Here is a 41414-nt window from a genome sequence, read left to right as displayed (position 1 = left end):
CCCTGAGCCTGCTCGGTGGTGGTGGTTCCAGCCTTGCCCTGGGCTTGCTCCTCGGTCTTCATCTTCGTGTTGCCCGTGGCCTGCTGGTCAGTCGTGGCGCCAGCCTTGCCTTGGGCTTGCTGATCGGTCTTCAGTTTCGGTTTGCCCGTGGCCTGCTGCTCAGTCGTAGCACCAGCCTTGCCCTGAGCCTGCTCGCCGGTCTTCAGCTTCGGTTTGCCCTGCGCCTGTTGATCAGTGGTAGCGCCGGCCTTGCCCTGAGCCTGCTCGCCCATCTTGGCGCCGTTCTGGCAATTGGCAGTGCCGGCTGCACAATTGGCGCCGGACTGATCGTCGGTCGACTGCTGCGTCTGGGCAAGTGCGGCCCCGCAGCTGACGCTGATTGCTAACATGCTGGTGATCAGAACGCCTTTCATGAGAGATCTCCTTGGAAAATGCGTCCCTTCACCCCGCAAAACTGCGTTTAAAAAACTTTGTTCCAAACTAATGGAAGGAAACGGCAAGCGATCCGAGTGGCGGAACAAGCTCCACCTGATGACGTTACCGGCCTATAGCGACCCCGCTGCGAACAGCATGACGCGGCGCAGCGCAGAGGTGGCTCACGAGGAAAGGAGACAATCATGAGAATGCATCTTTCGGCGGCCGCGGCTGGGTTTTTGCTGCTTGCGGGTGTCGGCGCCGCTGCCGCTCAGGACGTGGTCATCGAACCGCAGCAGGAGACGATCGTACGCGAGTATGTGAAAAAGCAGCCTCTGGCGTCCGTCCAGCTCCCCGGCGTGGAGCTCAATGTCGGCTCGACCCTGCCTGATACCGTCGAGCTTCATGAAGTCCCCAACGTCAAATACCGCTACGTCGTCGTCGACAACCAGACCGTCCTGGTCGATCCAGGCACACGCAGGATCGTGAAGGTCATCCAGTGAGCAAGCGCGTCGCTTTGAAGGGACATGCGGCGCGTCTAGCATTGTCGACATCCCACACTGCTGCCCGTGTTGGGCATTCGGACGCAGAAAGGCCCGCCGTTTCGAAGCACGGCGGGCCTCATAGCGGAGACGACGTCCGGACAATTTCTGAACCAGCATTGGCTTAGAACACATGATCCCAGCACGCCCTGTGCTCGCCAGGCCCGAAACTTTGAGAGAATATTCCTGGCTTCGCATTTCGCGGGAAATACGGTGCTTTGATCCGACGGTCAGCATTCCCGATGATGCCGGCAAGGCTTGGCACTCCGCCTGGCCGCAACGACTTCAGAACCGACGGGATAGATCATGTCTGGGAACACCAACACTTTGCTCTCATTTCTCTCCGCAAGTATAAGCCGGCGCGCCGGTCTGGCTGTACTTTTCGCGTCGGCGGTTGCGATTGTCGGCCTTGCTGCGCCGTCGCTCGCCGAGGACAAGACGGCGGTCAAGGTCGGTATCATGAGCGGCGAGGACGAGGACGTCTGGCGCGTCGTCACCGCCCAGGCGGCGGAGAGGGGCCTGACAATCGAGACCGTGGTGTTCAACGACTATACCCAGCCGAATGAAGCGCTCGAGCGTGGCGAAATCGACGCCAACGCCTTCCAGCACAAGCCCTATCTCGACAACCAGATCAAGACGCAGGGCTATCACATCGTCCCGGTCGGCTATACCGGGGTCTGGCCGATCGGCCTTTATTCCAAGAAGTACGCGAAGATTGCCGACCTGCCAGAAGGCGCGGTCATTGGCGTGCCGAACGACCCGTCCAATGAGGGCCGCGCACTGCGCGTCCTGCAGAGCGAACATCTGATCAAGCTCAGGGAAGGCACCGGCATTCTGGCGACGACCACCGACATCGCCGAAAACCCGAAGCACTTGGTCATCAAGGAGCTGGACGCAGGCATCGTCGGGCGCTCGGTGGAAGACCTCGACGCGGCCGTAGTCAACACGGATTGGGCGCTTAAAAGCGGCCTCACACCGGAGAATCGCATCGCCCAGGAGGCGGTGGCCGACAATCCCTACCGCAATTTCATCGCGGTCAAGGCCGGCAATGAAAACCAGCCCTGGGTAAAGACATTGGTCGCCTCCTATCAGAACGAAAAGGTGAAGGCCGAATTCGATCGGGTCTACAAGGGAACCGGCATCAGCGCCTATTGATGCCGAGCTCGACTGGGCGCCGAAGCCCGGCATGGTAAAGCGGTCCGCGCTTCAACGCGGACCGCGATCGCGTTTGCGGGACACCAATACAGGAACTTTCATGAACCAGCATTTCGCCTCGGTCATCGAAGTCATGCATCCCGTCGGCGGCCGCTCCGCGGGACCGAACGATGTCGTGCGCCTCATCGAGCTGAAGCGCCGCTTCGGCGCGACAGCGGCGCTGGACGGCGTGTCGCTCAGCGTGCGCCAGGGCGAGATCCTCGGCATCATCGGCCGCAGCGGCGCCGGCAAGTCGACGCTGATACGCTGCCTGAACGGCCTGGAGCGGCCGGATTCAGGACAGGTCTACATCGAAGGCCGCGACATCAGCCGGCTCGGCGAGCGCGAATTGCAGCCGCTGCGCCGGCGCATCGGTATGATCTTCCAGCATTTCAACCTGCTGTCCGCCAAGACCGTCGAAGACAATGTAGCGCTGCCGCTCAAGATCGAAGGCCGGCCCAGGGCCGAACGCCTGGCGCGCGCCGCCGAGCTGCTCGAGCTTGTCGGGCTGTCGGAGAAGGCGAAAGCCTATCCGGCGTCGCTGTCGGGCGGACAGAAACAGCGCGTCGGCATTGCCCGGGCGCTTGCGGCGCGCCCGGCGCTGCTTTTGTCCGACGAAGCGACCTCGGCGCTCGACCCGGAGACGACCCGCTCCATCCTTGCCTTGCTGAGGGACATCAACCGGCAGCTTGGTCTGACCATCCTGCTGATCACACATGAGATGGAGGTGATCCGCTCGATCGCCGACCGGGTCGCGGTGATCGACGCTGGGCGGATCGTCGAACAAGGGCCGGTGTGGTCGGTCTTTGCCGACCCGAAATCGGCGATCACACAAAGCCTGCTCGGCGGCATCCGGCCGCAATTGCCGGCGGAGATCGCAAGCCAGCTAACGCAGAACGCCGGCGTGGAGGCGATCCTCAGGATCGACGTGGCCGGTGAGGCCGCCCGAAGCCCGCTTTTGTCCGATCTTGCCTCGGCAGTTCCCGGCTCGTTCCGCCTCGTGCATGGCGGCATCGATCACGTCCAGCAGCAGCCTGTCGGGACACTGTTCGTGGCGGTCGCCGGCAGCAATGAAGCTCACCTGGCAGAGGTGATCGCGTTCTTGAAAGCCCGCCAAGCGCGGGTGGAGGTGCTTGGCCATGTCGCCGGTTCTGTTTGAGCTTCTCGTCCGTTCAATCTGGGAAACGATCCTGATGACGGCCGCCTCCGGCCTCGTCTCGCTGGTTTTCGGGCTGCCGCTCGGCCTGGCGCTGGTCGCCACCGACCGCGGCGGCATCGCCGAAAACCTGTGGGTGAACCGCGCGCTTGGCGCTGTCATCAACGGCTTCCGCTCGGTGCCTTTCATCATCCTGCTGGTTGCGCTGATCCCGGTGACGCGGCTGATCGTCGGCACCTCGATCGGCACCTGGGCAGCGATCGTGCCGCTGTCGATCGCGGCGACGCCTTACTATGCCCGGATCGCCGAAGTGTCGCTGCGCGAGGTCGACCACGGGCTGATCGAGGCAGCACGCGCCATGGGCGGCAACCGCTGGACGATCATTCGCGAGGTACTGGTGCCGGAAGCGTTGCCCGGCATCGTCGCCGGCTTCACGGTGACGCTGGTGACGCTGATCGGCGCCTCGGCCATGGCCGGCGCCATCGGTGCCGGCGGCCTCGGCGACCTCGCCATCCGCTACGGCTACCAGCGCTTCGAGACATCCGTCATGATCGCCGTGGTCATCGTCCTGATCGTCCTGGTCTGCGGCATCCAGTGGGCCGGCGACCGGCTGGTCGCGAGGCTGGATCACAGGGCGTGACCGGCGAAACGCGGCCCAATCAATGCCTTTAATTTCCGGGAAAGTTCAGATTGTTCTCGATGGTCTCGCTCGCCCAAGCGAGCTTTTCGCGATCGTCGGGGCGCAAGGGAGCCTCGACCGCGACGGTGAACAAGTGCCAGGCGAGACTGTCGGATAGAAGCCATGTGGTGACCTGTTCGCTGAAGATCACGTGCCCCTTATCGAGTGTCTTGATGTTGCCGGTAATCAAGTCCGCACAGTGCAACATGGCCTCGGGGTAAGGGCTATCATGCCATGCCGCTAATGCAGCTGCTACATCCATTCCGGCAAGCACTATGCCCTCCAGCCAGGGAACCGCGTTCCCTTCATCGGGATGCATGGTCATCGCTTTTCGCCAGGCAGCCTGAAACAGCTCCTCGACAGCCTGCTGTTCTTCCAACGGCCAATCGCGCCAGGAGGTCCTTTCGAGCTTTGCGGCAATCACGTTGGCGTCGAACCCCATCGAAGGTTCGCCTTGGATGGCAAGTTCAAGCACTCTCGGCAGAAAGTGCCGGTAGTCATCGACGTCGCCGACCGTCCATATGGCCGATCCGGCATAGGCGCCGAGGTTTTCACCACTGAGCTCCCGAAGCGGACCACTGGATACTCCCCGAAAGATCGATTCCAAATCCTTGTACGGCGAGCCATGCAGGTGGCGGGGCGATGGATAAGACGCGAAAGCGGCATAGACGCGTTCGACTGCGTAGGCCAGTTCAGACGAGAGATCAGCCTCCAGGGGATTTGGGTTGCTCATCCGCTACGACTCCGAACAGGTCTCTGGCTTGCTCTGCGGTATAGTAGCCAAGCTTGACATCCCGAGCGACCAATTGCGGATCGCGCTGCAACGGATCGCCGTAGCCGCCGCCGCCCGGTGTGCCGACGCGCACGCGGTCGCCTGCCTTCAGCGCGATGTCCTGTTCCTTTGAGAGGTGCGGCGGCACATGTTCCTCGCCGTTGCGGAACACAGTCACCGTGTTGACCGCGCCGTCCTTGCCGCCGAGCGCGCCTTGCGGGCCGAACCGGCCGTGATCCATGACGAAAGAGGCGCGGGCGTCGCCGCGCAGGATCTCTACCTCATAGGCGAGCCCAAACCCGCCGCGGTGCTTGCCGGCGCCACCCGAGCCTTCGCGCAGCGCATAATGCCGGTAGAGCACCGGGAAGGCCTGCTCCATGATCTCGACCGGCGGCGACTTGGAGATGCCGATGGTCGAGCAGCCATTGGTCAGGCCGTCGTGACCGGCATTGCCGCCATAGCCGCCGCCGGAGATCTGGTACATGACATAATCGCGGCCACGGACCGGATCGTTGCCGCCGAGCGCGAAATTGCCGCTGGAGCCAGCCGGAGCCGCCGTCACCCTGTCCGGCAGGGCCTGCACCATCGCCGCGAACACCGCCTCGGCGATGCGCTGCGAAACCTCAGCCGCGCAGCCCGATACCGGCCGCGGATATTTGGCGTCGAGGAAGGTGCCTTCCGGCCGCTTGACGATCAGCGGCTCGAAGGCGCCGGCGCTGATCGGCACATCGGGGAAAATGTGCCGCATGGCGAGATAGACCGAGGACAAGGTCGTCGCCAGCACGCTGTTCATCGGCCCAGCGCAGGGCTTTGACGAACCGGAGAAGTCGAAGCTGAGCGTGTCGCCTTTTTTCTCGACTGCCAGCGCGATGATCAGCAGCTCGTTTACCACGCCGTCTGAATCGACGAAGGCCTGCGAGCGATAGATTCCGTCGGGAATGGCCGATATGTTGACGCGCATCTGTTCAGCGGCGCGGCGCCGCAATTCGGCGATCGCTTCGACAACCGTTTCATCTCCGTAACGATCCAGGATTCCGTTAAGCCTGTCCTGGCCGATCAGCAGTGCCGCCGCCTGCGCCCGGATATCGCCAATGCGCTGGTCGGCGACACGGATGTTGGAGCAGATGATGGCGTAGATCTCCGGGTCGAGCACGCCCTTCTTGAACAGTTTCACCGGCGGCAACCGCAAGCCTTCCTGCTCGACCGCCGTTGCCGAGGCGGAGAATCCGCCCGGCACCGAACCGCCAATGTCGGGCCAATGGCCGGTGTTCGACAGCCAGCAGAAGATCTTCCCGTCGCGGTAGACCGGCATGGCGAAGCGCACATCCATCAGATGGGTGCCGCCGAGATAGGGATCGTTGACGATGTAGATATCGCCCGGCTCGGGCGGCAGGCAGCGTCCGTCGGCGATCATCTCGATCACCGCTTTGGTCGAATACTGCATGACGCCGACGAACACGGGCAGGCCCTGGCTGCCTTGCGCGATCAGCGAACCATCGAGCGCCGAATAGATGCCATCCGAACGGTCATTGGCCTCGGCGATAACAGGCGAGAACGCGGCGCGCGAAAACGTCAGGTCCATTTCGTCGCAGACTTGCTGCAGGGCCGCCTGGAGGACCGAAAGCGTAATGGTGTCGAGCTGCGCCATCTCAGGCCTCACCGATGTCGATGATGATGTTGCCGTCGGCATCCGATCGCGCCCGGTCGCCGGGCTCCAGCACAGTCGTCGCGTCCATCTGTTCGAGGATCGCCGGCCCCATGATGACTGCGCCGAGCGGCAGCTTTTCCCTGCTGTAGACCGGCGTATCGTACCAGCGCCCGCCATACCAGACCGGCCGGATTTCGCGCCGCGCCTCTTCGAGCGTTTTGGCGCGCCCAGCCGGATCGATCAGCCGGGACAGATCGATGGTCGGCCGCACGCCAGTGACCGACGTGTTGAGGTTGACCAGATTGGCGCGGATCTCGGGTAGCTCGACCTTGAAGCGGGCGAAATAGGCACTCTCGAACAGTTGCTGCAGTCCCTCGCGTGTCACCGCAGACAACGGCAGCGGCACGTTGATGATATGCGTCTGGCCGACGAACTGCATGTCGGCGGAATGCGTGATACGGATTGCTTCCGGCTTCACCGCCTCCTTGCCGATCAGCTCCTCGCCTTCGTTTCGGTGCCGTTCCAATGTCTCGTGGAGTTGGGTTTCATCGAGACTGGCCACCGGCTGGTTGACCGTGTTGACGAAATCATGGCGCAGATCGGCGACGACGCAGCCGAGAGCATTGGTGATGCCCGGCCGCGCCGGCACCAGCACTTTCGGCAGGCCTAGTTCGCGCGCCAATGCCGTCGCATGCAGCGGCCCGGCGCCGCCGAAGGCGAACAGCGCGAAATCGCGCGGGTCGTGGCCGCGCGACACCGAGACCATGCGGATGGCGCCAGCCATCTTCACGTTGCCGAGCCGCAGCACCGCACCCGCCGCCTCGACGCCGGACAAGCCTGTGGCGCGGCCGATCCTGTCCTCGAATATACCGGTGACCCGCTCGACGGTGACCGGGTTTTCCACCGCGAGCAGCTTCTTCGGCGCCAGCCTGCCGAGCACCAGATTGGCGTCGGTGATGGTCGGCTCCAAGCCGCCGCGTCCGTAGCAGATTGGCCCGGGATTGGCGCCGGCGCTTTCCGGGCCGATCTGGATCAGGCCGGCCGCATCGACGCGGGCGATCGAGCCGCCGCCGGCGCCGACCGTATGCACCGCCACCATCGGCACGTGGATCGGCATCGCATATTCGATCTCGATCTCGTTCGACACCGCCGGCTCGGCGTTGCGGATCAGCGCCACGTCGGTTGAGGTGCCGCCCATGTCGTAGGTGACCAGATTTTCGAAGCCGGCGCGTTTTCCGGTATAGGCGGCAGCAATGACACCGGAAGCGGGGCCGGACATGACGGTCTTGGCCGACTCACGTGTGACAAAGCGGGCCGAGATCATGCCGCCATTGCCGTTCATGATCAGAAAGTCGCGGGCGTAGCCTTTTGCAGCCAGCTCCTTGCGCAGCCGTTCGACATAGCGTTCGAGGATCGGCTGCACCGAAGCGTTGACCGAAGCGGTCACCCCGCGCTCGAATTCGCGCGCTTCCGAAAGCAGGGCGTGGCCTGTCGTGATGTAGCCGTTCGGCCAAAGCTCGGCCGCTATCTCGGCGGCGCGCCGCTCATGCGCCGGGTTGGCGTAGGAATGCAGGAAATGGATGACGAGGGATTCGCAGCCGGCTGCGATCAGTTGTGAAATCGCTGTCCGCATCTCGGCCTCGTCGAGCGGGATGCGCACCGCGCCCGAGGCCTCGACCCGCTCCGACACTTCGAGCCGCAGATTGCGCGGAATGATCGGGACGAACGTGCCCGTCATGCCATAGGCCTGCGGCCGTGTCCGCCGGCCAAGCTCGATGACGTCGCGAAAGCCGCGCGTGGTGATCATGCCGGTCTTGGCCAGCCGGCGCTCCAGGACCGCGTTGGTGGTGGTCGTCGTGCCGTGCACGATGAGGTCGATGCCGTCGACCGGAAAGCCGGTGGCGCCAAGTGCTGCAACGACGCCGAACGCCTGGTTGTCGACCGTGGTCGGGGTCTTGGCGATATGCACCCGGCCACCGTCACGGCCGTCGATCAGAAGGAGGTCGGTAAAAGTTCCGCCGACATCGATGCCGGCGACGACGCCGCCAGTCGAATCCAGCGCTTGCGCCGAAAAATTCTGTCCCATTGTCGAAACCCGAAATGCCCGAACTGCCTAGATGCCTTAGTTTGGAAAGCTGTTTTACGGCGGCGTCTTGACGCAAATATCGTTTGTATACTAATAAATTCCGGACACAAGAGCTTACCGCTTCGGAGTGTGCAAACGGCACGCTGGAACCTGACCGGTTCGGGCGCGCAGGTGGAGATTTGGCGCCGGCGCTGAGCCGGCCCAGAAGGTTAGGTTTGATGAACACCACATCCGCGTTCAACACAGCCGGCGCCCGGCCGCTGCAGTTCCCGATACCGGCCAATGTCTATGCCGAAACCGTCGTCTCGGTGAAGCATTATACCGACCGGCTGTTTTCGTTCCGCATCACCCGGCCGCAGTCGCTGCGCTTCCGCTCCGGCGAATTCGTCATGATCGGCCTGCCCAATGCCGAGAAGCCAGTATTCCGCGCCTATTCGATCGCCAGCCCGTCCTGGGACGACGAACTCGAATTCTTCTCGATCAAGGTGCCGGACGGCCCGCTTACCTCGGAGCTGCAGAAAATCGGGATCGGCGATACAGTCATCATGCGGCAGAAGTCGACCGGCACGCTGGTGGTCGACGCGCTGACGCCGGCCAAGCGCCTGTTCATGATCTCGACAGGTACCGGCATCGCACCCTTCGCCAGCCTGCTGCGCGATCCCGACACCTATGAGAAGTTCGAGCAGGTGGTCCTGACCCATACCTGCCGCGACAATGCCGAGCTCACCTACGGCCAGGAGCTGGTGACAGCGCTTGAGAAGGACCCGCTGATCGGCGAACTGACCGGCGGCCGCGTCACGCTGTATAATTCGACGACGCGCGAGACCTCCGTGCGCATGGGCCGCATCACCGCGCTGATCGGCTCGGGCAAATTCTACACCGATCTCGGCATCGACAGGCTCAATCCCGAGACCGACCGCATCATGATCTGCGGCTCGATGCATATGCTCAAGGACGTCAAGGAACTGGCCGAAAGCCTCGGCTTCCAGGAAGGCTCGCTGCACCATCCGGCAAGCTTCGTCGTCGAGCGCGCCTTCGTCGGCTGAGACGCGCAGCTCAGCGTCCACTGGTTCGAGACCCTGATTTTGATCATGCGGTCAAAAATCGGCTGCCTTGACCGCCTTTTTCCGCTATGACTGCTTGAAGGACTCGTGAAGCGCTGCTTCACGGTCTATCTTCGGCATAAGTCGCTGAACAAGGGGCAGGAGATGAGCAGCACAATCCGCGAAACCGATCTCGGCACGTCCAAGATCACGCCGCTGCCGGCGCGCGCCGCCGCCAATGCGCCGATGCCGCAAGCCCATGGCATTGCTCGCAATCCCGGCATGAGGCTCGATCTCGGCTTCATGGAATCGATGCGCGGCGTCAACCGCTCGGCGCTGGAACGCCGCGTCGCCAGCCTGACCAAAAGACGCTCGATCAAGGCGGATAACCAGGCGGCCTGGCTGCTGCGCGCCGTCGCCTGCATGGACCTGACGACGCTGAACTCGAACGACACGGAAGAGCGCGTGCGCAGGCTCTGTGCCAAGGCAGTCAACCCGTTCCGTCGCGACATCGTCGAGGGGCTGGGCATTACTGGTGAAAAGATCCGCCCGGCGGCGGTCTGCGTCTATCATCCCTTCGTCGCCACCGCCGTAGAAGCGCTGCGCGGCGGCGGCGTCCATGTCGCCGCCGTTTCGACCGCCTTCCCGCATGGCCTTGCACCGCTTTCGACGCGCCTGCAAGAGATCGAAGCATCGGTCCGCGACGGCGCCGACGAGATCGACGTCGTCATCCCGCGCGGCCTGGTATTCGGGGCGAAATGGCAGGAGCTTTATAACGAGATCGTCTCGATGCGCGCCGCTTGCGGCGAGGCGCATCTGAAGGTGATCCTCGGTACCGGCGACCTCGCCACGCTGCGCAACGTCATGCTCGCCTCGATGGTGGCGATGATGGCGGGTGCAGATTTCATCAAGACCTCGACCGGCAAGGAAAGCGTCAACGCGACGCTGCCGGTCGGCCTTGCCATGGTGCGCGCTATCCGCGCCTATTTCGAGGAAACCGGCTATCTCATCGGCTTCAAGCCGGCCGGTGGCATTTCCACGGCAAAAGCCTCGCTCGATTGGCTGGTGCTGATGAAAGAAGAACTGGGCCGGCCGTGGCTGGAGCCGGAGCTGTTCCGCTTCGGAGCATCGAGCCTTTTGACCGATATCGAGCGCCAGCTCGAGCATCATCTGACCGGCCACTACTCGGCCAATCATCGCCACGCGATGGCGTGATTCGGAGCGCTTCATGAACATTCTCGAACGCTATCACGCCATGGAATACGGCCCGGCGCCGGAGGCGCGCAACGAGGCCGATGCGTGGCTTGCCGCGCGGGATTTCGGCAAAGCGCTGTTTATCGGCGGCGACTGGAAGGCAGCCAGCGGAGGCAAAACCTTCGACACCAGCGATCCGTCCTCGGGAAAGCTGCTGGCCAAGGTGTCGGATGCCGGTGCCGCCGATATCGACGCGGCGGTTGCGGCGGCCACAAAAGCGCTGCCGAAATGGAGCGCCAGCACCGGATATCAACGCGCCAAAGTGCTCTACGCCATCGGCCGCGCCATGCAGCGCCACCAACGGCTGTTCGCGGTGCTGGAATCGATCGACAATGGCAAGCCGATCCGCGAAAGCCGCGACATCGACGTGCCGCTGGCGATCCGCCATTTCATCCATCATGCCGGCTGGGCGCAGGCGCTGGACAGGGATTTTCCCGGCCACAAGGGCGTCGGCGTCGTCGGCCAGATCATCCCGTGGAACTTCCCGCTCTTGATGCTCGCTTGGAAGATCGCGCCGGCGCTCGCTGCGGGCTGCACCGTGGTGCTCAAACCCGCGGAATTCACGCCGCTCACCGCGATCCTGTTTGCCGAGATCTGCGGACGCGCCGGCGTGCCGAAGGGCGTCGTCAACATCGTCCAGGGCGGGCCGGAGGCGGGCGCAGCCATCGTCAACCATCCCGGCGTCCAGAAGATTGCCTTCACCGGTTCGTCCGAGGTCGGCAAGATCATCCGCAAGGCCACTGCCGGCTCGGGCAAAAAACTGTCGCTGGAGCTTGGCGGCAAGTCGGCATTCGTGGTTTTCGAGGATGCCGACCTCGACAGCGCCGTCGAGGGTCTGGTCGACGGCATCTGGTTCAACCAGGGCCAGGTGTGCTGTGCCGGCTCGCGCCTTCTGGTGCAAGAAGGCATCGCCGACGCCTTCATCGCCAAGGTCAAGACGCGGATGAGCCGGCTGCGCGTCGGCAGTCCGCTCGACAAGAACACCGATATCGGCCCGCTGGTCGATTTGACTCAGCTCGATCGCGTCAAGGGCCTGATCGCCGAAGGCGCCAAGCAGGGCGCGATCTGCTGGCAGCCGGACTCGGCACTGCCCGCCGCGGGCTATTACCATCTGCCAACGCTGGCGACCGGTGTTTCGCCGGCTAACATCCTGGCACAGGAAGAGGTGTTCGGGCCGGTGCTCGCCACTATGACCTTCCGCAACACCGAGGAAGCGATCGAGCTCGCCAACAACACACGCTATGGCCTGGCCGCTTCGGTGTGGAGTGAGAACATCAATCTTGCCCTGCACGTCGCGCCGCAATTGAAGGCCGGCGTCGTCTGGGTCAACGGCACCAATATGTTCGACGCCTCCTGCGGCTTCGGCGGCTACCGCGAGAGCGGCTTTGGCCGTGAAGGCGGGCGCGAGGGCATGTTCGAATATCTCTCGGCAAAACTGCCGCTCGGCCCGATCATCAAACCGGCAACGTCTTCGGCCCAACCTGTCGAGCAGGCGGAAGGTGGCGCCATCGACCGCACGGCAAAGCTGTTCATCGGCGGCAAGCAGGTCCGGCCGGACGGCAATTATTCCTTCGCCATCGCCAGCGCCAAGGGCAAGCTTGCCGGCGAGATCGGTCTCGGCAACCGCAAGGATATCCGTGACGCCGTCGCGGCCGCGCGCGCCTGCAAGGCCTGGCCTGAGGCGACCGCCTACAACCGCAGCCAGGTGCTCTATTACCTGGCCGAAAACCTTTCCGGCCGCGCAGACGAGTTTGCCGCCCGTTTGACCCAGCTCACCGGCGCGACCGCCAAGGCGGCGCGTGACGAGGTCGAGCTGTCGATCGAGCGCCTTTTCCTCTATGCCGGCTTGGCCGACAAATTCGAGGCCCGCGTCCACCAGCCGCCGGCCCGCGCCGTCACATTGGCGCTGCACGAGCCAGTCGGCGTCGTCGGCATCATCGCGCCGGACAATGCGCCTCTGCTTGGCCTGATCTCGCTGGTGGCGCCGGCGCTTGCCATGGGCAACACCGTAGTCGCAGTGCCATCCGAAAAATACCCGCTGCTTGCCACCGACCTCTACCAGGTCATCGAATATTCCGACGTTCCCGCAGGCGCCATCAATATCGTTACCGGCCGTAGCGCCGAGCTTGCCGGCGTATTGGCCAAGCATGACGATGTCGACGGGCTCTGGGTGTTCGCCGATGCCGAGACTTGCGCCAAGGCCGAGGCCGAGTCCATCGGCAATCTCAAACGCGTCTGGACCGGCAACGGCCACAGCCTCGACTGGCCCTCGAACGAAGCAGCCGGCGATGCCTTGCTGCGCCGTGCGATCGAGGTCAAGAACGTCTGGGTGCCCTACGGCGACTGAGTGTCCCGGAGGGACGTCCGGGCTTGACGGGCCAACAAATGTTCTTTACCGAGAAAAAACATTTGGTTGGCAGGGCGAATATCGAAACAGGCGGGATGGTACTGCCCGGCTGGCACATTGCGCCCCGGCCTTGTGCCGGTAAAAAGCCGAACGATCACAGACGGGCGAGGAGAGAAGCATGGCGGATCTGACAGGCAAGATCGTTGTCGTCACGGCGGCGGCGCAAGGCATCGGCCGGGCAAGTGCGCTGGCTTTCGCCAAGGCCGGCGCCGTCGTCCATGCCACCGACATCAACGAGGTGGTGCTCGCCGACCTCGGCAAGACGCCCGGTATCAAGACCCGCAAGCTCGACGTGCTGAACGACGAGGCGGTGAACGCCGCGTTTGCCGAGATCGGCGCCGTCGACGTGCTGTTCAACTGCGCCGGCTTCGTCCATTCCGGCTCGATCCTCGAGATGAAGGACGGCGACCTCGACTTTGCCTATGATCTCAATGTCCGCTCAATGATCCGCACCATCCGCGCCGTGCTGCCCGGCATGCTGGAGCGCGGCGACGGCTCGATCATCAACATGGCGTCGCTGGCCAGTTCGACCAAGGGCGTGCCGAACCGCTTCGTCTATGGCCTAACCAAGGCAGCCGTCATCGGCCTGACCAAGTCGGTCGCCGCCGACTATGTCGGCAAGGGCATACGCTGCAATGCGATCTGTCCGGGCACGGTCGAAAGCCCGTCGCTGCAGGACCGCATGCATGCGCAGGGCGACTACGAAGCAGCTCGCGCCGCCTTCATCGCGCGCCAGCCGATGGGCCGCCTCGGCACGCCCGAGGAAATCGCCGACCTCGCCGTCTATCTGGCCGGCGCCACCTATACGTCGGGGCAGGCTTATAATATCGACGGTGGCTGGTCGATCTAAGAGGCCATTTGAAAACCCTACTCCGCCGGGCGCCTGACGCGGCTTTCTGCGCTTCCGGTGCTCACGTACTTTAAGTACGCTCCGCTCCGGTTCTCGAAACCCACGCCATTCGCCGCAGCGGAGCGAGTTTGCAAACGGCCTCTGGTCGCAACTGGGAGAAAACTGCATGAAACTGCTGCGCTATGGCGAGGCGGGGAGCGAACGCCCCGGCCTGCTCGATGCGGATGGAACGATCCGCGACCTCTCCGCCCATGTCACCGACATTGCCGGCAAGACGCTCGATCCGGCATCGCTCGAGACATTGTCGAAGCTCGATCCGAAAACGCTACCGGCGGTTTCCGGCAAGCCACGCATCGGCGCCTGCGTCGCCGGCACCGGCAAATTCATCTGCATCGGTCTCAACTATTCCGACCATGCTGCCGAAACCGGCGCCACCGTGCCGCCGGAGCCGATCATCTTCATGAAGGCAAGCTCGGCTATTGTCGGGCCGAACGACGACGTGCTGATCCCGCGCGGCTCGGTGAAGACCGACTGGGAGGTCGAGCTCGGCGTGGTGATCAGCAAGACTGCGAAGTATGTCACCGAGGCCGAGGCGCTGGATTATGTCGCCGGCTATTGCGTCGCGCACGACGTCTCCGAGCGCGCCTTCCAGGCCGAGCGCCAGGGCCAGTGGACCAAGGGCAAGTCCTGCGACACGTTCGGGCCGATCGGCCCGTGGCTGGTGACCAAGGACGAGATCAAGGACCCGCAGAACATCCCGATGTGGCTGACGGTCAACGGCAAGACCATGCAGAACGGCTCGACCAAGACCATGGTCTTCGGCGTCGCTTATCTCGTCTCCTATCTCAGCCAGTTCATGTCGCTGCACCCGGGCGACATCATCTCTACCGGCACGCCGCCCGGCGTCGGCCTCGGCATGAAGCCGCCGGTCTTCCTGAAGCCCGGCGACGTGGTCGAGCTCGGTATCGAAGGGCTGGGCATCCAGAAGCAGACGTTCAAGGCGGATTTGTAGGCGCTCTTCCTTCTCCCCTTGGGGGAGAAGGTGGATCGGCGCGCAGCGCCGAGACGGATGAGGGGTGCTGCAAGAAAACGAGGCGTGAAAACATCAGGGGATTTTAGGCACTTACGCCTTCAGCGTAGCGATCCGTCCAACACCCCTCATCCGACCGAGCTTCGCTCGGCCACCTTCTCCCACAAGGGGAGAAGGGGAGTCGGCGCCTGCGCTATTTCAGCACCTTCCCATCAGCCCCAAACCGGTATGTCTTTGCCGGATCCGGCGTCGCGTAGAGCGTGGCACCCGGTTCGGCGTTATAGACGCCGAAGATGCGCACTGTGATCAAGCCGGCCTTCTCGCAGTCGAGATAGAGGTTGGTGTCGGCGCCAAGGTGCTCGGCATGGACAACCGTGCCTTTCCAGGCACCGGATTTCGGATCGACGGTCAGGTGCTCGGGACGGACACCGATGGTCTTGGCCGTCTCGCCAAGCCTGGCCCCGTCGACGAAGTTCATCTTCGGTGAGCCGATGAAGCCGGCGACGAATTCATTTGCCGGCGAATTGTAAAGCTCCATCGGTCCGCCGATCTGCTCGATCTTTCCCGCGTTCAGCACGACGATCTTGTCGGCCAGTGTCATCGCCTCGACCTGGTCGTGGGTGACATAGATCATCGTGGCCTTCAGCCGGCGATGCAATTGCGCGATCTCCAGCCTGGTGTTGACGCGCAGTGCGGCGTCGAGGTTCGACAGCGGCTCGTCGAACAGAAAAAGCTTGGGCTCACGCACCACGGCGCGGCCGATGGCGACGCGCTGGCGCTGGCCGCCGGACAACTCGGCCGGCCGCCTCGAGAGGTAGGGCTCCAGCGACAGCATCGAGGAAGCGATGCCGATGCGGCGGTCGATCTCGGCCGCCGGCGTGCCCGCCTGCTTGAGGCCGAGGCCCATATTGTTCTTCACAGTCAGATGCGGATAGAGCGCATAGGTCTGGAACACCATGGCGATACCGCGCTTGGCCGGCGGCGTGGCGGAGACGTCCGCCCCGTCGATCACCACGCGGCCCGAGGTCGAGTCCTCCAGCCCGGCAATGACCCTGAGCAGCGTCGACTTCCCGCAGCCGGATGGACCGACGAAGACGACGAACTCGCCATCCGTCACCTCGAGGTTGATGCCCTTCAGCACCTCGACCGGCCCGAAGGCTTTTTTCACATTCTCGATGTTCAGCGAGCCCACGGCTTCGTCCCTGTTCTAGAGTTTCACGGCGAGGCCGCTGCGCACGCTCTCGTCTGCGGCAAGACAGACGGCGAGCGACTTCACCGCGTCGTCCATGTGGCGGGTCAAGTCCAGATCCTCGCGGATCGCCTTCAGCACAAACGCCTGTTCCAGGTCGCAGAGGTCCTGATGGCCGGGCTCGCCTTGCATCGACAGCATTTCGTCGGGTTTGGCGAACTTGCCATCCGCGCCGGTCGCCGCGCTGTGCAGGCGGATGGTCGAGGTCTTGGTGTGGGTGTCGATGTCGTCGGACCTGACACCCTCCTTCATGACGATCGACACGCAGCCATTGGGCGAGATCACGTCCTTGACGAAGAAAGCCGTCTCCGAAATCATCGGCCCCCAGCCGGCCTCGTACCAGCCGACCGAACCGTCGTCGAATAGCACCTGCAGATGACCGTAATTGTACATTGACGGCGCGATCTCGTCGCTCAGCCTCAGCCCCATGCCGCGCACCTCGACTGGCCTGGCGTCGGTGATCTGCAGCATCACGTCGAGATAATGCACGCCGCAATCGACGATCGGCGATGTCGTCTGCATCAACTGCTTGTGCGTCTCCCAGCTATGGCCGGAGGATTGCTGGTTGAGGTTCATGCGGAACACGTAAGGGCCGCCGAGCTTGCGCGCCTCGGCGATCAGCCGGATCCAGGACGGGTGATGGCGCAGGATGTAGCCGATCACCAGTTTTTTGCCGTTGGCCTTGGCTGCCGCGACCACGCGCTTTGCATCGGCGACGGTGGTTGCCAGCGGCTTTTCGAGGAAGACGTGGCAGCCGGCCTCGAACGCCTTGACCGCATAGTCAGCATGGCTGTCGGAATAGGTGGCGATGCAGGCGACATCGGGCTTTTCGTCGCGTAGCGCCTCATCGAAGGAACGCCGGATGGCGTAGGTCGAAAGCCCTTCCGGCAGCGGCACATCGGAGCGGTTGACCAGCGCGGCGATCTGGAATCCCAGATTGGTGTGATAGGCCAGCGCATGGCTGCGCCCCATATTGCCGAGCCCGGCGACGACAACGCGAAGGGGTTTTTGCGAATTCACTTGACCGCTCCCGAAGTGATGCCGCGGATCAGCTGCCGCGAGAAGATGACGTAGAGGATCAGCACCGGCATGATCGCCAGCGACAGTGCCGCCAGGATGGCATTCCAGTTGGTGACGAACTGGCCGAGGAACAGTTGCGCGCCGAGCGTCACCGTCTTGGTTTCCTCCGACGGCGCCAGGATCAGCGGGAACCACAGATCGTTCCAGATCGGGATCATGGTGAAGACGGCGACCGTCGCCATAGATGGCCTGACCAGCGGCAACACCAGGCGGAAGAAGATGGTGTATTCCGATAGCCCGTCGATGCGGCCGGCGTTCTTCAGATCGTCCGACACCTGCTTCATGAATTCCGACAGGATGAAGACGGCAAGCGGCAGGCCTTGCGCCGTATAGACCAGGATCAGCGCTGTCAGCGTGTTGACTAGCCCGCTCGCCACCATCAATTGCAGGATGGCGACGGTGGCAAGGCGGATCGGGATCATGATGCCGAGCGCCAGATAGAGCCCCATCAGCGAATTGCCGCGGAAGCGGTATTCCGACAGCGAGAAAGCCGCCATGGCGCCGAACAAAAGCACGAAGAACAGCGAGGCGACGGTGACGACAAGGCTGTTCTGGAAATAGTGGATGAAATCGCCCTGGCCGATCACCGTCGTGTAGCCGATTAGATCGAAGGTTTTCGGCGTCGGCGGCGCCAGCGGCGCACCGAAGATGGCGGCGCGCGACTTGAATGAGTTGACGATGACGATGATTACCGGAAACAGCGCGATCGCCGTGTAGGTCAGAAGGATCGCATGCGCGCCAATGGTGCGGGGCAGCGAGCGGGTTGCGGTGCTCATGGTCGCGCTCCCCTAAAACTGGTAGCGACGCAAGCGCGTCTGTACGAGGAACAGATAGACGCAGACGCCGCCGAGGATGATCAGGAACATCATCGTGGCGATCGCCGCGCCCATGTTGGGATCGCCGACCTGCAGCTGGAAACCGAAGAAGGCGCGGTAGAGGAAGGTGCCGAGAATATCCGTTGAATAGTTCGGCCCGGCCAGCGCGCCTTGCGCGGTGTAGATCAGGTCGAAAGCGTTGAAGTTGCCGACGAAGGTCAGGATCGAGATGATGCCGATCGACGGCAGGATGAGCGGCAGCTTGATCTTCCAGAACTGCGCCATCCCGGTGATGCCGTCGCATTCGGCCGCTTCGATCACCTCCTCGGGAATGGACAGCAGTGCCGCATAGATCAGCATCATCGGGATGCCGACGAACTGCCACACCGAGATCAGGCTGAGCGCGGTCAGCGCATATTGCGCCTTGCCGAGCCAGGGCGTGAACAGGCTTTTCAGGCCGACAAGGTCCATCATATGCGGCGCCACGCCCCATAGCGGCGACAGGATCAGCTTCCAGGCGAAGCCGACGATGACGAAAGACAGGATCGTCGGCACGAAGATCGCCGTGCGGTAGAAGGCGGAAAACCGTAGCCTGGGGCTGGACAGAAGTGCGGCCAAAAGGACGCCGATCGGGTTCTGCACCAGCATGTGGATGATGAAGAACCAGACATTGTTCCTGAGCGCGTTCCAGAAATTGACCGACCAGTTGGGATCACCGAACAGCATGCGGAAATTTTCCAGTCCGACGAAGACCTGCGACTGGTTGATGTTGCGGAACAGCGACAGCTGCAGCGTGCCGGCCAGCGGCAGGATCATGATCGCCGTATAGACCAGCAGCGCCGGCGCCAGGAAAACGCCGATATGCCAACGGAACGGTCTTTTCGGTGCTGCGGCCATGCGTTCGGTCCCCGCCGATCAGGTCTTGCTATTGCCGCCAAAGGGCGCGGCGCCTCCCTCCCCCTCGAGGGGAGGGTACCTCGCAAAGCGAGGCGGGTGGGGTCGGCAGAGGAGCACGCCATCGTCGTTCGACCGTGCTTTCCAGCAGCGATCAAGCCGCAGTCTGCCTCGACCGACCCCCTCTGTCGCCTTCGGCGACATCTCCCCCTCGAGGGGGGAGACAACGCTTCGCCGCGCTTTACTTCGCCGGCTTGTACCAGCTGTCGAGGCCGTCCTGCAGCTTCTTGGCGGCAGCTTCCGGCGTGTCGGTGCCGTTGATGACGTTGGCCGATTCAACCCACGTCTCGTTTTCGAGGTTCGGCGTGCCGCGCGACAGGATCTGGTAGGTCGAGCGGATCGTCGACTTGCACTTGCCGCGCCAGGAGACGAATTCCTGGGCCAGCGGGTCTTCCATCTTCACCGGGGTGTTGTTCAGGCTGAAGAAGCCCGGCAGCGCGTTGGCGTAGATGGTGGCGAAATCCGGCGAGGCCACCCAGGACAGGAAGGTCTTGGCCGCATCCGCGTTCTTCGAGGCCGCATTGAGGCCCATGCCGATGTCGGTGTGGTCGGAGATGTAGCAGGTGTCGCCGGCCTTCTGCACCGGCGGCGGGAAGGCGCCCATCTTGAACTGCGCCTGCGTGTTGAACAGGCCGATCTCCCACGAGCCGGCCGGGTAGATGGCGGCGCGGCCGAGCGTGAACAGGTTCTGGCTGTCCGGATAGGTCTGCGCCTCGAAGCCGTCGCCGAGATAGTCCTTCCACTTGGCCAGTTCCTTGAAGGGCTCGACCCACTGCGGATCGGTCAGCTTCTGCTCGCCCTTGATCAGCGCCAGGCGGCCTTCCTCGCCCTTCCAGTAGTTCGGGCCGATGTTCTGGTAGCCCATGGTCGCCGCTTCCCAGAGGTCCTTGGTGCCCATCGCCATCGGGATGTAGGTGCCGTCGGCCTTGATCTTGTCGAGCGCGGCGAAGAATTCGTCGCGCGTCTCCGGCACCTTGATGCCGAGCTTGTCGAAGGCGTCCTTGTTGTAGATGAAGCCATGGATGACGGAGGCCATCGGCACGCAGAAACTCGACTTGCCGTCGTCGGTCTGCCAGGCGGCCTTGGCGACGTCGGAGAAGTTCTCCATGCCGGGCAGGGTCGAGATGTCGGCGAGGTTGCCCTTCTTGAAGAGTTCCAGCGACTTGTCGAACGGGCGGCAGGTGATCAGGTCGCCGGCCGAGCCGGCGGCGAGCTTGGCGCCGAGGGCGGCGTCATATTCGGTCGGCGCCGACGGCGCGAACACCACCTTGATGCCCGGGTTCTTGGCTTCGAAGGCCGGGATCAGCTTGTCCTTCCAGATGGCAAGGTCGTCGCCGCGCCAGCTTTCGATGTTGAGCGTTACGTCGTCGGCATAAGCCACCCCGGCGGAGCCGAGAATGCTGGTGCCGAGAAGAAGTGCCGTCAGTAGCTTCGTTGTCATGCTCAGTCTCCCTGTTGACCTTTTTCAGGTTCGGTTTTGATGAGAACAGAGGCATTGCGCCCCTTGCTCCCCTCGATCGCGGAAAGGGCCGGCCGCAGCTTGTGGCCAGTCCCTTCCAATATCTTCTCGGCTGCATCGGCGCTGGCGGCGCCGGCGGCGAGCAGAATAGCGGTCTTGACGACGCCGCCGCTCCTTTCGAGCAGGCGCGCCGCCTCGTCCTTGTCGCGCCCGCTGACAGCGGCGACGATGCGTGCGGCGCGGTCGCGCAGCTTGATGTTGTCGGCCATGAGGTTGACCATGTAGCCGTCATGGACATGGCCGAGATGGATGGCGGCGAGCGTCGACAGCATGTTGAGCGCGATCTTCTGGGCGGTGCCTGCGCCCATGCGCGTTGAGCCGGCAATCAGCTCCGGCGGCGTTTCGAGCAGGATGGCGATGTCGGCCAGCCGCAACAGCGGCGCATCCCTGTTGTTGGCGATGGCAATGGTCGCCGCACCGCGGCGCCTGGCGTCCTCGATCGCCCTGACTGCATAAGGTGTCGAGCCGCTGGCCGAGACGGCGATCAGGCAGTCGCCCTTGCCGATGCGGGCGGCGGCAACTGCTGCCGAAGCTTCCTCGGTGTCGTCCTCCGGCCCGCCGGCCAGTGTCTTGAAGGCCTCGTCGCCGCCGGCGATCAGGATGGCGATGCGGTCGCGTTGGATGCCGAAAGTGCCCGGGAGCTCAAGCGCATCGGCCAGTGCCATCAGGCCCGAACTGCCGGCAGCCGCATAGGCGAGCTTGCCGCCGCTTTTCAGTCTGCTTGCGATGATTTCGGCTGCCGCAGCAATGGCAGGAATGGCGCCGTGCACGGCCTTGGCGGCCTCGATCTGTGCGTTGGCCAAAGAGGAAAGGACGGCTTCCGGGGCCTGGATATCCAGTCCCTCGGCATTCTGGTGAAGCGCTTCGGTGCGCGTTTCGGCCATCCGCTTTCCTCCAATCGAGAAAACCATACCAAAAAAATACCACTTGTCCACACGCATTAATGAAATCCTTGCGGCAGTGCAGGCTTGCGAACGAAATTGGCTGATTTTCCAACAAACTACGCCTTAACTTTTTTGAAACGGAAATTAATCCTTGGCTATTGGTATTTTATTGGTATTATCCGCCCGGAGGAGAAATCGCGTGAAATTCGTGCTCGGCATCGATGGCGGCGGCACCAGCTGCAGGGCGGCCCTTGCAACGGCCGACGGCATCGTCCTCGGCCGCGCCAAAAGCGGTGCCGCCAACATCCGAACCGATCTCACCGGCGCCAGGACGAACATCGTCGACGCAGCGCAGCAGGCCTTTGTCGCCGCGGGCAAGGATCCCGCACTGATCCCGCAAACTCCGGCCGTTCTCGGTCTTGCAGGCGCCAACGTCGGCACCTACCGGCAGCAGCTCGAAGCGATCCTGCCGTTTCGCATCAGCCGTGTCGAGACCGACGCCGAGATCGCGCTGGAAGGCGCGGTTGGCTCAGGCGACGGCGCCATGGCCATCCTCGGCACCGGCACCGCCTATATGGCACGCAAACAAGGCAAGTCGCGCGCCATCGGCGGCTGGGGGTTCCAGGTCGGCGACCAGGGCAGCGGCGCCCGCATCGGCCGCGACCTGCTCGAGCAGACGCTGCTCGCCTATGACGGCATCCGCCAGGGATCGCCGCTGACGGAGACCATGCTCGCCATTTTCCGCAACAATCCCGAGGATCTGGTCGAATTCACCACCAACGCCAAGCCCGGCGATTTCGGCGGCTTCGCGCCCAAGGTGTTCGAACATGCCGAAAAAGGCGACGTCGTCGCTATCTGGATCCTCGACAAGGCGGTCGCCGATGTCGAAGCAGCGCTTGGCGTGCTCGACCTGGGCGGCGGCGATCCGCTCTGCCTGCTCGGCGGGCTGGCGCCGCTTTACGCGCCGCGCCTGTCGGCCCGCTACCGGGCGCTGCTGAAACCGCCGCTCGACGACGCTCTGGGCGGCGCGGTTCAGATGGCGGCTCGGATTTTCGCAAACACGGCGGAGGCAGCTCGATGAGTGAGGCCGCCGACCAGATATTCGCGGCGCTGAAACAATCGTCGCAGAGTGGCGCGCCGCTCTATCTGCAGCTCAGGAAGAGTATCGAGGATGCGGTCAAACGCGGGCTGATCGGACCTGGCGATGCGCTGCCTTCCGAGCGCGACATCGCTAGCAAGGCCGACATTTCGCGCGTCACCGTGCGCAAGGCGGTGCAGGACCTGGTCAAGGGCGGCATCCTCGTCCAGCGCCATGGTTCCGGTACCTTCGTTGCGCCACGTATGGAGCGCGTCGAGCAGTCGCTGTCGATGCTGACCTCGTTTACCGAGGACATGGCACGGCGCGGCATGGCGGTGCGTTCGGCTTGGCTCGACCGCGGCCTCTATCCGCCGTCGCCCGACGAGATGATGGTGCTCGGCCTGGCATCGAACGAATTGGTTGCGCGCGTGGCGCGCCTTCGTATCGCCAACGACACGCCGCTGGCGATCGAGCGCGCCTCGCTATCGACAAGCGTGCTGCCCGATCCGGCGGCGATTGGTTCGTCGCTCTACGCCGCGTTGGAAAAGACCGGCAACAGGCCGGTGCGGGCGGTGCAGCGCATTTCCGCCACCAATCTCGGCGATAGCGACGCACAGCTGCTGGAAGTGCCGCCGGGCATTGCCGGCCTGCACATCGAGCGTATCTCCTATTTGGCGAGCGGCAAGGTGATCGAGTTTACCCGCTCCATCTACAGGGGCGACGCCTATGATTTTGTCGCCGAACTCCGGCTGAGCGGGCCGGGCGAAGAGGGCCGGCCATGACCGCGACAACGACCCATATGCGGCGCGAGATCGAGGAGATCCCGGAGGCCACCGCCCGTCTGCTCGATGGCTCGGCCGCGGTGCTGACGGAAGCTGGACGCGGCATTCGCGAGCGCGATCCGAATTTCGTCGTCACCGTGGCGCGCGGCTCGTCCGACCATGCCGCGACCTTCATGAAATATGCCGTGGAGTTGACCGCCGGGCTGGCGGTTGCATCGGTCGGCCCGTCGATCGCCTCGATCTATGGCGCCAAGCTGAAGCTGGGCGGCTCGGCCTGCCTGGCGATCTCGCAGTCCGGCAAGAGCCCGGACATCGTTGCAATGGCGCAAGCGGCGAGGACCGGCGGTTCGCTGACCGTCGCCATCACCAACACCGCCGATTCGCCGCTGGCGCGGGCTTCGGACTACGCGATCGACATCCTGGCCGGACCGGAGCGCAGCGTCGCGGCGACGAAGACCTTCGTCAATTCAGCCGTCGCAGGACTCGCCTTGATGGCGCATTGCACCGGCGACGACAAACTTCTGGTGGCGCTCGCGCGCTTGCCGGAGCATTTTCGCAAGGCGATCGCCTGCGACTGGATGGCGCTGGCCGGGGCGCTGGAGACGCAAAAGTCGCTGTTCATTCTCGGTCGCGGCCCGTCGGCGGCGATCGCCAACGAGGCGGCGCTGAAATTCAAGGAAACCTGCGCCATGCATGCGGAAGCCTATAGTGCCGCCGAGGTCATGCACGGCCCGCTGGCGCTGGTCGGTCCCGGTTTCCCGGTGCTGGCGCTGGCTGCTCGCGATGCGTCCGAGCCATCGGTGGCCGATGCCGCCGACAGCCTGGCCGGCAAGGGCGCTGCCGTCTTTGTGACGTCGAACAAGGCAAAGAGCGCTCAGCGCCTGCCGCATGTCGCAACCGGTCATCCGCTGACCGACCCGCTGACGCTGATCGTGTCGTTCTATGGTTTCGTCGAGGCTTTTGCCCGCCATCGCGGCCTCGACCCCGACACGCCGCCCAATCTGCGCAAGGTAACGGAAACCCTATGAGCGACCGTTTTGCCCTGACTGGCGCCCGGATTTTCGATGGCGACGACTGGCACGACAATGCGGCGCTTGTCGTGCGCGACGGCCTCGTCGAGGCCATTGTTGCCGCCGGTGCCATTCCATCCAATGTTGCGCATATCGAGACCGGCGGCGGCATGCTGGCGCCTGGATTCGTCGATCTGCAGGTCAATGGCGGCGGCGGCGTCATGCTCAACGACCATCCGGACGTCGCCTCGATCGAGACCATCTGCCGGGCGCACGCACCCTTCGGCACGGCGGCGCTGTTGCCGACGCTGATCACCGACACGTCCGAGATCACCGCCGCGGCGGTTGCGGCCGGAGCCGAGGCGGCATGGAGGAAGGTGCCGGGGTTCCTGGGCCTGCACCTCGAAGGGCCGCATCTGTCGATCGCCCGCAAGGGCGCACATGACCCGGCTTTGATCCGGCCGATGCTAGACTCCGACCAGACGATGCTGATCGCCGCACGGAAAAACCTGCCCGTGCTGCTGACGACGGTGGCGCCCGAATCCGTCGAGCCCAGCCAGGTGTCGGCGCTTAGCAAGGCCGGCATTGTCGTCAGCATCGGCCATTCCGATACCGGCTATGCCACGGCTCGCGCCTTTGCCGAGGCCGGCGCAACGGTGATCACCCATCTGTTCAATGCGATGAGCCAGATCGGCAATCGCGAGCCGGGGCTGGCGGGCGCCGCAATCGATACAGGCACATTCTATGCCGGCATCATCGCCGACGGTATCCATGTCGATCCGGCCACCATGGCCATCGCCTTGCGCGCCAAGCAGGGCCCGGGCAAGATCCTGCTCGTTACCGATGCCATGGCGACGATCGGCACCGACATGACCTCGTTCACGCTGAACGGCCGCACCATCCACCGCAAGGATGGCAGGCTGACACTTGCCGACGGCACGCTGGCGGGCGCGGATCTCGACATGATTTCCGCGGTGCGCTTCATGCACCGCGTCGTCGGCCTCGACCTCGACGAAGCCTTGCGCATGGCCTCGCTCTATCCGGCGCAGGCGATCGGCCAATCGCACCGGCTCGGGCGCTTCGCCAACGGTACCGCGGCCAACATCGTTTCGCTGTCGGACGATCTGGACATTAAAAGCGTCTGGATCGATGGTGCCAGGGTTTTTGCAGGCAGCCCTGCTCGTTAGGGTTAGCCGGCTTTGGACGTATAGAGGTCCTTGTAGGCTTCGCGCAGCAGGTTCTTCTGCACCTTGCCCATCGTGTTGCGCGGCAGTTCGTCGACGAAGATCACCCGTTTCGGATGCTTGTACCTAGCGAGGCGCCCGGCGATGGCCTCGACGATCCCTGCGGCGCTGATGGTCGAGCCCAGCGCCCTCACCACGACAGCGGTGACGCCTTCGCCGAAATCCGGATGGGCAACGCCGATGACAGCGCTTTCGGCGACGCCAGGCAGTGCGTCGATCTCGCTCTCGACTTCCTTTGGATAGATATTGTAGCCGCCGGAAATGATCAGGTCCTTGCCGCGGCCGACGATGTGGACATAGCCGTCAGCATCGATCAGTCCGAGATCGCCGGTGATGAAGAAACCGTCGTCACGGAACTCCGCTTTGGTCTTTTCCGGCATGCGCCAGTAGCCGCAAAAGACATTGGGACCCCTCACCTCGATCATGCCGACATCGCCCTTGGCAAGTGTTTCGCCGCTCTCGGGGTCGGTGATGCGCAGGGAAACGCCGGTCAGGGGAAACCCGACCGTGCCGGCACGCCGCTCGCCATCATAAGGATTCGACGTGTTCATGTTGGTCTCGGTCATGCCGTAGCGCTCGAGGATGGCGTGGCCGGTGCGCTCTCGCCAGGCTCTGTGCGTCTCGGCCAAAAGCGGCGCCGAGCCGGAAATGAACAGGCGGATGTTTTTCGCCGCTTGCCGGTTCAAACCGTCCTGCTGCAGCAGGCGGACGTAGAAGGTCGGCACGCCCATCAGCACGGTGGCCCGCGGCAGCAGCGAGACGATGCGGGCCGGGTCGAATTTGGTTTCGAACAGCATCGAGGCGCCGGCCATCAGGACGACATTGGTGGCGACGAAAAGGCCATGCGTGTGGAAAACCGGCAGCGCGTGAATCAGCACGTCTGCGGCAGTGAAGCGCCAGAGGTCGACCAGCACCCGCGCATTGGAGGCGAGGTTTTCGTGGCTGAGCATGGCGCCTTTCGAACGGCCGGTGGTGCCGGATGTGTAGAGGATCGCAGCAAGGTCGTCCGGTCCGCGCGCCACGTCGTGGAAGTCCACGGCCGTCTCGGAGGCGCGATCGGTCAACGAACCCTCGCCCTTGCTGCCGAGTGTCGCGACCGCAGCGCCCGAGGCCTGCGCCAAAACGCCGATCTCGGTCACTCGCGCCGGGTCGCAGACGATCAGTCGTGGTTCGGCATCCCTGAAGAAGTAGTCGAGTTCGGTCAGCGTATAGGCGGTGTTGAGCGGCAGGAAGATCGCGCCGGCACGCAGGCAAGCGAGATAAAGGAAAATGGCCTCCGGGCTCTTCTCGACCTGAACGGCGACGCGGTCGCCGGCTTCGACGCCCAGCTGCGACAGCACATGTGCCAGTTGAGCGGAGCGCGCCAGCATTTCGCCATAGCTGATCGAGCTCCCGTCATCTGCCTCCATCAAAAGGCGTCCGGGCGTGGGCATCCGGGCACGGAAAGCATCGAACAGATGGTTGCTCAAAAGTTCCCCCGAGCGGCTGTCTCCGGCCGGACGGCGGCGGTCAGCCGGCCGCCTTGTCCGCCGCTGCCCTGATTGCCTCGATGTTTGCCCGATAGGCTGCGACGCTGCCGCCCTTGAAAATGGCCGCACCGGCGACCAGCACGCTGGCGCCGGCGGCGGTGACCAGGGGCGCAGTTTCCGGCGAAATGCCGCCGTCGATCTCGATCCGGATCGGCCTGTCACCGATCAGCGCCTTCACCCGCTTCACCTTGTCTACGATCGCCGGAATGAAGGCCTGACCGCCGAAGCCCGGATTGACCGTCATGATCAGGATCAGATCGAGCCGGTCGAGCACGTATTCGATCATCGTCTCCGGTGTCGCCGGGTTGAGCGACACACCGGCCTTCTTGCCAAGATTTTTGATCGTCTGCAGCGAGCGGTCGAGATGCGGCCCGGCTTCGGCGTGCACCGTGATGCCGTCGCACCCGGCCTCGGCGAAGGCGGCCAGATAGGGGTCGGCGGGGGCGATCATCAGATGGCAGTCGAAGAAGGCCTTGGTGCGGTTGCGGATCGCCTTGATCACCGGCGGCCCGAAGGTGATGTTGGGGACGAAATGCCCGTCCATGACGTCGAGATGGATCCAGTCGGCGCCGGCGGCCGCCACCGCCTCGACCTCGTCGCCGAGCTTCGAGAAATCGGAAGCCAGCACCGATGGCGCGATCAGGGTTTTTTTGCTCATGACGCGGTTTTTCCCGAACGCCCCGGTTTACGGCCCCTCTGTATCGCCTGCCTAGACCATGAGTCGAGTCCGGAAAGTGGAAGCCGGTTTGTCCTTCCGCTGATGCCACGGCTTCAGGTTTTCGCTGCTCTTTCATCTGCGAGCCAAAGAAAAACCCGCCGGATCGCTCCGGCGGGGTTTTCTTGATCGAATGATCACCGTTTTGAAGTTCGCGCGCGATCCTATTGCTCGAGCTGCGGCTTGCGCCTTGGCAGCTGCTGAAGAACATCTGGATTCAGCAGCAGGCTCGGTTTACGGATCGGCTGGCACTGGCCATTAATCGGCCGCGCGCCCGGTGCGCACTCCAGCCGCGGTTTGCGGCAGGCGCCGTCGCGCAGCTCTGTCCCACGCGGGCAGACGCAGACGCCACGCTTGTTGTGGATCTGACCAGGTATCGAGCACTCCACCACAACAGGCTTCTTGCGCCTGCAGGCATTGCCTTGCACTTCCGTGCCTTTCGGGCAGACGCAATCGCCTCCGGCGTCGTGGATCTGGCCGCGGATGGTGCACTGCTCCGGCTTCGGCTGGATTGGCCGGCAGACATTGCCCCTGACTTCCGTACCCCGCGGGCAGACGCAATCGCCAGCGGCGTTATGGATCTGGCCCCGAATGGTGCACTGCTCGGGTTTCGGCTGGATTGGCCGGCAGACATTGCCCCTGACTTCGGTGCCCCGCGGGCAGACGCAATCGCCTGCGGCGTTATGGATCTGGCCCCGAATGGTGCACTGCTCGGGTTTCGGCTGGATTGGCCGGCAGGCATTGCCTTTGACTTCGGTGCCCCGCGGGCAGACGCAATCGCCGGCAGCGTCGTGGATCTGGCCACGGATGGTGCACTGCTCGGGCTGCGGCTTGCTGCCCACGCAAGCGCCGTTCTCCAGCTCGGTTCCGCGCGGACAGACGCAGCGTCCGTCTTCGGTACGGATCTGGCCTTTGAGCAGAACGCAAGGTTTTGGCTTCGGCACGATGACCGTGCCGCCCCCGGACGAGCATTGGCCATTGCGGAAGGTCGTGCCGGGCGGGCAGACGCAGTTGCCGGCGTCGTTCATGACGAAGCCTTGCGAGCATTCCTTCTTCACCTCATTCCTGATGGTGAAGGGATGGCAGGCATAGGCCTTGCCGCGATCACCCTGCACGTCGGCCGCACCGCGGGACAGCACGTCGCCACCGCCTTGCACCGGCGTGTTCGGGGACAGCACGCCGACACAGTTCTGGCCGTTGACAGTGCCCTGCAGATTGGCCAGACGGCCATCGTCCGGAATGATCACGGTCACCGTGTGCACGTGGCTTTCCCCGGCGCCGAGCGTCAGTTGGGCGATGCAGGACAGAGGCAAGATTGCCGGCTCCGGCGAGCAGCCGAAGGGCGGATCGATCGAGGTGATCGCAACGCCTTCCAGCCGGCCGAGGCCTTCGACGCCGATCGCATCGCCGAGGCGAACCGGACCGGAGAAGGCGCTCGCGCCATCGTTCGTGATGGTGATCTCGAACGAGCAGGGCTGGCCGGGCTTGCACTCGGCATCACCGGTCTTCTCGACGCGGATGGTCGAGGCGCCGCTGCCCTTGGCGCAGGCCTGGCCGATCGGATAGACGATGTCGTCTCCCGGAGCCGGGCCGTAGGAGCCGCGTGCGCAGTTCTCGAATTCGCCGTTCGCGGCAACCGTCACGTCGAAATGGCGGCTGGTTCCAGGCGTGATGACGGCGCCGGGAATCTGGCACGACAGCGCATTGGCCGGAACCGGTCCGCAAGCCCATTCCGCGCCGTCTGGGGTGACGGTCTGGATCTGGACCGGCGCTCCGCCGGCTATCAGCGTCGCGGCATCGTTGACCCGTACCGGACCGGTCGGGGCAGTGGTGCCGAGACTGATGACGGTAATGCGGCAGGAAACGACCGCAGCACCGGCCAGCGAACCATTGCAAACCTTGGTGATGCGCAGGGCCGGCTGGCCGGCATTCGGATGACGGATGCGTTCCTTGGCGCAGGCCCTGTTGTTGGTGATGTCGTTCTCACCGGGAATAGCTTTCACCTCGGCGCAGTTCTCGACACTGTCGGGCCGGTAGTTGGCCGGCATCACCGCCCTGACGAAGATCGGCGTCGAGGCGCCAGGCAACAGCACGATGCCGGCATTGTCGCAGCGGAACTGGCCGGGGCCGTTCGGTCCGCATGTCCATGGCGGCGTCGGGCCGAAGGTCGAGGATGCCGGCACGCCGCCCGGATAGGTATCGACGACCGTCAGCGGCCCATTATAGGGGACGCTGCCATTGTTGATTATGTCGACCACGAAGGTGCAGACGCCATCGGCCGAACAGAATTCGGTGCGGGCGCGCTTCTTCAGGATCAGGTCGACCTTCTTCTCCACCGGCGGCCGGCAGTTGCGGTCACGATCGCCACGCCGGCAGACCGGGATCGAAGCACAGCCGCGATCGTTTTGCTGGCTGCCGAAAAGCGGCTTGCCGCTGGCGCCGTAATTGTAAGTGGCGCAGTTGCGCAAGGCGCTGCCTCGCCAGCCTGCGGCCGGCTTGAAGCCGAGCTTGAGGTCGACAGAGGCACCCGGATTGAGCGTGGTCACCGGATGAGTGCAAATCATCGGGGTGGTTCCAGGCGCGCAGACCCAAGGCGGGTTCGGCCCTGAATCGAGGGTGGAGCCAGCCGGCAGGGTGACTTCGTTGAGCACGATCTTGCCGTGGTAGGGTGCATCGCCGACATTGGTGACCCTGATGGTGAAGTCGCAGCCGCCACCCACCGTGCAACGTTGCACGTCGGCGCGCTTTTCGACTTTCAGATCCGGTTCCTTGTCCTTCGGTGGGCAGCGCTGATCACGCGGGATGACGATATCGACAGTCTGCGTACAGCACAGGCCCCACCCCTCCCTCGGGCCGGCATAGGTTTCGACACCGGTGACGATGATGTGGATGACGTCGCCGGGTGAAGCGCCGACGATCTTCCAATTGAGCACACCGCCGCCCGCCGGCACCAATTGCGTGTCGGGAATGATGGTGATGCCGGGTGTCGTCGTCGAAAGCTGCACCCATTTGCCAGCCATCTCCGGGCCGACCGGCATGTGGTAGATGAAGGCGCCGCCGCCGGGCACGCAATCAACCGTGCCTCGCTCCACCTTGAAGCATTCCTTGCCGGGAGGTGGAGGCGGCGGGTTGCACCTGGTGACGTCGATCTTGATCGAGGTCTTTGCACCCGTGAGGTAATTGCCGTCGTCCGGCTTGCCCGGGTCCTGCGACGGGATTTCGATGCCGGCGCCGCGTTCGCGGCTCACCTTGACCAGGCCCTGGTTGTGAACGATCGTCGGCGACGGAAACGCCGCATGGTCGATCCTGGCGGTGATCTGGAAGGTGACGGCGCGCTCGTTCGCAGCGCCGATGCCGTCGAGATCGCTGGCGGAAATCCGGAAATCGGGCACCGCCGCGGTATCGTCCGGGCCAGCCGAACTGCTGATCGCAGCACCGGGCAGCGGTCCGCCGGACGCATCGGTGCCGTCGCCAGTCACATGCACGCCGACGATGCGCAGGCCGTGCGGGAGCTGGTCCCTGAAATCGAGCCTGACCTTTTTCAGCATGGCGGCGAGGTCCGGGCTGGCAAAACCCTGCGGATTGCCGCGCAAGCCAAAGCTCAGCGAGTATACGACATAGTCGCAGCCTCTCTGGGTGCCTTTCTTGGTGAAGAAGGGCACAATCCGGCCCGGCTCCGGATTGACGATGCGAGGATTGTCGAAATCGAGCCTGGGATCTGGAACGGCAGTGTAGATGCCCGCATCGGCAGGCTTGGTCTTGGCCGGAGCAAGGTCTTCAGCGAAGCCTTGCAGCGGACTCAGCATGGCGACCGCGATACCGGCCGCCATCAGCCAGCGCACACCGCGCCTGGCGAGTGACAGGGGTTTCACGATGGTCTCGATGACGAATGATTGTTTGCCGGTTGATTGGCTGCTTGTCGCAGGCGGGAAAAATGCGAGATTGCTCATCTTCCCCTCCTCACGGTTCGCAGCTGACGGCTGGGGTTCTGAGCGGCAAGGTCATCTTGCAGCAAGGGTAGTAGCCACCCTTGTCGCTATCGGACTGCCTGTAGAAGCAGAGCCCGACATCGACCGTATCGCCAGGGTAATGGCCGGTGATGCCGATCGTGTATGGCGCGCCGGGCGCATGCGACAGAGGTGAAGTCACCCCAACGCCAGGCGTCCTGGACAGAGCCTTGATCGAATCGCCGCCAAAGCCGGCATGGTCATGGAGATAGAGTTCGGCCTCGAGGCCGGAGGGCGTGCAGAAATACCTGACATCCTCGACATCGAGGCAAGGAGGCAGATTGCCGGGGGGCGGAAAGTCCGGCGGATAGAACGGTGGCAGATAGCCGCCCGGCACCTGCTCGTAATAGCCGGCACGGCCTTCGCAGGGGCGCCAGACCTCGACGTCGCCGACATGGCCTTCGACTTCCGGGTCTTCGAAATAATTGTCGAAGTCGACGAACCACGAGCCGAAAGGCGGCATGTCGGCCGGCTTGGCCAGTGACGTCGGCCTGATTTGCACGCCGTGCACGGCGAGCGGCCCGCCGGCTGCGAGTTGTTCGGCAAGCTCCGGATTGTCGCGCAACTTGTCGCCGGTATCGACCAGCGTGTCGGTGCAGACGCCGGTATCGAGATTGCCTTCGGCATCGTAGCCATATTGCAGGTCGAGGCCGCCGGCCGACTGTCGGTTGTCTTGCGGGAAGCCGACCGCATATTCCTGCGGCACTTCCACCCAGGCCGATTCCGTCGCCGGATCGTCCGGATTTTCGCGCCAGTAGCGGATGACCTCACCCTTGCCGGAATCGGCGAACTGGCTGTAGTCGTAGCGGTTCTCCACCGGGCCGCGCTGGGCCAGGTACATGAAGCCTTCGTTGTCGAAGGCGATGTCGGTGACCGCGTAATCCTTGTCGGCCTTGACCGTCAGTTCCCAGCGCGGGTCGCCGGCGAAACTGCCGTCGCCGGCAACGCCTACCGACCAGATCTCCGCCTTATCACCGACCGAATAATAGAGCCGGCCGCCACGATAGGCGACCGACCAGACGCGGCGCTCGTCCTGCGTGTAGCCCCAGCTGTCGGGGTCCTCGCTGTCGAAGGCAGCACCCTGGATGTCAATCACCGAGCCGTCGTCGGCAACGGCGGCAAGCCCGTGCGCCGGGCGACCGGCTATGCCGTGGTCGAACGTGTCGAGCAGCGCGCCATTGGCGTCGATGCGGTGGATGAGGCCGGTGTCGAGATCGCTGGCGAAGAACTGGCGGTGGATATTGTCGAAAGTGACGTCGCCGATGCCGGGACCGCTATTGGCGTCGATATCGGCGAATTTCGAGACGGCGCCGGTGATGCCGTCGATCTTCCAGATCGTTCCGGGGCCGCCGCCGTTTTCGGTGCCGAACTGGCCGTCCATGAAGACAGCGTCAGCCGTGCCGCGGCGCTGCCGCTCCGGCCGGCCGTCGGCGTCGCCGTCTGGCGTGACTATGCGGATGCCGTGCAGCGACGTGGCGCCGGCATAGAGGTTTGGAATGGCCGATGGGACGCCGTCGCGCACGCCGTCGTCGTAGGTGATGCCGAACACCTGGCCGATTTGCCCGGCTGTGACCTCGAACGGTGGCGGGGTGAAGACCAATTGGCCAGACGCCGGCCCGCCCAGCCTTGAGACGTCGAAGATGCGCAAGGTCGCGCGCGCCGTGTCGATGAAGGTTTCGTCGACGGGATCGACGCCTGGCGGCAGGCCTTCCTCGAAATTGGGGATGATGGTGCCGGAAAATCCGGTCATTGCCATCGAGCCGGGATAGATGATCCGGGTTTCCTGAGCCTGGGCCGAGCCACCGAGCCAGAGCCCAGCGGCGAGCGCCAAGATCGACAATCCGCTGGCAGCCTCGATGGCGCGGCGCAAACGGCCGGCACGAGAGCGCACGAACGCGCCGTGGTCGCAAGACATGGATCTCCCCCCACAGGTCATGGGAGAAACATCCGGTCCCGGCGCGCAAATCAGGGCAAGGCGCGGCGTTCCGGCACGTTCATCCCTGATCGAATTGTCTGCTTTCCTCAACGTCACGATACGCCTGGGTCCGCGCAGGGTCAACGGAACCGGCGAAAAGCCCAGCGCATCGACCCGGTCCCGAAGGCGATGGTCGCGCTGAGTTCCTGCTGTTCCCGGAGACCATGGAGCCTCTGGATCTGTGGTCATGGGGCTTTCCTTTCCGGGGCCGCACCACGCGGCACCTGAGCATCAGTCGCGGGGCGAGGCGGAAAGGTTCATGGGCCGGGGGCCGGGCCGGCTGGATCACCGCCGAAAATACGGGCCTGCCGGTCCCGAATCCGATCAACCGCGATGAATGGTGAACGCCTTGCGCAGAATGCTTGCGCGCCACGCAGCCTGTTCTTATATACGCGCCAAGCCGTCCAGCGCCGAATGCCGGTTGCCGGAGCGGAATTTCTTGTGAACAGGGGCTTTCGTCGGAACGCCTGTACGGGTCCTGAGAGCCTGCTTAGCGGAGAGATTAGAGAAATGGCAAAAGTAATCGGTATCGATCTGGGAACAACCAACTCCTGTGTCGCCATCATGGACGGCAAGGAATCCAAGGTGATCGAGAATGCGGAAGGCGCCCGCACGACCCCTTCCATCGTCGCCATCAACAGCGACGGCGAGCGCCTCGTCGGCCAGCCGGCCAAGCGCCAGGCGGTTACCAATCCTGAGAACACCATTTTCGCGGTCAAGCGCCTGATCGGCCGCCGCTACGACGATCCGGTGACGGAGAAGGACAAGAAGCTTGTCCCCTACAAGATCGTCAAGGGCGACAATGGCGACGCCTGGGTCGAGGCCGGCGGCAAGAAGCAGTCGCCTAGCCAGATCTCGGCGATGATCCTGCAGAAGATGAAGGAAACGGCGGAGGCCTATCTCGGCGAGAAGGTCGAGAAGGCAGTCATCACCGTTCCGGCCTATTTCAACGACGCCCAGCGCCAGGCGACCAAGGATGCCGGCAAGATCGCCGGCCTCGAAGTGCTGCGCATCATCAACGAGCCGACGGCGGCCGCGCTTGCCTATGGACTGGACAAGAAGGAAGGCAAGACGATTGCCGTCTATGACCTTGGCGGCGGCACGTTCGATATTTCGGTGCTCGAAATCGGCGACGGCGTGTTCGAGGTGAAGTCGACCAATGGCGACACCTTCCTCGGCGGCGAGGATTTCGACATGCGTCTGGTCGAATATCTGGCGGCCGAGTTCAAGAAGGAACAGGGCATCGACCTGCGGAACGACAAGCTCGCCCTTCAGCGCCTCAAGGAAGCGGCTGAAAAGGCCAAGATCGAGCTGTCGTCCACCACGCAGACCGAAATCAACCTGCCCTTCATCACCGCCGATGCCACCGGCCCCAAGCACCTGACGCTGAAGCTGACGCGGGCGAAGTTCGAGAGCCTGGTCGAGGATCTCGTCCAGCGCACGATCGATCCTTGCAAGGCGGCGCTCAAGGATGCCGGCCTGAAGGCCGGCGAAATCGACGAAGTCGTCCTGGTCGGCGGCATGACCCGTATGCCCAAGATCCAGGAGATCGTGAAGCAGTTCTTCGGCAAGGAGCCGCACAAGGGCGTCAACCCGGATGAGGTCGTCGCGTTAGGCGCCGCTATCCAGGCCGGCGTGCTGCAGGGCGACGTCAAGGACGTGCTGCTGCTCGACGTGACGCCGTTGTCGCTGGGCATCGAGACGCTGGGCGGCGTATTCACGCGGCTGATCGAACGCAACACGACGATTCCGACAAAGAAGAGCCAGGTGTTCTCCACGGCCGAGGATTCGCAGTCGGCGGTGACCATCCGCGTCTTCCAGGGCGAGCGTGAAATGGCCGCCGACAACAAGGCGCTCGGCCAGTTCGATCTGGTCGGCATCCCGCCTGCGCCGCGCGGCGTGCCGCAGATCGAGGTCACCTTCGACATCGACGCCAACGGCATCGTCAACGTCTCGGCCAAGGACAAGGGCACCGGCAAGGAGCACCAGATCCGCATCCAGGCGTCCGGCGGCCTTTCGGACGCCGACATCGAGAAGATGGTCAAGGACGCCGAGGCCAATGCCGAAGCCGACAAGAAGCGGCGCGCGCTGGTCGAGGCCCGCAACCAGGCCGAGGCGCTGGTGCATTCCTCCGAGAAGTCTCTGAAGGAATACGGCGAGAAGGTTTCCGAGGCCGACCGCACGGCGATTGCCGATGCGATCGCGGCGCTGAAGACCGCTGCCGAAGGCGACGATGTGACCGAGATCGAGGCCAAGACGCAGACGCTCGCCGAAGTCTCGATGAAGCTCGGCCAGGCCATGTACGAGGCTTCGCAGAAGGAAGCCGCCGAGGCCGACGCCAAGGCTGATGCCGCCAAGGACAGTGACGTCGTCGATGCCGACTTCGAGGAAATCGACGAAGACGACGAGAAGAAGAAGTCGGCCTGAACCGCCTGACGGTACAGGTAAGGGAAAAAGCCCGGCGCACAGCCGGGCTTTTTTGCAACCCTTTGCCGGAAAAACGCTGCGCTGCCCGAAAAAATGCGGACAAAGCCTCGTAGACACTGGCATCGCGCCTCCATCACACCTAAATCGGAACAGCGTGCCGGCAAACGACGCAACGATGCTTCAAGACGTTGACTATCCGGACTGCGGGAAAACATGAAAGCTGATTTTTACGAAACGCTAGGCGTGCAAAAGGGCGCCGACGAGAAGGAGCTCAAGAGCGCTTTTCGCAAGCTCGCCATGCAGTTCCATCCCGACCGCAACCCAGGCGACCATGCCTGCGAGCACAAGTTCAAGGAAATCAACGAAGCCTACGAGACACTGAAGGACCCGCAGAAGCGCGCCGCCTATGATCGCTTCGGCCACGCCGCCTTCGAGCACGGCGGTATGAATGGCGGGGCGCAAGGCTTTGGCGCCGGCGGCTTCGCCGACATTTTCGAAGACATTTTCGGCGACATGATGGGCGGGCGCCAGCGCCGCTCGTCCGGCGGCCGCGAGCGCGGCGCCGACCTGCGCTACAATATGGAAATTACGCTGGAAGAGGCATTTTCCGGCAAGACCGCGCAGATTCGGGTGCCAGCTTCGATTTCCTGCTCGGAATGCTCGGGCAGCGGCGCCAAGCCTGGCACCCAGCCCGTCACCTGCTCGATGTGCAACGGCCACGGCAAGGTGCGCGCCACGCAAGGCTTCTTCTCGATCGAGCGCACCTGCCCGCAATGCCAGGGGCGCGGCCAGACCATCAAGGATCCGTGCCCGAAATGCGCCGGCCAGGGCCGTGTCACCGAGGAGCGCTCGCTGTCGGTAAACATCCCTGCCGGCATAGAGGATGGCACCCGCATCCGGCTGGCCAATGAGGGCGAGGCCGGCCTGCGCGGCGGCCCGTCGGGCGATCTCTACATCTTCCTCGCGGTCAAGCCGCACGAATTCTTCCAGCGCGACGGGGCCGATCTTTATTGCAAGGTGCCGATCTCGATGACGACGGCAGCGCTTGGCGGCTCGTTCGAGGTGACGACACTGGACGGTACCCAGACGAAGGTGAAGGTGCCGGAAGGCACCCAGAACGGTCGCCAGTTCCGTCTCAAGGGCAAGGGCATGCCTGTGCTTCGCCAGCCCAATATCGGTGATCTCTACATCCAGACCGTGGTTGAGACGCCGCAGAACCTTTCGCGCCGTCAGCGCGAATTGCTGGAGGAATTCGAGCAGCTTTCCTCAAAGGACAATTCGCCTCAGTCGAGCGGATTTTTCGCCCGCATGAAAGACTTTTTCGAAACGTTCGGCGAGCACTGAAGCTGATCCCTGGAAAACGCTTCCCGAGCGTCATCAACACCTTATCCGGGGATTCGCCTTGTCTTGCACCTCGTAACTGCTAAGTAGCATGCGAGGGAGCGTTGAGGAGGACTTTCGATGACGCGTAGTCCCGGACTGCGAAAGACGCTGGCGGAAAAGTTCGACGACGAGCTGAAGTTCTTCAAGGGCTGGATCGACAAGCCGAAGGCGGTCGGTTCGATCGTCCCGACCAGTTCCATCACCGCTGGCAAGATGGCCTCGATCGTCGATCCGACATCCGGCCTGCCGGTGCTCGAGGTCGGACCCGGTACAGGCGTCATCACCCGCGCCATCCTCGCCCAGGGCATAAAGCCTGAGAATCTCTACGCGGTCGAATATTCCACTGATTTCGTGCGCCATCTGCGCCAGCTTTATCCAGGCGTCAACGTCATCGAGGGCGACGCCTTCAATCTCGACGCGACGCTTGGCGACAAGCGCGACCTGATCTTCGATTCCGTGATATCGGGGGTGCCGCTGCTCAATTTCCCTGTCGCCCAGCGCATCGCCTATGTCGAGAGCCTGCTCGACCGTATCCCGGCGGGCCGGCCGATCGTGCAGCTGACTTACGGGCCGCTGTCGCCGATCCCGCCGGGCCGCGGCGACTATACGGTCGAGCATTTCCATTTCGTCATCCGCAACATTCCGCCGACGCAGCTTTGGATCTACCGACGCGGGGCCGCATGAATTGAAGCGTTGGGTTTGAATGGCACTTGTCTTATACCCATCGGTGACAAGGCAGACCCATGGCTGTGATCCCGAAAATTCTCGTCGTCGCCGGTTCGGTGCGCAGCGGCGCCTATAGCGGCAGGACCGCCGACGTGGCACAGAAGGAACTTGCCATGCAGGGCGCCGAGGTGACCCGCATCTCGCTCGCCGACTATCCGTTGCCGATCCTCGACCAGGATTTGGAAAAGGAAGAAGGCATTCCCGACAATGCTTTCAAGCTCGGCCGGATGATCGCCGCCCATGACGGGCTGCTGGTCGCGACGCCCGAATATAACGGCTCCATTCCACCGTTGCTCAAGAACAGCATCGACTGGGTGAGCCAGCTGCGCAAGGATGGCGGCCGGACTTTCAGGCCACTTGCCGGCAAGGTCGCCGGCCTCTGCTCGTCTTCCAACGGACCCTTCGGCGGGATACGCTGCATCAACCATCTGCGCGCCGTTCTGGTACGCTGCCGGATGGAGGTGGTGACACCGGAATGCTCGGTGCCGGAGGGCGGCTACGCCTTCGACGACGAGGGCAAGTTCAGGGACGAGAGACTACGCCAATCGATGGAGCACCTATGCCGAACGCTGATCGAAACCTCGCGCATGCTGTCGACGCGGATCGAGGCATGATCCCGGACGCCGCGCATGCCGACACGATGCAGGAAAGGCTGATCGTCGGCCTCGACCTGCCGACGCTGAAGGAAGCCGAGAAAGCGGTGCGCGAGCTCGACGGGATCGTCTCCTTCTACAAGATCGGTTACCAGCTCGCGTTTGCCGGCGGGCTCGACTTCGCCCGCGAGCTGGCCAGCGGGGGCACCAGGATCTTTCTCGACATGAAGCTGCTCGACATCGACAACACCGTGGCCAAGGGGGTCGAAAACATCGCCAGGATGGGCATGAGCATGCTGACGATCCATGCCTATCCGAAGACGATGAAGGCGGCGGTCGAGGCTGCCAGGGGCAGCGACCTTTGCCTACTCGGGGTCACCGTGCTGACCTCGATGGACGAGCAGGACGTGATCGACGCCGGCTATGAGTATGATCCGCATACACTGGTGCTGAGGCGCTCCGAGCAGGCGCTGCATGCCGGCATGGGCGGCATCGTCTGCTCGGCCGAAGAAGCCGAGGCGGTGCGCCGCATCGTCGGCCCCGACCTGGCCGTGGTGACGCCGGGAATCCGGCCGAAGGGCAGCGACCATGGCGACCAGAAACGGGTGGTGACGCCGGCGCAGGCGATCCGCAACGGCTCCAGCCATCTCGTCATCGGCCGGCCGATCGTCGGAGCGGCCGACAGGCGGGCGGCGGCGGAAGCGATCCTCGATGAAATGCGCTCGGCCTGAGGACCGATTCCGAAACTTGCTCCTGCAGCCGTCTGACGGCGTTTTCTCCGCTTCCGGTGCTCACGTACTTTAAGTACGCTCCGCTCCGGCACTCGAAAACAACCCCAGCCATCTCACCGGAGCGACTTTCAACATCGGTCCGCGCACGGCCAAAAACCAGGAGAAATACCATGCCCAAGGGATACTGGATCGCTCGCGTCGACGTGCGCGATGCGGAAGGCTACAAGGACTATGTCGCAGCCGCCAAACCGGCCTTCGACCGCTTCGGCGCCAAGTTCCTGGCGCGTGGCGGCGCGCATGAGAAGGCCGAGGGGCCGGGCCGCGACCGCAACGTGATCATCGAGTTTCCGTCGCTTGAGGCGGCGCATGACTGCTACCACTCGCCCGAATACCAGCGCGCCGTCGCGATCCGCCAGAAGGTGGCCAAGGGCGAAATCGTGCTGGTCGAGGGGATTTAGGCGAGAAGCCGGTTCGCCGCTGCCTCCGCCATCGCGTCGGCGAGGCTCAAGCCCCATTGCTGGCGACAGTAATCGCGGAAATCGAAGCAGGGCAGGCCGGGGCAGACCTCGAACTCTATGAGGTGGACGCTGTCGTCGGCTTCGACCCGGAAATCGATGGAAAACACATCCCGCAGGCCAAGCCCGACCATCAGGCGTTCGGCAATGAGACGGATTCTTGCATCGGCTTCAGGCTGGCTGCCGGCGACCGGCAGCAGCACCGGCTCGGTATATTTTCCCGCAGCTTTCGCCGCTGCGCCGGTATCGCCGTAAAGCGCCAGGCTGTCCTGCATGGTCTGGAAATCGCCGCCCGAATCGACAAAGGCGATGCCCAGCGCCTCGACGCCGGTATCCGGCCGCAATCCGAGAAAACTGGCGCGCGCGTTGCGGCCGGCGACATAGGGCTGGACGATGACATCGTCGCGATAGGCGGCGAAGACGCGCCGGCTAAGCTCCAGCGCATGGCCGAGATCGTGGCAGCGCGAATCCGGCCAGATGCCGATTTTGGCGCCGAGCCGGTTCGGCTTGACGAACCAGCCGGCGGGCGAGGCCGGTGGCGCGACCAGCCAGGCGCCGTCACGGGCAAGGCCCGCCTGCGGCACCGGCAGGCCAAGCGCGCCGAGCACGGCGCCGGACCGGAACTTGTCCTGACAGAGCGCGAACAGCGCATCGTCGGCGCCGATCGCCTTGAGGCCATTCAGCCGTGCCAGAGCCGGTGCCGCGCCGCCGCGGAAATAGGCGACGCCGTCGGTCAGCGTCCAGACAAGCGTGGTCTTCGGGTCCTCGCCGCCGAGAAGGCTTGCGGCGTCGTCGAGCGCCAGCGGGGCAAATGACAAGCCGCGCTTCTGGCAAGCGGCGGCAAGTGCGTCGAATTCAGCAGCGAAGTCGGTCGATTGCGCCAGATAGGAGGCGATTTCGGCGGCACGCTCCGGCACGTGGTTATCGGCGACCAGCCGATCGAAGCAAGCCTTTTCCGGCTCGTAGACAAGGATCAGCTTCGGCTCGCGGCTTGACATGATCGAAACGATTTCCCGGCAGCACGATTGCCTAAAGTATCCGTGTTGGTCAAGGGAGAGATGGTGTCCAGGTCCGATTGTCCCTGAGTAGTGCGTTTGCGAGGATGATGAGCTTTCGCATGATG

33 protein-coding genes and 1 pseudogene are annotated in these 41414 nt (G+C 63.7%); 19 read left to right on the top strand and 15 right to left on the bottom strand.

The window, feature by feature from the left end; all coding sequences use genetic code 11:
* Window positions 1-413, bottom strand: a pseudogene (locus NKI72_RS26190) (DUF1236 domain-containing protein); the annotation flags it as partial.
* Between the two features lie 204 nt (window positions 414-617).
* Here NKI72_RS26190 and NKI72_RS26185 point away from each other — a divergent pair.
* The 4 genes from NKI72_RS26185 to NKI72_RS26170 all read left to right on the top strand — a co-directional run bounded on the left by NKI72_RS26185 (window position 618) and on the right by NKI72_RS26170 (window position 3946).
* A complete protein-coding gene (locus NKI72_RS26185) occupies window positions 618-917 on the top strand; it encodes a DUF1236 domain-containing protein (protein ID WP_352614254.1) in 300 nt (99 codons plus the stop codon).
* A gap of 345 nt (window positions 918-1262) precedes the next feature.
* Window positions 1263-2111 carry a MetQ/NlpA family lipoprotein gene (locus NKI72_RS26180; protein WP_352539848.1) on the top strand — a complete coding sequence of 283 codons (849 nt, stop codon included), beginning with the start codon at window positions 1263-1265 and terminating at the stop codon, window positions 2109-2111.
* A gap of 133 nt (window positions 2112-2244) precedes the next feature.
* Window positions 2245-3309 (top strand): methionine ABC transporter ATP-binding protein, encoded by a 1065-nt coding sequence (locus NKI72_RS26175; RefSeq protein ID WP_352834272.1) that lies wholly within the window; start codon window positions 2245-2247, stop codon window positions 3307-3309.
* A complete protein-coding gene (locus tag NKI72_RS26170; RefSeq protein ID WP_352820853.1) occupies window positions 3290-3946 on the top strand; it encodes a methionine ABC transporter permease in 657 nt (218 codons plus the stop codon). Before NKI72_RS26175 ends, NKI72_RS26170 begins: the two co-directional genes overlap by 20 nt.
* A 28-nt stretch (window positions 3947-3974) precedes the next feature.
* Here the strand turns inward: NKI72_RS26170 and NKI72_RS26165 are convergent, their stop codons facing one another.
* From NKI72_RS26165 to NKI72_RS26155, 3 genes are read right to left on the bottom strand one after another with little or no spacing between them, the layout of a single operon-like run.
* The gene (locus NKI72_RS26165) at window positions 3975-4718 is read right to left on the bottom strand and encodes a hypothetical protein (protein ID WP_352539846.1); all 744 of its coding nucleotides are present in this window, start codon (window positions 4716-4718) and stop codon (window positions 3975-3977) included.
* On the bottom strand, window positions 4690-6405 hold the full coding sequence (locus NKI72_RS26160; RefSeq protein WP_352851213.1) for a hydantoinase B/oxoprolinase family protein: 1716 nt from the start codon (window positions 6403-6405) through the stop codon (window positions 4690-4692). Before NKI72_RS26160 ends, NKI72_RS26165 begins: the two co-directional genes overlap by 29 nt.
* Window position 6406: 1 nt before the next feature.
* A complete protein-coding gene (locus NKI72_RS26155; RefSeq protein ID WP_352834232.1) occupies window positions 6407-8491 on the bottom strand; it encodes a hydantoinase/oxoprolinase family protein in 2085 nt (694 codons plus the stop codon).
* Between the two features lie 218 nt (window positions 8492-8709).
* On the opposite strand from NKI72_RS26155, the gene NKI72_RS26150 reads away from it, so the two are divergent.
* From NKI72_RS26150 to NKI72_RS26130, 5 genes are all read left to right on the top strand, one after another.
* Window positions 8710-9537, top strand: coding sequence for a ferredoxin--NADP reductase (locus NKI72_RS26150; protein WP_352771472.1), 828 nt, complete (start codon window positions 8710-8712; stop codon window positions 9535-9537).
* Between the two features lie 162 nt (window positions 9538-9699).
* Window positions 9700-10749 carry a deoxyribose-phosphate aldolase gene (gene deoC / locus NKI72_RS26145; protein ID WP_352834233.1) on the top strand — a complete coding sequence of 350 codons (1050 nt, stop codon included), beginning with the start codon at window positions 9700-9702 and terminating at the stop codon, window positions 10747-10749.
* A gap of 13 nt (window positions 10750-10762) precedes the next feature.
* Window positions 10763-13135: an aldehyde dehydrogenase family protein gene (locus NKI72_RS26140; RefSeq protein ID WP_352834236.1), complete on the top strand. Its 2373-nt coding sequence runs from the start codon at window positions 10763-10765 to the stop codon at window positions 13133-13135.
* 178 nt (window positions 13136-13313) lie between these two features.
* The gene (locus tag NKI72_RS26135; protein ID WP_254815741.1) at window positions 13314-14045 is read left to right on the top strand and encodes an SDR family oxidoreductase; all 732 of its coding nucleotides are present in this window, start codon (window positions 13314-13316) and stop codon (window positions 14043-14045) included.
* Window positions 14046-14211: 166 nt separating this feature from the next.
* Window positions 14212-15057, top strand: a complete 846-nt coding sequence (locus NKI72_RS26130) for a fumarylacetoacetate hydrolase family protein (protein ID WP_352834239.1) — start codon at window positions 14212-14214, stop codon at window positions 15055-15057.
* 211 nt (window positions 15058-15268) lie between these two features.
* Here the strand turns inward: NKI72_RS26130 and NKI72_RS26125 are convergent, their stop codons facing one another.
* The 6 genes from NKI72_RS26125 to NKI72_RS26100 form a co-directional block, all read right to left on the bottom strand.
* Window positions 15269-16267, bottom strand: coding sequence for an ABC transporter ATP-binding protein (locus tag NKI72_RS26125; RefSeq protein WP_352527632.1), 999 nt, complete (start codon window positions 16265-16267; stop codon window positions 15269-15271).
* 15 nt (window positions 16268-16282) lie between these two features.
* Window positions 16283-17344: a Gfo/Idh/MocA family protein gene (locus tag NKI72_RS26120; RefSeq protein ID WP_352834242.1), complete on the bottom strand. Its 1062-nt coding sequence runs from the start codon at window positions 17342-17344 to the stop codon at window positions 16283-16285.
* Window positions 17341-18180 (bottom strand): carbohydrate ABC transporter permease, encoded by an 840-nt coding sequence (locus tag NKI72_RS26115; protein ID WP_023679838.1) that lies wholly within the window; start codon window positions 18178-18180, stop codon window positions 17341-17343. Before NKI72_RS26115 ends, NKI72_RS26120 begins: the two co-directional genes overlap by 4 nt.
* Window positions 18181-18192: 12 nt before the next feature.
* A complete protein-coding gene (locus tag NKI72_RS26110) occupies window positions 18193-19116 on the bottom strand; it encodes a carbohydrate ABC transporter permease (RefSeq protein WP_023718922.1) in 924 nt (307 codons plus the stop codon).
* 238 nt (window positions 19117-19354) lie between these two features.
* Window positions 19355-20614 carry an ABC transporter substrate-binding protein gene (locus NKI72_RS26105; protein WP_352449606.1) on the bottom strand — a complete coding sequence of 420 codons (1260 nt, stop codon included), beginning with the start codon at window positions 20612-20614 and terminating at the stop codon, window positions 19355-19357.
* Between the two features lie 2 nt (window positions 20615-20616).
* On the bottom strand, window positions 20617-21576 hold the full coding sequence (locus tag NKI72_RS26100; RefSeq protein ID WP_031212743.1) for an N-acetylmuramic acid 6-phosphate etherase: 960 nt from the start codon (window positions 21574-21576) through the stop codon (window positions 20617-20619).
* 199 nt (window positions 21577-21775) lie between these two features.
* Between NKI72_RS26100 and NKI72_RS26095 the strand changes: the two genes are divergently transcribed.
* Genes NKI72_RS26095 through nagA form a run of 4 tightly spaced genes read left to right on the top strand, consistent with a single transcriptional unit; the run spans window position 21776 to window position 25633 of the window.
* Complete coding sequence (locus NKI72_RS26095) at window positions 21776-22657, top strand: glucosamine kinase nucleotide-binding domain-containing protein (RefSeq protein ID WP_352472799.1); 882 nt, start codon at window positions 21776-21778, stop codon at window positions 22655-22657.
* On the top strand, window positions 22654-23436 hold the full coding sequence (locus tag NKI72_RS26090; protein ID WP_352472800.1) for a GntR family transcriptional regulator: 783 nt from the start codon (window positions 22654-22656) through the stop codon (window positions 23434-23436). The genes NKI72_RS26095 and NKI72_RS26090 overlap by 4 nt, the downstream gene beginning before the upstream one ends.
* Window positions 23433-24464 carry an SIS domain-containing protein gene (locus tag NKI72_RS26085; RefSeq protein WP_352472801.1) on the top strand — a complete coding sequence of 344 codons (1032 nt, stop codon included), beginning with the start codon at window positions 23433-23435 and terminating at the stop codon, window positions 24462-24464. The genes NKI72_RS26090 and NKI72_RS26085 overlap by 4 nt, the downstream gene beginning before the upstream one ends.
* Window positions 24461-25633 carry an N-acetylglucosamine-6-phosphate deacetylase gene (gene nagA / locus NKI72_RS26080; RefSeq protein ID WP_352834248.1) on the top strand — a complete coding sequence of 391 codons (1173 nt, stop codon included), beginning with the start codon at window positions 24461-24463 and terminating at the stop codon, window positions 25631-25633. Before NKI72_RS26085 ends, nagA begins: the two co-directional genes overlap by 4 nt.
* A gap of 2 nt (window positions 25634-25635) precedes the next feature.
* On the opposite strand, the gene NKI72_RS26075 is transcribed toward nagA, so the two are convergent.
* The 4 genes from NKI72_RS26075 to NKI72_RS26060 form a co-directional block, all read right to left on the bottom strand.
* On the bottom strand, window positions 25636-27159 hold the full coding sequence (locus NKI72_RS26075; RefSeq protein WP_352834251.1) for a malonate--CoA ligase: 1524 nt from the start codon (window positions 27157-27159) through the stop codon (window positions 25636-25638).
* Window positions 27160-27199: 40 nt separating this feature from the next.
* The gene (gene rpe / locus NKI72_RS26070; protein ID WP_352449613.1) at window positions 27200-27877 is read right to left on the bottom strand and encodes a ribulose-phosphate 3-epimerase; all 678 of its coding nucleotides are present in this window, start codon (window positions 27875-27877) and stop codon (window positions 27200-27202) included.
* A 221-nt stretch (window positions 27878-28098) separates the two neighbouring features.
* Window positions 28099-31884: a DUF7929 domain-containing protein gene (locus NKI72_RS26065; RefSeq protein ID WP_352834254.1), complete on the bottom strand. Its 3786-nt coding sequence runs from the start codon at window positions 31882-31884 to the stop codon at window positions 28099-28101.
* Window positions 31885-31894: 10 nt separating this feature from the next.
* A complete protein-coding gene (locus NKI72_RS26060; protein WP_352834257.1) occupies window positions 31895-33856 on the bottom strand; it encodes a hypothetical protein in 1962 nt (653 codons plus the stop codon).
* A gap of 570 nt (window positions 33857-34426) precedes the next feature.
* Between NKI72_RS26060 and dnaK the strand changes: the two genes are divergently transcribed.
* From dnaK to NKI72_RS26030, 6 genes are all read left to right on the top strand, one after another.
* The gene (dnaK, locus tag NKI72_RS26055; protein ID WP_023679851.1) at window positions 34427-36343 is read left to right on the top strand and encodes a molecular chaperone DnaK; all 1917 of its coding nucleotides are present in this window, start codon (window positions 34427-34429) and stop codon (window positions 36341-36343) included.
* Between the two features lie 213 nt (window positions 36344-36556).
* Window positions 36557-37687, top strand: coding sequence for a molecular chaperone DnaJ (gene dnaJ, locus NKI72_RS26050; RefSeq protein ID WP_023679852.1), 1131 nt, complete (start codon window positions 36557-36559; stop codon window positions 37685-37687).
* A 117-nt stretch (window positions 37688-37804) separates the two neighbouring features.
* Window positions 37805-38410 carry a phospholipid N-methyltransferase PmtA gene (gene pmtA, locus NKI72_RS26045; RefSeq protein ID WP_023679853.1) on the top strand — a complete coding sequence of 202 codons (606 nt, stop codon included), beginning with the start codon at window positions 37805-37807 and terminating at the stop codon, window positions 38408-38410.
* 59 nt (window positions 38411-38469) lie between these two features.
* Window positions 38470-39066 carry an NADPH-dependent FMN reductase gene (locus tag NKI72_RS26040; RefSeq protein ID WP_352472807.1) on the top strand — a complete coding sequence of 199 codons (597 nt, stop codon included), beginning with the start codon at window positions 38470-38472 and terminating at the stop codon, window positions 39064-39066.
* A complete protein-coding gene (pyrF, locus tag NKI72_RS26035; protein ID WP_352472808.1) occupies window positions 39063-39776 on the top strand; it encodes an orotidine-5'-phosphate decarboxylase in 714 nt (237 codons plus the stop codon). Before NKI72_RS26040 ends, pyrF begins: the two co-directional genes overlap by 4 nt.
* A 170-nt stretch (window positions 39777-39946) precedes the next feature.
* A complete protein-coding gene (locus NKI72_RS26030; protein WP_352834263.1) occupies window positions 39947-40234 on the top strand; it encodes a DUF1330 domain-containing protein in 288 nt (95 codons plus the stop codon).
* Here NKI72_RS26030 and NKI72_RS26025 read toward each other — a convergent pair.
* The gene (locus NKI72_RS26025; protein ID WP_352851211.1) at window positions 40231-41289 is read right to left on the bottom strand and encodes a D-alanine--D-alanine ligase family protein; all 1059 of its coding nucleotides are present in this window, start codon (window positions 41287-41289) and stop codon (window positions 40231-40233) included. The genes NKI72_RS26030 and NKI72_RS26025 overlap by 4 nt on opposite strands.
* Between the last annotated feature and the right edge of the window lie 125 nt (window positions 41290-41414).

The organism is Mesorhizobium sp. M0437 (assembly GCF_040321335.1).
Classification (GTDB): Bacteria; Pseudomonadota; Alphaproteobacteria; order Rhizobiales; family Rhizobiaceae; genus Mesorhizobium.
Note: the sequence above shows the minus strand (reverse complement) of the source record. Positions and strands in the feature narration are given on the sequence as shown.

What these genes read in the sequence shown, in the direction of transcription:
- NKI72_RS26185 (WP_352614254.1), top strand. Translation starts at nt 618, where the DNA reads ATGAGAATGCATCTTTCGGCGGCCGCGGCTGGGTTTTTGCTGCTTGCG.
- NKI72_RS26180 (WP_352539848.1), top strand. Translation starts at nt 1,263, where the DNA reads ATGTCTGGGAACACCAACACTTTGCTCTCATTTCTCTCCGCAAGTATA.
- NKI72_RS26175 (WP_352834272.1), top strand. Translation starts at nt 2,245, where the DNA reads ATGCATCCCGTCGGCGGCCGCTCCGCGGGACCGAACGATGTCGTGCGC.
- NKI72_RS26170 (WP_352820853.1), top strand. Translation starts at nt 3,290, where the DNA reads ATGTCGCCGGTTCTGTTTGAGCTTCTCGTCCGTTCAATCTGGGAAACG.
- NKI72_RS26165 (WP_352539846.1), bottom strand. Translation starts at nt 4,718, where the DNA reads ATGAGCAACCCAAATCCCCTGGAGGCTGATCTCTCGTCTGAACTGGCC.
- NKI72_RS26160 (WP_352851213.1), bottom strand. Translation starts at nt 6,405, where the DNA reads ATGGCGCAGCTCGACACCATTACGCTTTCGGTCCTCCAGGCGGCCCTG.
- NKI72_RS26155 (WP_352834232.1), bottom strand. Translation starts at nt 8,491, where the DNA reads ATGGGACAGAATTTTTCGGCGCAAGCGCTGGATTCGACTGGCGGCGTC.
- NKI72_RS26150 (WP_352771472.1), top strand. Translation starts at nt 8,710, where the DNA reads ATGAACACCACATCCGCGTTCAACACAGCCGGCGCCCGGCCGCTGCAG.
- deoC (WP_352834233.1), top strand. Translation starts at nt 9,700, where the DNA reads ATGAGCAGCACAATCCGCGAAACCGATCTCGGCACGTCCAAGATCACG.
- NKI72_RS26140 (WP_352834236.1), top strand. Translation starts at nt 10,763, where the DNA reads ATGAACATTCTCGAACGCTATCACGCCATGGAATACGGCCCGGCGCCG.
- NKI72_RS26135 (WP_254815741.1), top strand. Translation starts at nt 13,314, where the DNA reads ATGGCGGATCTGACAGGCAAGATCGTTGTCGTCACGGCGGCGGCGCAA.
- NKI72_RS26130 (WP_352834239.1), top strand. Translation starts at nt 14,212, where the DNA reads ATGAAACTGCTGCGCTATGGCGAGGCGGGGAGCGAACGCCCCGGCCTG.
- NKI72_RS26115 (WP_023679838.1), bottom strand. Translation starts at nt 18,180, where the DNA reads ATGAGCACCGCAACCCGCTCGCTGCCCCGCACCATTGGCGCGCATGCG.
- NKI72_RS26110 (WP_023718922.1), bottom strand. Translation starts at nt 19,116, where the DNA reads ATGGCCGCAGCACCGAAAAGACCGTTCCGTTGGCATATCGGCGTTTTC.
- NKI72_RS26105 (WP_352449606.1), bottom strand. Translation starts at nt 20,614, where the DNA reads ATGACAACGAAGCTACTGACGGCACTTCTTCTCGGCACCAGCATTCTC.
- NKI72_RS26100 (WP_031212743.1), bottom strand. Translation starts at nt 21,576, where the DNA reads ATGGCCGAAACGCGCACCGAAGCGCTTCACCAGAATGCCGAGGGACTG.
- NKI72_RS26090 (WP_352472800.1), top strand. Translation starts at nt 22,654, where the DNA reads ATGAGTGAGGCCGCCGACCAGATATTCGCGGCGCTGAAACAATCGTCG.
- NKI72_RS26085 (WP_352472801.1), top strand. Translation starts at nt 23,433, where the DNA reads ATGACCGCGACAACGACCCATATGCGGCGCGAGATCGAGGAGATCCCG.
- nagA (WP_352834248.1), top strand. Translation starts at nt 24,461, where the DNA reads ATGAGCGACCGTTTTGCCCTGACTGGCGCCCGGATTTTCGATGGCGAC.
- rpe (WP_352449613.1), bottom strand. Translation starts at nt 27,877, where the DNA reads ATGAGCAAAAAAACCCTGATCGCGCCATCGGTGCTGGCTTCCGATTTC.
- NKI72_RS26065 (WP_352834254.1), bottom strand. Translation starts at nt 31,884, where the DNA reads ATGAGCAATCTCGCATTTTTCCCGCCTGCGACAAGCAGCCAATCAACC.
- NKI72_RS26060 (WP_352834257.1), bottom strand. Translation starts at nt 33,856, where the DNA reads ATGTCTTGCGACCACGGCGCGTTCGTGCGCTCTCGTGCCGGCCGTTTG.
- dnaK (WP_023679851.1), top strand. Translation starts at nt 34,427, where the DNA reads ATGGCAAAAGTAATCGGTATCGATCTGGGAACAACCAACTCCTGTGTC.
- dnaJ (WP_023679852.1), top strand. Translation starts at nt 36,557, where the DNA reads ATGAAAGCTGATTTTTACGAAACGCTAGGCGTGCAAAAGGGCGCCGAC.
- pmtA (WP_023679853.1), top strand. Translation starts at nt 37,805, where the DNA reads ATGACGCGTAGTCCCGGACTGCGAAAGACGCTGGCGGAAAAGTTCGAC.
- NKI72_RS26040 (WP_352472807.1), top strand. Translation starts at nt 38,470, where the DNA reads ATGGCTGTGATCCCGAAAATTCTCGTCGTCGCCGGTTCGGTGCGCAGC.
- pyrF (WP_352472808.1), top strand. Translation starts at nt 39,063, where the DNA reads ATGATCCCGGACGCCGCGCATGCCGACACGATGCAGGAAAGGCTGATC.
- NKI72_RS26030 (WP_352834263.1), top strand. Translation starts at nt 39,947, where the DNA reads ATGCCCAAGGGATACTGGATCGCTCGCGTCGACGTGCGCGATGCGGAA.
- NKI72_RS26025 (WP_352851211.1), bottom strand. Translation starts at nt 41,289, where the DNA reads ATGTCAAGCCGCGAGCCGAAGCTGATCCTTGTCTACGAGCCGGAAAAG.